Genomic DNA, 56,764 nt, shown 5'->3' with positions numbered 1-56,764 from the left:
AGGGGAGCATCGCTTGTATTGTCGGCCATTCTGGCGCGCCGTCGAGTCCCTTTACTGAACGATCCAGCGTGGCATATCCGGCAAAGAACTCAGGATCGTCATAGATATTCTGTGACATAACATCTCCATCCATTAATTATTAAAATTATTTAATCTATATTATTCACGAGGTGTATATTTTTCTGATTATATATTTTTATTGCCAAAGATGTATTGCCACGCGTAACTAAAAAAGCAACAGCGACAAGTCGTAATCTCTGCACATCTTTTCTTACCTGTATATCTCCATGAATCGTAATTCTGTGTTTGTCACGACGGCATTGTTGCCGCTTTTTGTTCTGATGTCTGGCTGCGCGCCGATGCATGATGACCGCCAGTCTCTGTCACAGCAGACGCCTGCCGCAAATGTCGATACCACATTGCCTGCCGCGTTAAAAAATGGCTGGCCGGACAGCCAGTGGTGGAAGGCATATCACGACCCCCAGCTTAATGCGTTGATTGACAGCACGTTACGAAATTCTCCTGATATGCAGGTCGCGGAACAGCGCATTCAACTGGCGGAGGCGCAGGCTAAGGCCGTGGAAGCGCAGGATGGCCCGGAGATCGACTTCTCCGCAGACGTTGAGCGTCAGAGAATGTCAGCTGAGGGGCTGATGGGACCTTTCGCCATAACCGATCCCGCAGCAGGAACCACGGGGCCGTGGTACACCAACGGTACTTTTGGTTTAACCGCCGGCTGGAATCTGGATCTGTGGGGTAAGAATCGGGCCGAAGTGACTGCGCGTATAGGGGCCGTTAAGGCACGTGAGGCTGAGCGCGAGCAAACCCGGCAGCTGCTGGCGAGCGGTGTCTCCCGTCTTTACTGGGAATGGCAGACGCAGGCGGCGCTGAAAACCGTGTTGACGCAAATCGAAACTGAGCAGCAAAACGTGATTACCGTCGATCGTCAACTGTATCAAAATGGCCTCACTTCTTCGGTAGAAGGCGTCGAAACCGATATCGATTCCAGCAAAACAGAGCAGCAGCTGAATGATGTCAGCGGTAAAATGAAGGTGATTGAGGCGCGCCTAAGCGCGTTGAGCAACTCGCAGTCCGTTGCCATGAAGCTCCATTCGACCAAACTGCCCGTGGTTGAAAGTCAGCTCCCGTCCCAGCTAGGTTATTCGCTGCTGGCCCGTCGACCAGATTTGCAGGCAGCACACTGGTACATTGAGTCATCGCTGAGCAGTATTGATGCGGCGAAAGCGGCGTTTTATCCCGATGTGAATCTGATGGCATTTTTACAACAGGATGCGTTACATCTGAGTGACCTGTTCCGCCATTCCGCGCAGCAAATGGGCGTAACCGCCGGGTTGACGCTGCCTATCTTTGACAGTGGCAGACTGAATGCGAATCTCGATATTACGAAAGCGCAAAGTAATCTGACGGTGGCGAATTACAACAAAGCTGTGGTGGATGCGGTGAATGACGTGGCACGTGCGGCATCGCAGGTAGAAACACTGGCGCAGAAAAATCAGCATCAGCAGCAGATTGAACATGACGCTCAGCGCGTAGTGGGGCTGGCACAGGCGCGCTTTAATGCGGGTATTATTGCGGGCTCCAGGGTTAGCGAGGCAAAGATCCCGGCATTACGTGAGCAGTGCAACGGTCTGCTTTTGCAAGGCCAGTGGCTGGATGCATCAATCCAGTTGACCAGCGCGCTGGGCGGCGGTTATCACGCATCCTGATTGTTCGGCCCGCCGGTATTCCGCTGTCGGGCCATCTTCATTGCGCTTTACGCGTGCTTCGGCGTTTCATCCACCAGCGAACGCCCGCGACTATCCCGATAACCAGCACCAGCCAGATGCCATGCTTGATATGCTGGTCGAGGCTGTGCAGCCACGGCGCGATCACTTCACCACCGACGTAGCCAAGGGTGGTAAATAGCAATGCCCAGACAAACGCGCCAAGAATATTTAGTGGTAGAAAGATCTTCGGCGGCAGGTGACTGGCGCCAATCAGTAAGGGACCAATAACGCGAAAGCCGTACATAAAGCGCGTACCGACCACAAACAGGTAAGGACGTCGTTGGATCATTTTCTGCGCATAATGAATTTTCGCCTGATGGCGCGAGAAACGACGCAGAATTTTGCCGCCAAAACGACGTCCGAGTAAATAGAGCAACTGATCGCCAATCATCCCACCTAGTGCGACCGAGAGTACCACCAGCGGGAATTTCAGGACTCCCTGATGCGCCACGACGCCGCCTAACAGGGTAATGGTTTCACCTTCCGCCAGGCTGCCGATGATTAACGCAGCATAGCCGTACTGCGCAACATAATGCGTTATATCCATACGTTGTATGACCTCCACTGGTCATAGCATACACCCTATGATTATTTGATGCCGGAAAAGCCGCGTAGTAGCGCATAACGTCGTTCAGTTCCCTAATGCCTGATGGCGCTTCGCTTATCAGGCCTACGGCTTACACACTTTTTACCCGGCGCTTCGGTATTTTCTCTGTGTACATAAAATAATCAAAAGCTGAATTATACTTGAAGTGTTGAGGTCCGGAGCTGACAAGAAGGGGGCGGTATGAACCATGTCTGGGGGCTATTTTCCCATCCCGATCGTGAAATGCACGTGATCAACAGCGAAAACGAAAGTGTTTCGCATCACTATACCCACCATGTACTGCTGATGGCGGCAATTCCGGTTGTTTGCGCGTTTATCGGCACCACGCAAATCGGCTGGAATTTTGGCGATGGCAATATCCTGAAGTTATCTCTGTTGACCGGATTTGCGATGGCAATTCTGTTCTACGGGGTCATGTTGGCAGGCGTCGCCGTCATGGGCCGGGTTATCTGGTGGATGGCGCGTAATTATCCGCAACGTCCGTCGCTGGCGCATTGTATGGTGTTTGCCGGATATGTCGCGACGCCGCTGTTTTTAAGCGGGCTGGTCGCACTTTATCCGCTGGTCTGGCTGTGCGCATTGGTGGGGACCATTGCGCTGTTTTACACCGGTTATTTACTCTATCTCGGCATTCCGACGTTCCTGAATATCTCTAAAGAGGAAGGCCTGAGCTTTTCCAGTTCGACGCTGGCGATCGGTGTGCTGGTACTGGAAGTTCTGCTGGCGATTACGGTAATCCTGTGGGGTTACGGCTATCGGTTATTCTGACGGATAAACCTGTCTGCGCTGCGTTGTTGACGTAAAAGTCAGCAACGCAGCATTTCGAGACGATTCTCCTGTGGCGGCAAACCTGCCGGATCGCTATGATGCCTGAGCTAGCTTGAGATAATACTTAGTCTCTGGCGGTGTGCGTTGTGACGTGCGTGAACCATTATCAGAAATCTCATCATGCTGAAATTCCGAGTTTCATTATTAAGCCTTGCCCTGGTGCTGGCCGTTCCTTTTGCACCCCAAGCCGTGGCTAAAACGGCAACTACCGCAGCAGCTTCTCAGCCTGAGATAGCGTCCGGTAGCGCGATGATTGTTGATCTGAATACCAACAAAGTTATCTATTCGAACCACCCGGATCTGGTGCGTCCGATTGCGTCGATTACCAAATTAATGACCGCGATGGTGGTGCTTGATGCACGACTGCCGTTGGATGAGAAGCTGAAAGTTGATATCAGTCAGACGCCGGAAATGAAAGGCATCTACTCTCGTGTGCGACTGAACAGTGAAATTAGCCGTAAAGACATGCTGCTGCTGGCGCTGATGTCATCAGAAAACCGTGCGGCGGCGAGCCTGGCGCATCATTACCCTGGCGGTTATAACGCGTTTATTAAGGCCATGAATGCCAAAGCGAAAGCGCTCGGCATGACTCAGACTCGCTTTGTGGAACCAACCGGCTTATCGATTCATAACGTCTCGACCGCCCGTGATTTAACCAAGCTGCTGATCGCCAGCAAGCAGTATCCGCTGATTGGCCAGTTAAGCACCACGCGTGAAGATATGGCGACCTTTGCCAACCCGGCTTATACGCTGCCATTCCGTAACACCAACCATCTGGTATACCGCGATAACTGGAATATTCAGTTAACCAAAACCGGGTTTACCAATGCGGCAGGCCACTGTCTGGTGATGCGCACCGTGATCAATAACAAACCGGTGGCGCTGGTGGTGATGGATGCGTTCGGTAAATATACCCACTTTGCCGATGCCAGCCGTTTACGTACCTGGATCGAAACGGGCAAGGTGATGCCGGTTCCGGCAGCGGCGCTGAGCTATAAAAAGCAAAAAGCGGCGCAGATGGCAGCGGCGGGTTCAGCGACGAGCGAGCAAACTGCACAGAACGATTAAATAAGACACCTCATCCGGCATACACATAGCTAATGTAGCGGTAGGCCGGGCAAGCGAAGCGCCCCCGGCAACATGCCCGGTGGCGCTTATCTTTTTCTGGTTTACGACTCTTTCCAGAACTTTTGCTTACTCGTTTTACCAATCCCCGGATTCATACTGTTGGTGGGGTCATTCTCGCGGTAAAAACGGGTTAATGTTTCCGGTGCTTTATACAGATGTCCGACGTTATGCTCTGCCGGATACTGTGCTCCGCGCTCGTGCAGAAGCTCCAGCATCTGCTCTTTCAGCGCATGCGCATCCACGCCTTTTTTCACGATGTAATCCTGGTGGAAGACGTAGCACATAAAGTGGCCGTAATAGAGTTTGTGCACCAGTTGGCTGTCGATCTCTGCAGGCAGATGCTCGTACCATTCGGTGTCGTTACGGCGCAGCGCGATATCCAGCGCCAGAATATCTTCCACTTCATCGGCATGTACGGCCTGATAACGAATCGCCGCGCCAGCCGCCGCAAAGCGATGCAAAAACGCCTTGCTGCCTTCTTCCGGCGTACAGGCAAAGAAGTCGCCTTCAGCGGTTTTGAAAAACTCGCTTAGCCAGTTTTGCGCTTCAGCCACGCCACCACCGGCCATTTTTAACAGCAGGTGATGTTCGTACTTATCGCGCCAGCTTTTCATGCGCGCGGGTAAGTGGCTGGGGAACAAATGGCCAAATTTCTGCATTGCCCGATCGGTGAAATGTGGACGGAAAATTTTCACTTTTTCCAGCATCGCATCGGTGCGACCTTTCAGGGTGAAGAAGAACGGCATTTTGTCGGTGCCGAGCTTGTCGATCATCAGAAACGTATCTTTGCCGTATTGCTCAGCGATGTCATAAATATCGCGGTGCATATATTCACCGGCGACCGGCAGATGCTCAAATTTTGCCAAAATATGACGGCGGATCTCCGTCAGCACCTCTGGCTGGTTGGTACCGATGTAAAAGACCTGCTGGTTTTTTTCGGCTTCGAAGGTGTCCAGACGCACCGCAAAAACCGCGAGCTTGCCTGCACAACCGGATGATTCAAACAACCGATCCGGGTCGGCGTTATAGCGAGCGGGCGTGTCCGCCTCAATATCTCTGACGCGGGTAACGTAGTCGTGATCGTGTGCATGACGCCCGTCATGGCGCACATCGTCATCTTTGATCCGCTCGTCATCAAGTTTGCTCAGGATCTGTTCCGGGGTCTGGCCCAGTTCGATACCCAGATGGTTAACCAGCTGTAATTTACCCTGCTCGTCAATACGCGCAAACAGCGACATCTCCGTGTATGCCGGACCGCGCTGAACCAGCGAGCCGCCGGAGTTGTTACAAATACCGCCAATCACTGAAGCGCCAATACAGGAAGATCCGATCACCGAATGCGGCTCACGGCCAAACGGTTTGAGCGCTTTTTCGAGTGAATAAAGCGTGGTGCCGGGATAGGCCAGCACCTGTTCGCCTTTGCCGATGACGTGCAGCTTATCAAGGCGCAGGGTGCTGATAATGACAATCTCGCGGTCGTAATCATTACCGCTTGGCGTAGAGCCTTCGGTCAGCCCAGTGTTGGCGGCCTGCATCAGGATAATTTTATCTGCGGCGACACAAGCGTTCAGGACGCGCCACAATTCTAAAAGCGAGCCCGGGAACACCACGGCGAGTGCATCGCCATGACCGGAGCGGAATCCCTTGCGATAGCGGGCGGTTTTAGCAGGGTCTGTGAGCAGGTGTGAATGACCTACCAGACGGGTCAGTTCATTCAGAAAAGCTTTATTATCTGTTGTAATGGAAGACATTCTCCACTCCTTGTGGTGGGACTCAATATCAGGAACAAGCATAGCGCTTTGTATGACAATACGCTTTCTCATTCACATTGTCTCTGGGTTGTCTTCCACTGAGTCGCGTTGGTTTCGAAAATTAGGAGAATAACCTTAGCTTTCTTTATCGCTCCCGTTTAGTCTTACGGCAAACTGCGGTTTTTGTTATATTTTCGCTGCCTCGTCGGGAAAAAATAAAGAGAGAATCAACATGAAATGGCTATGTTCTGTAGGTGTCGCGGTGAGTCTGGCGTTGCAACCAGCGCTGGCGGACACGCTGTTTGGTAACCATCCTCTGACGCCAGAAGCGCGGGATGCATTCGTTACCGATTTACTTAAACAGATGACCGTGGATGAGAAAATTGGGCAACTACGCTTGATAAGCGTCGGGCCTGATAACCCGAAAGAAGCCATCCGCGAGATGATCAAAGACGGGCAGGTTGGGGCAATTTTTAACACCGTCACGCGCCAGGATATCCGCAAAATGCAGGATCAGGTGATGGAGCTCAGCCGCCTGAAAATTCCTCTCTTTTTTGCCTACGACGTATTGCACGGCCAGCGTACCGTGTTCCCGATAAGTCTCGGCCTGGCGTCCTCTTTTAATCTCGATGCGGTCAGAACCGTTGGCCGTATTTCCGCGTATGAAGCTGCCGATGATGGTCTGAATATGACCTGGGCGCCAATGGTCGATGTCTCTCGCGATCCGCGCTGGGGCCGTGCTTCAGAAGGTTTTGGTGAAGACACGTATTTAACGGCTACGATGGGTAAAACCATGGTGGAAGCGATGCAGGGGAAAAGCCCGGCTGACCGCTATTCGGTGATGACCAGCGTCAAGCACTTCGCCGCCTATGGCGCGGTTGAAGGTGGCAAGGAATATAACACCGTCGATATGAGCCCACAGCGTCTGTTCAACGACTATATGCCGCCGTATAAAGCCGGGCTGGATGCCGGTAGCGGTGCGGTGATGGTGGGTCTTAATTCGCTAAACGGTACGCCTGCAACCTCAGACGCCTGGCTGTTAAAAGACGTGCTGCGTGATGAGTGGGGCTTTAAGGGGATTACCGTTTCCGATCACGGCGCGATTAAGGAACTGATTAAGCACGGTACCGCCTCCGATCCTGAAGATGCGGTGCGTGTGGCGATCAAGTCCGGCATCAACATGAGTATGAGCGATGAGTATTACAGCAAATATCTGCCGGGCTTGATTAAATCCGGCAAAGTGACGATGGCGGAGCTGGACGACGCCGCGCGCCACGTGCTGAACGTGAAATATGATATGGGGCTGTTTAACGATCCGTACAGCCATCTGGGGGCCAAAGAATCTGACCCACAGGACACCAACGCAGAAAGCCGTTTGCATCGCAAAGAGGCGCGTGAAGTGGCGCGCGAAAGCCTGGTGCTGCTGAAAAACCGTCTGGAAACGTTGCCGCTGAAAAAATCCGCCACCGTGGCGGTTGTCGGACCGCTGGCCGACAGCAAGCGTGATGTGATGGGCAGTTGGTCCGCCGCCGGTGTTGCCGATCAGTCGGTAACGGTACTGACGGGGATTAAAAATGCCGTCGGCGATCAGGGCAAAGTGCTGTACGCCAAAGGGGCGAATATCACCAACGACAAAGGCATTGTCGATTTCCTCAACCTGTATGAAGAAGCGGTAAAGGTTGACCCGCGTTCGCCGCAGGCGATGATCGATGAAGCCGTTAACGCCGCGAAGCAATCTGATGTGGTTGTCGCGGTAGTCGGTGAAGCGCAGGGCATGGCGCATGAAGCCTCCAGCCGCACCGATATCACCATTCCACAAAGTCAGCGTGACCTGATTGCCGCGCTGAAAGCCACGGGTAAACCGTTGGTTCTGGTGTTGATGAACGGTCGTCCGCTGGCGCTGGTGAAGGAAGATCAACAAGCCGATGCGATCCTCGAAACCTGGTTTGCCGGGACGGAGGGCGGTAACGCCATCGCCGATGTGCTGTTTGGTGATTACAATCCGTCAGGCAAGCTGCCGATGTCTTTCCCGCGCTCTGTTGGACAGATCCCGGTCTATTACAGCCATCTCAATACCGGTCGTCCGTATAACGCCGATAAACCGAACAAGTACACGTCGCGCTACTTTGATGAAGCCAATGGTCCGTTGTATCCCTTTGGTTATGGCCTGAGCTACACTACGTTTACGGTTTCTGATGTGAAGCTCTCTTCTCCGACGATGAAGCGTGACGGAACCGTGACGGCCAGCGTGCAGGTGACCAACACCGGCAAGCGCGAAGGTGCAACGGTGATTCAGATGTATTTACAGGATGTGACCGCCTCCATGAGTCGTCCGGTAAAACAGCTGAAAGGTTTTGAAAAAGTGAATCTTAAGCCAGGTGAAACCCAGACCGTCAGCTTCCCGATTGATATTGAAGCGCTCAAATTTTGGAACCAGCAGATGAAATACGATGCAGAACCTGGCAAATTTAACGTTTTCATCGGCGTGGATTCCGCCAGAGTGAAGCAGGGCGAATTTGAACTGCTGTAATAGATGAATAAAGTCATGCAGCATGCCTGATGGCCCTACGCTTATCAGGCTGACAAAGTCGTATCATCCGGCAAATTCATATTGGGTTTGCCGGATTTTTTTTATTTTATTATCGCCTTACCGCTAATAACTCTCAGCGTTACCACCCAATTGCCAGGTTAAGGCTTGATTTTTCGACTATGCTTTTTCCTCAAGTCTCTGAAAAGGGCCGCAAAAGGATGAGGAGTACAGCATGATAATCTCAAAAGTATCGGTGGGTTCGCTGGTGCTGTTAGCCGCGATCAGCCTACCCTTACAGGCCGCGTCACCCGTCACAGTTGGTTCAAAAATAGATACCGAAGGGGCGCTGCTCGGCAACATTATTTTGCAGGTGCTCGAAAGCCATGGCGTGAAAACTGTCAATAAAGTACAGCTGGGCACCACCCCAGTAGTACGTGGGGCAATCACCTCCGGTGAGCTGGATATTTATCCGGAATATACCGGTAATGGCGCATTCTTTTTTAAAGATGAAAATGATCCCGCGTGGAAAAATGCGCAGGCCGGTTTCGAGAAAGTGAAAAAGCTGGATGCAGAGCAAAATAAGCTGGTCTGGCTAACACCTGCACCCGCCAATAATACCTGGACCATTGCGGTACGCCAGGATGTCGCGCAAAAGAACAAGCTTGAGTCCCTTGCTGATTTAGGCCGCTACCTAAAAGACGGGGGAACGTTCAAACTTGCTGCCTCTGCTGAATTTATCGAACGGGCTGACGCGTTGCCTGCGTTTGAAAAAGCCTATGATTTCAAACTAAATCAAAATCAGCTGTTGTCGCTAGCTGGGGGAGATACCGCGGTGACGATTAAAGCAGCGGCGCAGCAGACTTCTGGCGTCAATGCGGCGATGGCTTATGGCACAGATGGCCCGGTTGCGGCGCTCGGTCTGCAAACTTTAAGCGATCCAAAAGGTGTCCAGCCCATTTATGCGCCAGCACCCGTCGTACGTGAATCGGTGCTGAAAGACTACCCGCAAATGGGAGAATGGCTACAACCGGTTTTTGCCAGCCTGGATGAAAAAACGTTGCAGCAGCTGAATGCCAGTATTGCCGTGGAGGGGCTGGATGCGAAAAAAGTTGCAGCAGACTACCTGAAGCAAAAAGGATGGGTGAAGTAACGGAGTTTGCAGCAGGTGGGTGTTTTGTCAAAGATTTCAGTTAATCGGGTGCTGTTGTTACTGGTACTTCTTACCTTCGCGGCGGCAGCGCTGCCTTTCATTAGCTATGCGCCTAATCGCCTGGTCTCCGGTGAGGGGCGCCAACTCTGGGATATCCGGCCCGACATGGCGTGGGGATTGGCAGTAGCCTGTTCGCTGCTGTTTCTTCTGTGCTTTGTACCGGGAAAGCCCGGCAATATATTGACGCTTGTTATTAGCCAGTTGCTGGTTATTGCAGCGCTGGTAACCGCAGGAACAACGGCAACGTATCTGGCCCAGACGGGAAGTCCACTGGCCAGAACCAGCCTGGGCAGCGGGTTCTGGTTGGGGCTAGGACTAATGTTGCTGGCCGCCAGTGACGCCATTCGTCGCATAACCGAGCTGGCATCATGGCGTTGGCTGTTGCACGCGCAAATGTTTATTTTTCCGCTGGTGCTTTTGTTCTCCGGCACGTTTAACGATCTTTCCCTGCTTAAAGAATATGCCAACCGTCAGGATGTCTTCAACGACGCCCTGGCGCAGCATCTGACAATTCTGTTCGCTACCGTGGTGCCCGCGCTGCTTATTGGTGTGCCGTTGGGCATCTGGTGTGCTTTCTCTGTCTCCCGTCAGGGGCCGGTTTTTGCGGTACTGAATATCATCCAAACCATTCCCTCAGTCGCGCTGTTTGGCCTGTTAATTGCGCCCCTTGCCGGGTTGGTGAAGCACTTTCCTTTGTTGGGTTCGCTCGGCGTCGCCGGAACCGGCCTGACGCCTGCGCTTATTGCGTTAGTGCTGTATGCGCTGTTACCGCTGGTACGTGGCGTTGTGGCTGGGTTGAATCAGGTGCCGCTGGATGTACTGGAAAGCGCCCGAGCGATGGGGATGAACACTTTCCAGCGATTTGTCTCGGTGCAGTTCCCGCTGGCATTGCCGGTCTTCTTGCGCAGTTTACGGGTAGTGATGGTGCAAACGGTGGGAATGGCGGTGATTGCTGCGCTGATTGGCGCAGGGGGATTTGGCGCGCTGGTCTTTCAGGGATTGCTCAGTAGCGCCGTCGATTTAGTGTTGCTTGGCGTGATCCCGGTTGTGGTACTGGCGGTATTGATTGATGCGCTGTTTGATTTAGGGCTCGCGCTGTTGAAGGTAACAAACAATGATTGAATTTCGCCATGTCAGTAAAACCTATGGCCAGCAAAAAGCCGTTGACGACCTTAATCTGCGGTTGGGGGAGGGCAGCTTTTCGGTGTTAATTGGCACGTCAGGTTCCGGGAAATCCACCACGCTGAAAATGATCAATCGGCTGGTTGAACATGACAGCGGACAGATTCGCTTTGCCGGGGAAGAGATCCGCAGCCTGCCGGTGCTGGAGTTAAGGCGGCGCATGGGATACGCGATTCAGTCTATTGGCTTGTTTCCCCACTGGACCGTCGCGCAGAACATCGCCACGGTACCGCAGCTACAAAAGTGGTCGCGTTCTCGTATTGATGACCGAACAGACGAACTGATGGCGCTGCTGGGTCTTGAGGAAAGTTTGCGCCATCGTTACCCGCATCAGCTGTCTGGCGGGCAACAGCAGCGGGTCGGAGTGGCGCGTGCCCTGGCGGCAGATCCGCAGGTGCTGCTGATGGATGAGCCTTTTGGCGCGCTGGATCCGGTCACCCGCGGTGCGCTGCAGCAGGAGATGACGCGTATTCATCGTCTGCTCGGGCGTACCATTGTGCTGGTGACGCATGATATCGACGAGGCGCTAAGGCTGGCGGAGCATCTGGTTCTGATGGATGCAGGAAAGGTAGTACAGCAAGGCACGCCGCTGTCGATGCTGACAGCACCGGCGAACGAATTCGTGCAAACATTCTTTGGCCGTAGTGAACTGGGCGTACGTCTGTTGTCGCTTCGCACGGTAGGGGATTTTATCCGTCGCGGTGAACACACAGCCGGTGAACCGTTGGTAGATGAAATGACGCTGCGTGATGCGTTGTCGGTGTTCGTAGCGCGCGGTTGCGACGTCTTGCCGGTCGTGACCCCGCAGGGGGTGTCCTGCGGGACGCTTCATTTTCGTGATTTGCTTTCGGAGATGCCGACCCGTGAAACGTCTTGCTGATCCGTTGTTATGGCTTATTGTTCTGTTTCTGGTCCTGTTAGTTGGGTTGCCTCATAGTCAGGCCTTGTTCAGTGCGCTATTTCCGGCGCTACCGCGTCCCGTGTATCAGCAGGAAAGTTTTGCGGCGCTGGCACTGAGCCATTTTGGCCTGGTGGGGATTTCAAGCCTGATTGCCGTACTCATTGGCACCGGGGCCGGTATAGCGGTAACCCGGCCCTGGGGCGCGGAATTCCGGCCGATGGTGGAAACCATCGCCGCCGTGGGGCAGACCTTTCCGCCAGTTGCGGTGTTGGCGATAGCTGTACCGGTGATGGGATTTGGTCCTGAACCGGCAATTATCGCGTTGATCCTGTATGGCGTATTACCGATCTTGCAGGCAACACTGGCGGGACTCGGCGGAATTTCACCCAGCGTGATGGATATTGCCAGCGGAATGGGCATGAGTCAGGGGCAGCGGCTGCGTAAAGTCGAGTTGCCGCTGGCGGCCCCGGTGATTCTGGCCGGGATTCGCACGTCGGTGATTATTAATATCGGCACCGCAACCATCGCCTCAACCGTTGGGGCGAACACGCTGGGTACGCCGATTATTATCGGGCTGAGTGGGTTCAATACCGCCTATGTGATTCAGGGAGCGCTGCTGGTCGCGCTGGCGGCGGTAATTGTTGACCGCGGGTTTGAGAAATTAGCGAGGCATCTTACCCGGCACGTAAAATAAAAGTATAGCCTGCCAGCATGACACCGCCGATACCGCCGATGGCCATCAGCAGGAAGAGGGTAATGACACCGATTTTAGCTGCGCTCATTATGCACTCCTTATGTGAATCCAAGGATTGTACACGTTTGTTAATAGAATATTAAGAGCCTGGATCATTAGGCGTTATTGGCGCAGACAGTTTGAACACGGCCAGCGCGGAAGAACCGGAGCGTACACGTAGTACGTGAGGATTCTGAGCACTGCCCAGGTTCGAAATGGCAAGCAAAATAGCCCTAATGGGCCAGGCTCTAAATACCGAGTGGATAAATATCGTGACCCAACGCGCGCCATTCATTCAGCTGTTGCTGCTGAGCGGGCGTTTGGTTCTCGCCGCACCAGACAAGCAAGGTGCGACCTTCAAACAGCTCCGGTCGCAGTTGGTTCAGCGAATGGGCAAGGACGTCAATGCGCCATCCCTGCTGGCTGGCGACCCAACCTTCCAGCCATAAACGGGTCGTATCCTGAATGTTCCAGCCAACCACCAGAGCATCTTTCCCCTGTTTCTTACGTGCTGAGGCAAGACAAATCGCGATGTAGTTGATCAATACGCCGTCGAGGATCCCCAGTAACGCCTGCAGGATCGGCTGTTGGCATTGCAGACGTCGGCGCAGCGGAATGAACAAATGGGTGTTGAGCGTTTGCGCGGGATAATCCTGGCCGCGCTCTTTGATCCACAGTCTGAGGCTATGCAGATTATTACTTTGCAAATAGCTCAACAGCGTCTCTTGTTGTTCACGCCAACCGTTATGCACATCAATGTTCTCATTGCTGAGCAGCATTTTTACCTTACTGACCTGAACGCCGTTGTTTATCCAGCGTTTTATCTCGCGGATCCGGTCGATATCCGCGTCGTTAAACAGACGATGCCCGCCGTCTGTCCGCTGCGGTTTAAGTAATCCGTAACGCCTCTGCCACGCGCGTAAAGTGACAGGGTTGATATCACAAAGCAAAGCCACTTCACCTATTGTGTAAAGCGCCATCGTCGTCTCACTCTTGCTCGCGAGGTCCCAGTTTTACTTTAGACGCTCTTTTGCGAACCAGGTAGTTTTGTCTGTTTTTTGATCTATGAATGGGTGAATTTGTAACCATGCTCGCGCTTTCGAGTGATCGTTCTCACAAATTCGTCTTTTTTTGCAACACTTCAAAGAAAGTTACACGCAGCCCATGTATGTTACGCGCTTTTAAGTGATGTGTGGTTGGCGGGTATGTACGAGTTTAATCTGGTGTTGCTGCTGCTTCAGCAGATGTGTGTGTTCCTCGTTATCGCGTGGCTCATGAGCAAAACGCGTTTGTTTATCCCGCTGATGCAGGTGACTATCCGACTCCCGCACAAACTGCTTTGCTATGTCACCTTTTCCATTTTCTGCATTTTAGGCACCTATTTCGGGCTGCACATTGATGATTCTATTGCCAACACCCGTGCTATCGGCGCAGTGATGGGCGGGCTGCTTGGCGGCCCGGTGGTCGGTGGCTTAGTTGGTCTTACCGGCGGTTTGCATCGTTATTCGATGGGTGGGATGACTGCGCTTAGCTGCATGATCTCGACCATTGTGGAAGGGTTGCTCGGCGGACTGGTACACAGCGTGCTTACCCGTCGTGGTCGCACCGATAAAGTCTTTAGTCCGCTGACTGCGGGGGCGATTACCTTTGTCGCCGAACTGGTGCAGATGCTGATCATCTTATTAATTGCCCGTCCGTTTGACGATGCGTTTCGGTTGGTCAGTAATATTGCCGCGCCTATGATGGTGACCAATACCGTGGGCGCCGCCTTGTTTATGCGTATTTTGCTCGATAAACGGGCGATGTTTGAAAAATATACCTCCGCTTTTTCCGCCACAGCACTCAAAGTTGCCGCCTCAACGGAAGGTATTTTACGCCAGGGGTTCAACGAGGTTAACAGCATGAAGGTTGCTCAGGTGCTGTATGAAGAGCTGGATATCGGTGCGGTGGCGATTACCGATCGTGAGAAACTGCTGGCATTTACCGGTATTGGTGACGATCACCATCTACCCGGCAAACCTATTTCATCGTCATATACCCAACGCGCGATTGAAACCGGAGAGGTGGTGTATGCCGATGGGAATGAAGTTCCTTACCGTTGCTCTTTGCACCCGCAATGCAAATTAGGCTCGACGCTGGTGATCCCTCTGCGAGGTGAAAACCAGCGGGTAATGGGGACCATCAAACTGTATGAAGCCAAAAACCGCCTCTTTAGTTCGATCAACCGTACGCTGGGGGAAGGGATCGCCCAACTGCTTTCGGCACAGATTCTGGCCGGGCAGTATGAGCGGCAAAAAGCGATGCTCACGCAGTCGGAAATAAAACTCCTGCACGCCCAGGTCAATCCCCATTTTCTGTTTAATGCACTCAACACCATCAAAGCTGTGATCCGACGCGATAGCGAGCAGGCCAGCCAACTGGTGCAGTATCTGTCGACGTTCTTTCGTAAAAATTTAAAACGCCCGTCGGAAATTGTGACGCTGGCCGATGAAATTGAACACGTTAATGCTTATCTGCAAATTGAGAAGGCACGATTCCAGTCGCGTCTTCAGGTGACCTTGACGGTGCCAGAAGAACTTTCGCATCAGCAATTACCCGCCTTTACTCTGCAACCCATCGTGGAGAATGCCATTAAACACGGTACTTCTCAGTTACTGGATATCGGTGAAGTATCGATCACCGCCCGTCGCGAAGGGCAATATCTGATGCTGGATATCGAAGACAATGCCGGGCTGTATCAGCCAACCTCAGAAGCCAGTGGACTGGGTATGAATCTGGTCGATAAACGACTGCGTGAGCGGTTTGGCGATGATTTTGGCATCAGCGTAGCGTGTGAACCTGACCGCTTTACTCGAATCACTTTACGACTTCCTCTGGAGGAACTGGCATGATCAAAGTGCTGATTGTCGATGACGAACCGTTAGCCCGGGAGAATCTGCGGATCCTGTTGCAAGAGCAAAGCGACATCGAGATTGTCGGTGAATGTTCGAATGCGGTGGAAGCCATTGGCGCGGTGCATAAATTGCGTCCGGATGTTCTGTTCCTTGATATTCAGATGCCGCGAATCAGCGGCCTGGAAATGGTTGGCATGCTTGATCCCGAGCATCGTCCGTACATTGTTTTTCTGACCGCCTTTGATGAGTATGCGGTGAAAGCCTTCGAAGAACATGCGTTTGATTATCTGCTCAAGCCGATTGAAGAAGCACGGCTGGAAAAAACGCTAATCCGTTTGCGTCAGGAGCGTACCAAGCAGGATGTATCACTGCTGCCAGAAAATCAGCAGGCACTGAAGTTTATTCCGTGCAGCGGTCATAGTCGGATTTATTTGCTGCAAATGGATGATGTGGCGTTTATCAGCAGTCGCATGAGTGGTGTGTATGTGACGAGCAGCGATGGTAAAGAAGGCTTCACTGAGTTGACGCTCAGGACGCTGGAGAGCCGTACTCCTCTGCTGCGTTGTCATCGGCAATATCTGGTAAATATGGCGCAATTGCAGGAGATCCGTCTGGAAGACAACGGTCAGGCGGAACTGATTTTGCGTAACGGACTGACCGTTCCGGTGAGTCGTCGTTATCTTAAAAGTCTAAAAGAGGCGATTGGACTGTAAAACTGATACACTGCGCGCCATTGCATCACCGACAGTTGAAGGCTCTATGCTAAGTAACGATATTCTTCGTAGCCTGCGCTACACCCTGAAAGCGAACAATAACGACATGGTGCGTATTCTTGCGCTTGCTGACATGGAATCCACCTCCGCAGGTTTCGATACCTGGATGACAAAAGAAGATGAGGCTGGGTTTGTTCGTTGCCCGGATATCATTCTCTCCGGTTTTTTAAACGGCCTGATTTATCATCTGCGTGGTAAAGATGATTCTGCACCGGAACTGGCGCTGGAGCGTCGTGTTAATAACAATACGGTGCTGAAAAAGCTGCGTATCGCCTTTTCGCTGAAAACCGACGATATTCTGGCTATTATGACCGAGCAGAAATTCCGTGTGTCGATGCCGGAAATTACCGCCATGATGCGTGCACCTGATCATAAGAACTATCGCGAATGCGGCGATCAGTTCCTGCGTTATTTTCTGCGTGGTTTGACATCACGGGTACATAACGCGAAGCCATAAAGAAAAAATGGGCGACGCCGATTAACATCGGGTCGCCAATGGTTTACTTCACTTCTTTAAAACCCGCCGATTCCATTACCGTTTGCATTTGCTTCATGCTGATGTTTTTATCGGCGTTTTCAGATAGCTTCATCCCTGAAATGGCCTGCAACGCTTTTATATCAACTTTTTCCATATCGATAGTGACATTTTCTTGCGCGTAGGTATCTGAATAGGTGAGTTTTTCTTCTATGCCAGGAATGTTCTGATATTTGGCGCTTAATGCGTCGAATACTTTTGCTGCTTCCTCTTTATTGCTGGCACCGACTGACGCATAGCTAATTTTACTTTCGGAGATTTGCTTCAGGACCTTATCACCTTTATAGGTGTAAGAGACGGTGATATCAGAACCATTAATGTTGGCATTGAATGTTTTTGTCTCTTCTTTATCACCACATCCCGCCAGGGAAAAAACCACAATCGATGCCACGGCGAGAGAAAATAATTTTTGTAACGCTTTCATGTAAAACTCCATTTCATGAATATCGGATGTTAAATAATAACGTCCACGAATCTGGTGAGCCCGGACTACCTTGATACCAGAGCAGTATAGAATAAATCTAATATTAACAACGAAGCAGTCCGAAAATGGAGCAGGGGTTAAGATTAGAGGAAGCACTTGCGTAGAAAAAAAAGCGCTGCGGTTGCAGCGCTTGAGATGTTTGATTTACTTCACCTGTTGGCCTGGTTTTGCACCTTCGTCCGGGCTTAACAGGAAGATATCTTTCCCGCCAGGACCTGCGGCCATCACCATCCCTTCGGAAATGCCGAAGCGCATCTTACGTGGTGCCAGGTTGGCAACCATAATGGTCTGGCGGCCAATCAGGACCTGCGGATCTGGATACGCAGAACGAATACCAGAGAAGACGTTACGTTTCTCACCACCGAGATCCAGCGTCAGACGCAGCAGTTTGTCGGAACCTTCCACGAATTCGGCGTTTTCAATCAGCGCTACACGCAGGTCAACTTTGGCGAAATCGTCAAAGGTGATGGTTTCCTGAATCGGGTCATCAGCCAGCGGGCCGGTAACCGGTGCTGCAGCTGCTTTCACTTCTTCTTTCGACGCCTCAACCAGCGCTTCAACTTGTTTCATGTCGATGCGATTGTACAGCGCTTTAAAGGTGTTGACCTTGTGGCCGAGCAGTGGCTGTTCAATGGCATCCCAGCTCAGTTCGCTGTTCAGGAAAGCTTCAACACGTTCAGCAAGCGTTGGCAGAACCGGTTTCAGGTAGGTCATCAGCACGCGGAACAGGTTGATACCCATCGAGCAGATCGCCTGCAGGTCGGCATCGCGGCCTTCCTGTTTAGCCACGACCCACGGTGCCTGTTCGTCAACGTAGCGGTTTGCCACGTCGGCCAGCGCCATGATTTCACGGATAGCTTTACCAAATTCACGGCTTTCCCATGCTTCGCCAATCATCGCTGCGGCGTCGGTGAAGGTTTTATACAGCGCCGGATCGGCCAGCTCAGTCGCTAGAACGCCGTCAAAACGCTTAGCAATAAAGCCGGCGTTACGGGATGCCAGGTTGACTACTTTGTTGACGATATCGGCGTTAACGCGTTGGACAAAGTCTTCCAGGTTCAGGTCGATGTCATCAATACGTGAAGAAAGCTTCGCGGTGTAGTAGTAGCGCAGGCTGTCGGCATCGAAGTGCTTCAGCCAGGTGCTGGCCTTAATGAAGGTGCCGCGAGATTTGGACATCTTCGCGCCGTTCACCGTCACATAACCGTGTACGAACAGGTTGGTCGGCTTACGGAAGTTGCTGCCTTCCAGCATGGCAGGCCAGAACAGGCTGTGGAAGTAAACGATATCCTTACCGATGAAGTGATACAGCTCGGCGTCAGAATCTTTCTTCCAGTACTCGTCAAAACTGGTGGTGTCACCGCGCTTATCGCACAGGTTTTTGAATGAACCCATATAGCCAATTGGCGCGTCCAGCCAGACATAGAAGTACTTGCCAGGCGCATTCGGGATTTCAAAACCGAAGTACGGGGAATCGCGAGAGATATCCCACTGTTGCAGGCCGGATTCGAACCATTCCTGCATTTTGTTGGCGACCTGCTCCTGTAACGCGCCGCTGCGCGTCCACGCCTGCAGCATTTCGCTGAATGACGGCAGATCAAAGAAGAAGTGTTCGGAGTCACGCATCACCGGCGTTGCGCCAGACACGACGGATTTCGGCTCGATAAGTTCGGTCGGGCTGTAGGTTGCGCCGCAGACTTCACAGTTATCGCCGTACTGATCCGGAGACTTACATTTCGGGCAGGTGCCTTTAACGAAACGGTCCGGCAGGAACATGCCTTTTTCCGGATCGTAAAGCTGGGAGATTGTACGGTTCTTAATAAAACCGTTCTCCTTCAGGCGAGTATAAATCAGCTCAGACAACTCACGGTTCTCTTCGCTGTGCGTTGAGTGGTAGTTGTCATAGCTGATGTCAAAACCTGCAAAATCAGTCTGATGCTCCTGACTCATTTCACCGATCATCTGCTCTGGCGTGATCCCAAGCTGCTGTGCTTTCAGCATGATTGGCGTACCGTGTGCGTCGTCCGCGCAGATGAAGTTAACCTGGTGGCCGCGCATTCGCTGGTAACGGACCCAGACATCAGCCTGGATGTGCTCCAGCATATGGCCGAGGTGGATTGAGCCGTTGGCGTACGGCAGCGCGCACGTTACCAGAATTTTCTTCGCGACTTGAGTCATAGTGGGCAATTACTTCTTTTGTAGTGAAAAGGGCTTTGATAGTACCAAAATGGTAATTACTGCGCCAAGCGATAAGGGCATTTATCCGTAAATGAATAATTGTTGCGGTTGGAGTAAACTACCTGGTGACTATTGTATATTCAGAACAACAAAAAGGAGTCGGGATGAACGCACAATCCCAGGCCAAATCACCAGAGACCCTGCGCGCCATGGTTGCCGGGACGCTGGCGAATTTTCAGCATTCAACCCTGAAGCATAATCTGACGACGCTTAAAGCGTTGCACCACGTCGCCTGGATGGATGACACGTTGCACGTTGAGCTGGTCATGCCGTTTGTCTGGCATAGCGCGTTTGAGGACTTAAAAGAGCAATGTAGCGCCGATCTGCTGCGTATTACCGGTGCTAAAGCGATCGACTGGAAACTGTCGCATAACATCGCGACGCTGAAGCGCGTGAAAAACCAGCCGGGTATTAATGGTGTGAAAAACATCATCGCCGTCAGTTCAGGTAAAGGTGGTGTGGGTAAATCCTCTACCGCCGTGAACCTGGCGCTGGCGCTGGCTGCAGAAGGGGCGAAGGTAGGGATTCTGGACGCTGATATTTATGGTCCGTCTATCCCGACAATGCTTGGCGCGGAAAACCAGCGTCCAACCTCGCCAGATGGTACCCACATGGCACCGATCATGTCTCATGGTCTGGCAACGAACTCCATTGGTTATCTGGTCACTGACGATAACGCGATGGTATGGCGCGGCCCGATGGCCAGCAAAGCGCTGCTGCAGATGTTGCAGGAAACCTTATGGCCGGATCTTGATTATCTGGTACTGGATATGCCGCCGGGCACCGGTGACATCCAGCTGACGCTGGCGCAGAACATTCCGGTAACGGGCGCAGTTGTTGTCACTACGCCGCAGGACATCGCGCTGATCGATGCAAAAAAGGGCATCGTGATGTTCGAAAAAGTCGAAGTGCCGGTACTGGGTATTGTTGAGAATATGAGTATGCATATTTGCAGCAACTGCGGTCACCATGAACCGATCTTTGGTACCGGTGGGGCACAGAAGTTGGCTGAGCAGTATCACACTCAACTGCTGGGACAGATGCCACTGCATATTTCTCTGCGTGAGGATCTCGATCGTGGTACGCCGACGGTGATTAGCCGTCCTGATAGCGAATTTACTGCTATTTACCGCGACCTGGCAGGACGAGTGGCTGCACAGCTCTACTGGCAAGGAGAAGTTATTCCGGGCGAGATTGCCTTCCGCGCGGTGTAATTTATAGCGTTACAGATATTCACCGTATCAATGTGTTATTGATGCGGTGAATATATTAAATTTAAAAATCTTACGATATTGTTCACTCTGCGTTTATAATTCATGCCTTTTTCCGAATAAATCACCTCAATGCATCATTACAATTGATCAAATCTATCTCATTAATCTACAATTTCAATTGGTTCAAATAGGGGAGTTAACTGATAATACTCAGTGCAGGCGGCTTGTACGCTGTTTCCCACCCATTACAGGAATAATGAACACAATGAAGAAAAGTTTATTCTTGGGAGTTATTACTCTGGCTTATGGAATGAGTTTGCAGGCTTTGGCTTCTGATACAATCGATGGAAAGTTAACAATCATCGGGCATGTTGTTGAGTCCACCTGCCATATCGATATGACAGGTGGCGAGCCTCAAAATGATTGCCAGGTAGATGCGGTTCGATTGACGGTTGGAAGCGACAAACCAAACTACCGGGGTGTCAATACGCAACGTGTGATGTTACCGGGTGATACGACACGGCAAATAGTGCTCAATACCTACGATTAATGACCTCAGAATGAATCTTGTCAAACGGCAGTTTTACCCAGCGTAATACTGCCGCCTCTTTAATTTTCCCTTCTATTACATTTGCTTTCCGTTATTTATTATTATCGTGAATTACTTAAATAAGTATTATCTTATGCTTAAATAATGCTTAGTGAAATTTGCGTTAAATCAAATAAAACATCATTTCACATTGCGTCAAAATTATTCTCGTGACATTTTGATTTCGAAGTTGTTAAAAGGATGTGTTTATTAAAATTAATAAGGAATGACCTATGAAAAGATCCATTATTTCTTTGGCGATGTTACCATTTTTATCTGTCGGTATGGCGCATGCTGCTGAAATTACTGATGAGGGACAGTTAATCATTCAAGCGACAGTAGAAGGGTCATCTTGTCATTTTAATTCCAATGGTGGTGACTCTGCAATTATTGACATGGGTACAATTTCAACTTCTGATGTGTATAAAATTGGTATCGGCGCTGTTAGCAGTACAAAAGTGTGGAATACCGATGCAGATTCAATTGAAATTATTTGTCCGTCTACGGTAGAGTTGAAAAATATTACCTTTTCACCAACTAAATTCTCGGAACATCCGGGATTATTACAGGATGATGGTGGCGATACTACCGGCGTAGGGTTCGCTGTTGATTTTTATAACACCGCCACGAGTTTCGTTAATATCAACGAGAACGACCAGGTTGTGGATGTTAGCGGGTTGAAAGGTGAGTCCATTGGAAATGAAGGTGTCAAGTACACCTTGAAATTTGATGCGCGATGGGCGCGACTGGCTCAGGTTGTTAAAGCTGGCGATGTAAAATCTACGATAAAATTTACTGTTGAAACTGATTAATTCTAAATGGCTATATTGTCGGGATGACTCGACAATATAGCGCTATCAATAAGGTAGTGTATTATGAAACGGATTTTACTTTCAGGCCTGATAGCACTGACGCTCCCGGCACACGCTGATATCGTGATTTATGGCACCCGTGTTATTTATCCGGCTGATCAAAAAGAAATTGTCGTTCAGTTGATGAATGAGAGTACCAGGGCATCACTGGTACAATCCTGGATTGATGATGGCGATACTACATTACCTCCGGAAAAAATAGATGTACCATTTTTGCTGACTCCGCCGGTTATCCGTGTTAAAGGTAATTCAGGTCAGCAAATAAAAATCAAAAAAATCGCCAATAACTTACCAAATGATAAAGAAAGTCTTTTTTATTTTAATGTGCTGGATATACCCCCAAATACAAATAATCAAGATGGGAAGAATACGCTAAAATTTGCCATGCAGAACAGATTAAAAATGCTGTACCGACCTAAGGGTATTGAGTCGGTCACACAAAATAGCATTAAAAAGTTAAGTTTTTCTCGCGGCAATGGCGGGTTAAATTTAAATAATGCTACTGCGAACTGGATTACCATCCCCAAGATTGAAGCGAACAAAGTTCAGTTAAATGGTAAAACTATTTTATTGCCACCATTATCCAGTCAACTTCTCCAACTGAGAAACAATGGCAGCAATCAGTATGTTGTGACTATTATTGATGATCGCGGTAATTATGTTAGCGATACGATCAGAGTTAAATAATATGAGGTGTGGCCATGTTAAGGATAACTCCACTTGCTTCCGCGATATTTTTTCTGTTGTTCTCGGGTCAACTATTTGCTGAAGAAGAAACATTTGATACCCATTTTATGATGGGGGGATTAAAGGGTGAAAAGGTCAGTGACTTTAGATTTGATGGTGAAAAACCGATTTCCGGAACCTATGATCTAGATATTTATCTTAACAACCAATGGCGTGGGAAATATGAATTGAATGTCAAAGATGAACCTGATGACACGTGTTTGACGTGGGATCTCGTTCATCGTCTTGGGATTAAGTCTGAAGGGATTAAAGTCGATAAAGATGCACAATGTGTACCTTTAAAAACTGCACTTCAGGGGGGAGGGGCGACTTTTGATGTGAGCCGATTTCGCCTTGATCTCAATGTCCCGCAGGCTTTCGTCAATGAACTTGAATACGGTTACGTCGAGCCTGAAAACTGGGAACGGGGGATTAATGCGCTGTATACGTCCTATTATGTGAGCCAATACTATAGCGATTATAAAGACTCCGGTAACAGTAAAAATACTTTTGCTCGTTTTAATAGCGGATTGAATTTATTAGGTTGGCAACTACATTCTGATGCTAGTTACAATAAGACTGATGATAGTAATGGTGAGTGGAAGAGTAATACTCTCTATTTGGAGCGCGGGATCCCGGAAATTTTGGGCACATTGCGCGCGGGCGATATGTACACATCATCAGATATTTTTGATACCGTGCGGTTTCGCGGGGTACGCTTATATCGTGATATGCAGATGCTCCCGAACTCAAAACAGAATTTTACGCCGTTAGTTCAAGGGATTGCACAAAGTAATGCCCTTGTCACTATTGAACAAAATGGTTTTGTTGTCTATCAAAAAGAGGTACCGCCGGGCCCCTTCTCAATTGCCGATTTGCAGTTAGCAGGCGGTGGGTCGGACCTCGACGTTAGCGTGAAAGAAGCGGATGGTACCGTTACGACCTATCTGGTTCCTTATTCGTCTGTACCCAATATGTTGCAGCCTGGTGTGTCAAAGTATGATTTTGTCGCGGGTCGCAGCCATATTGAAGGTGCCAGCAACCAAAGTGATTTCGTTCAGGCCAGTTATCAGTATGGCTTTAATAATCTATTAACGCTGTATGGCGGCACAATGCTAGGGGATAACTATAATGCCTTTACGCTGGGAACAGGCTGGAATACGCGCATTGGCGCTGTTTCTTTTGACGCCACGCAGTCACATAGTAAACAGGATAATGGTGACGTTTTTGATGGCCAGAGTTACCAGGTTGCGTGGAATAAATATCTTACGCAGACAGGGACGCGATTTGGTTTAGCGGCATACCGATATTCTTCTCGTGACTATCGTACATTTAACGATCACGTATGGGCGAATAATAAAAACAGTTATCATCGTGATGAAAATGATGTCTACGATATTGCTGATTATTATCAGTATGATTTCGGTCGTAAAAACAGTTTTACAGCCAACATCAATCAATCGCTTCCTGAGGGGTGGGGATCCGTATCATTAAGCACATTATGGCGTGACTACTGGGGACGTAGCGGTAGTAATAAAGATTATCAACTGAGCTACACCAATAGTTGGCAACGGATTAGCTATACGCTTTCTGCTAGCCAAACCTACGATGAAGATCATAATGAAGATAAACGTTTCAACATCTTTATCTCCATACCCTTTAACTGGGGAGATGGTATATCCACGCCACGGCGACAGGTATATCTCTCTAACTCGACCACATTTGATGATGATGGTTTTGCATCAAATAATACCGGTATTAGTGGGATCGCAGGCGATCGCGATCAATTTAACTATGGTGTAAACCTGAGCCATCAACGACAAGACAGCGAAACCAGCGCAGGGGCAAATGTGACGTGGCGTGCTCCTGTTGCAACGGTTAACGGTAGTTATAGTCAATCCACAAAATATAAACAAAGCAGTGGCAGTATCTCCGGTGGGATTGTGGCATGGGCTGGCGGTATAAACCTGGCAAACCACCTTTCTGAGACTTTCGCCATCGTAGACGCCCCCGGACTTGAAGGCGCTTATATCAATGGGCAGAAATATCGGGAGACAAACAGTAAAGGTACGGTGGTATATGATGGTATGAGTGCGTACCGTGAGAATATGCTGACACTGGATGTCTCTAATACCAATAGCGAAACAGAATTACAGGGTAACCGTAAAAGTGTTGCTCCATATCGTGGGGCAGTGGTCAAAGCGCAATTTGATACCGACCAGCGTAAACCCTGGTACTTTAAAGCATTGCGCTCGGATGGATCACCATTAACCTTTGGTTATGAGGTCGAAAGCGAACAGGGCGAAAACATTGGTCTGGTTGGGCAAGGCAGTATGTTGTTTATTCGTACTAATGACGTGCCTGCAAAAATCAAAGTTGCCATTGATAAACAACAAGGACGTTACTGCACAATCTCCTTCAATCAGGAAATTGATGCCAGTAAGACATACTCATGCCAGTAAAAGGATAATGATGATGAGATGGATACTGTTAACGGTATTAACATTATGCTCTTTTTGGGCACAGGCTGATAAATGTGATTTTGTTCCTCCACCAAATATTACGGGAGCATATTCTTTCACCCCAGATGCGATGTCCGGTGTACTTGATGGTGGTGTTTTTGCTTCTGGCCAGGATGGCACTGTTGTACTGGACTGTAAGTCACAGGAGAAGGCATGGTTGAAGGCCGCAATGGCCATCTTGCATAGCAGTGAATATGCTTTTAAGGTAGGCAGTAAATATTACATTGTTTCCTTTTCTGTGAGTTATCAAGCAAAGGATATTGTTGCAAATAAAGCAAAGTATACATTGTCAGATTTTTTTGATATGGCGGGTTTAGTTCTGAACTATTCAATTGTTGAGGCCCCAGACCGCGGGGCCGCAACGATCATCGCCCCTGGTGCGACGATCCCTCTCGTTACTGAGTTGAGCCTTGAATACTGTCAGGGAAATGAGAATAACTGTAGTTCAAAAAAATTAAATTATAATTTAAATGTCACGATTATGGTCGATATCACAACCTGCTATTTTGGTAATCAGGAAATTGATCTGGGAAGGATAAATATTAATGATCTTGATAAGAAAAAATTTGAGCTTCACCCGGTAATATTCACCTGTCAGGCCAGTGGGGCTGGGAATCTGAAGTTTACGCCTGATAATCTGTTATTTTATTTTGAACCGATGAGTCCATTGGCGGAGGATTCAATGACCCTGACCAACGATTATGGTACTGCGGCGAATAGCGCAGGGTCGGTAGGATTTCAGTTATCAATGGACGGTTCAACGAGTATTGGTTATGGCAGAAGTAACCTGTATCGATCTGGCGATGTGAAAGCGAATATAGTACCAATCAATATTTACGCCCGCACCAGAACGTATGCAGGGAAAGTCACTGCGGGAGAAACAATGAGTCGGGTAAAGGTCGTTATTGACTATAATTAAAAAGTAAGTAAAGCAGGAAATTTACGCACCCAACTATACTGGGTGCGTTTTTTTTAGCGGTGATAAAAAATCTCGCCGTCGTAGGCTTTAATGATCTTAGCATCGGCATCGTTGACCAGCACATATGCGCCGCCCATGTAGGTCCAGTGGGTGCCTGCCGTCGGTGCGGGCAGGTTGCGCAGATTCCACTGTTTAATGGTGTATTCTTCGGTGAGATACAGTGGTGGAACCTTGTCACCGGGTTTGAAATGGGTGAAGTCAGCAATAAAGCTGCTCAGTTCATACTTATCGATACCGGTGGGGGCAGCTGTTGCAGCTGGTGCGGCCCAGGCGACGCTGCTTGCAAGCAGAAGTGCACCCAGCAACATTTTATTCTTCATACCCATCCTCTCTACCTCTTCGGGTCATCAAAATCAGTCATGTATCATTCCTGGCATACCGGATGTCTGACAAGCACTATTTTGTGATCACTCCAGTCATTTCGTAAAAAGTGTAAATGAAAGTACAGAATTGCAACAACCTTGACCAGTAGTTTCACTGCGGGAGTGGGGAGTGCGCCAATTTACATCGTTAAGCACAGGCAGTATCCTGTTACTGAAACCAGCGTATTACGTTTGTGTTTCAACGACTCGGGGTGCCCTTCTGGTGAAGGCTGAGAAATACCCGTACAACCTGATCTGGATAATGCCAGCGTAGGGAAGTCTGACACTGCTCGTGTCCCTTCTTCGCGCGGGCAGGAGCTGAACCATGCAGCCTGACCTGCACAGCCGCGCGCTCGCGGCTCACACTTTGCACCAATTTAGAACCTTATCCCCGCTCACACACTGTATGACCAATGAGGTCGTGCAAAGCTTTACTGCCAATACGTTACTGGCGCTGGGCGCATCGCCTGCGATGGTGATCGAGCCTGAAGAAGCCAGCCAATTCGCCGCTATTGCCAGTGCATTGCTGGTTAATGTCGGCACCTTAACTCGGGAACGGGCCACGGCGATGCGTGCCGCAGTTGAGCAGGCTCATCATGCTAAAACCCCGTGGACGCTCGATCCCGTTGCCGTAGGCGCGCTTGAGTTTCGCCGCCGCTTCTGCCTGGAATTATTGTCACTACAGCCTGCGGCTATTCGTGGCAACGCTTCGGAAATACTTGCTCTGGCCGGCATGAACGGTGGGGGACGCGGCGTGGATACAACCGATACGGCTGTCGCTGCGCTTCCGGCAGCGCAGGCGCTGGCTCGTCAGATTGGGACCATTGTCGTGGTTACCGGCGAAGTGGATTACGTCACCGATGGTCAGCGTACCGTTTGCGTGGACGGTGGTGACCCGTTGATGACTCGCGTGGTGGGCACCGGATGTGCTCTTTCAGCGGTTGTTGCGGCCAGTTGCGCTTTACGTGGTGACCGACTTGATAACGTCGCCTCCGCCTGTAGCTGGATGAAACAGGCCGGGCAAATAGCCACACAACAATCAAACGGACCGGGCAGCTTTGTCCCGGCATTTCTCGACGCCCTCTATAACCTGAACGCCCAGGAGCAAGCATGAAACGGATTAACGCATTAACGATCGCCGGAACCGATCCAAGCGGTGGTGCGGGTATTCAGGCTGATTTAAAAACCTTCTCGGCGCTGGGCGCTTACGGCTGTTCCGTTATCACGGCGTTGGTGGCGCAAAATACGCGTGGGGTGCAGTCGGTGTATCGCATTGAACCTGATTTTGTCGCCGCGCAGTTGGACTCTGTGTTCAATGATGTGCGTATTGATACGACTAAAATCGGTATGTTGGCGGAGACGGACATTGTCGAAGCTGTCGCCGAACGTTTACGTCGCCATCGGGTACAAAATGTGGTGCTGGACACGGTGATGTTGGCGAAAAGCGGCGATCCGTTGCTGTCGCCCTCGGCGGTAGAAACGTTGCGTACCCGTTTGCTGCCGCAGGTTTCGATTATCACCCCTAATTTACCCGAAGCTGCTGCACTGCTCGGGGCATCGCATGCGCAGACTGAGCAGGAGATGTTAGAGCAGGGAAGGGCGCTACGGGCGCTGGGCTGCGAGGCAGTGTTGATGAAGGGCGGTCATCTGGATGATGCACAAAGCCCCGACTGGCTCTTTACGCGCGATGGTGAGCAGCGTTTTACCGCACCAAGGGTGATGACCAAAAATACCCATGGCACCGGTTGTACGCTATCGGCGGCGTTGGCAGCCCTGCGTCCGCGCCATAACAACTGGGCCGATACCGTACAGGAAGCCAAACTGTGGCTTTCAGCGGCGTTGGCACAGGCCGACACGCTGGAAGTTGGCGAAGGAATCGGTCCGGTGCATCATTTCCACGCGTGGTGGTAATGGGTATACTGGCTGCAGAAACGGCGGCCAGGAAAAAGATAAATGGAACAAGCGCATACCCAGCTTATCGCACAACTGAATGAACGTATTTCAGCGGCGGATAACACGCCGCTGTATATGAAATTTGCGCAGACGGTGAAGAATGCTGTGCGCAGTGGGATCCTGGAGCACGGCAATATCCTGCCCGGCGAGCGCGACCTCAGCCAGTTGACCGGCGTTTCTCGGATTACGGTACGCAAGGCGATGCAGGCTCTGGAAGAAGAAGGTGTAGTAACACGTGCCCGCGGTTACGGAACGCAAATTAACAATATCTTCGAGTATTCGCTTAAAGAAGCGCGCGGTTTTTCTCAGCAGGTGGTGTTGCGCGGTAAAAAACCGGATACGTTGTGGGTTAACAAAAGAATTGTGCCTTGCCCGGAAGAGGTGGCACAGCAGTTGGCTGTTGTCGCAGGGAGTGATGTCTTCTTGCTCAAACGCATTCGTTACGTTGACGAAGACGCAGTCTCTATTGAAGAGTCCTGGGTACCCGCACATCTAATTCATGACGTGGATGCCATCGGTGTTTCGCTGTATGACTATTTTCGTAGCCAGCATATTTTCCCGCAGCGCACGCGCTCACGTGTTAGCGCCAGAATGCCTGACGCAGAGTTCCAGGCGCACATTCAAATGGATAGCAAAGTGCCGGTACTGGTGATCAAGCAGGTAGCGCTTGACCAGCAGCAACGGCCTATTGAATACAGCATCAGTTACTGTCGTAGCGATCTATACGTTTTTGTGTGCGAGGAGTAGCTCCTCGCGTGACGGGGCGCAATCGCCACCGCGATGCCCAACTACCCAGGACGCCACCGCGTTACCTAACAGCACTGAGTCGGCCAGCGTCCAGCCAGACGCCAGCCCAGCCAGCATGCCGCCAGCGTGGCTGTCACCTGCGCCGATAGTATCAACGACCGCCGTTGCAAATGCCGGTACGCAGCCGGATGTCTGTGCGCTGAAATACAATGCGCCGTCTTTATCGTGACGCACGACCACCGGTGCGGTGAAACGCTGCACCCATTCTGCGCCAAAACCTTCCACATCCTGACTTAATGCAAACCGCTCGGCAGCAATTTCCGCCTCCTGACGATTAAGTGACACCAGCGGACGACAGGCCATAATTCTTGCCAGTAAGGGCTCGGGAATGTCGCCGATGCGCGGGCCAAAATCGATAAATGGTGTCACCTCTTCCAGACCTTCCAGCCACTGCACCAGCAATTCACCGCACGGGGACGCTAGCTGATAACCCGAAAGATACACCAGGCTATGACGCGGGATATCCAGCTGTGCCAGCCAGGCGGCATTCCACTGATTCTCAACGCCGCTAAAAGACATAAAGGTACGCTCGCCATCCGGCTCCACCAGCGCCAGACACCAACCGTTATCGCCTTCGGCATTGTCGATCAGGCTATGCAGTCCCTCTTTTGTCATCCGGTTGCGGATAATGTCGGCCCACACTCCCTGACCCAGTGGTAGAGCATTGCAGGCATCGATACCTAAACGCTTAAGCGTGACGGCGATATTGAGTGCGCAGCCGCCAACGTTAACACCTTGCTGCTTGAGCTCGATGTCACAGCCGCGCCAGGGGAGGGCATACGCATCGGCAATGACATCAATCACCGCCGCACCCACCACCGTTACTGGCCGCTGTGTACGTAATTGCGAGAGAAGTTGTTGCAGATGCGTGTTGCTCATAGCGCCTCCCGCAGCTCGCGCAGTCGCATTAACCCGTTGGCGTAGTGGGTAAAGTCCAGCTGATTCACCGCGTCCAACTCCTGCTTCAATGCTGGGTTGATCGCGCTCACGCCGTGTAATGCACCACAAATGGCGGTTGCCATCGCCCCGATGGTGTCGGTATCGCCGCCGAGGTTAGCGCACAAAATGGCGCAGCGGTTAGGATCGGTCTGTGCCAGCTCAACCATGGCGATAGCGCAAGGAACGGACTCAATGGTGCTGGTTCCTGCCCCCACAACCTGATACAACTGCTCGCTGGCGGACTCGATGCCATCAGCGTTACGGACGATTTTCAGCGCCAGTTCAAGGCGTGCACAAAGCGATGCGCTAAAGGTGGTGATTCGTTTTTGCTGCGCATGCAGGGCAATGGCAGGTAGCGCGTCGACAATCTCTGACCATTTTCCTCCGTCGATGGCGCGCGATACTGCCCACGCGACGACAACGGCTCCCGCGATAGCCAGATCCGATTTATGCGTTGGGCTGGAGGCCAGTGCCACATCATCGATAAAGGCATCAAGATCGCGGGCGGGCAGCAGGCATCCCAGCGGGGAAACGCGCATTGCCGCGCCATTGGTCACGCCGTTGTTTTCCAGTTCGGCGACCGGTTTACCGTCACGAATAGCTTTCAACGCAATTTTCGAGGTCGGGCCGAGCACGTTTTTATTAAAAGCATCAAACTGCTCGGCCCAGGCCAGAATATTGCGACCAATAACGTCTGGCACAATTTCGCCGTCGCACTCAAGCAGGGCATCTGCCAGACACAGTGCCATGGACGTGTCATCAGTGAACTCCGCCTGGTTAAAATAGCAGGCGGCATTATTTTCCGCAGGGCCGGGCAAAAAACGGTCGATCCAACCGAAGTGTGCTTTAACCCGGGTTCTTGGCCACAGTTCCGACGGCATACCCATCGCATCCCCTAACGCCTGCCCATAAAGAGCACCGAGAATACGTTCTGCTTTCATTTTACTTCCCCTTGTTTCAACGCTACATCGCGATCGTCCACCTTAATGGCGGTGATTTCTTTGTCTGATTCGCGAAAGAAAATCATAAACATCACGGCAATGACGGCAATCATGACCGCGCCAAATCCCCACATGCCAGCCCAGTTAAAGGTGAGACCATTAACCGGTTCCTGATAAGCAAACATTTTTTCCATCATCACGCCGCCCAGACGGTAACCGAGCAGGCTGCCGAACCCCTGACAGCAGAGGGTGATAAGCCCTTGCGCTGCGGTGCGCATGTGGACCGGCGCTTTTTTATCGACATAGATGTAAGCCGTGACGTAATAGAAGTCGTAACTGACGCCGTGCAGCAGAATGCCGAGAAACAGCAGGGCGTAAGTGAAATATTCTTCCGCACCGCCGTAAACGAAAAATCCGTAGCGGATCGCCGCAGTAATAAGACCAAGCAACAATACCTTTTTAATGCCAAAGCGTTTGGTGAAAAACGGTAGCGCCAGCATAAAGAAGATTTCAGAGAATTGGCCCAGTGTCATCCAGCCGGTGGCGTTTTTCATTCCGACTTCTGTCAGATAGCCGTTGGCGAAGATGTAATAGAACGCCAGTGGCATCGCAAACAGGAAAGAGCAAAAGAAGAAGACGAGGAAGTTCTTATCGCGCAGCAGGATCAGCGCATCCAGACCCAGCATAACTTTGAAATCCATTTTGCCGGTACTTTTTGGCGGCGTATCCGGTAAAAAGAAGGCAAAAACGCCTAATAATGCGGAACTTCCGGCAGTGATAAGCAGGGGAATATTGGTGGGTGAGATGTCGTTATAGCCAAGCATTTGCGGTAAGAAACCGCAGGCCAAACCGGAGGCAATCCAGCCAATGGTCCCCATCACGCGGATGCGCGGGAAATCACGTTCAACATCCGGTACGTTGGCAAAAGCAATACTGTTGGTCAGCGCAATCGTCGGCATATAGGTTAACGAATAGGCCAGTAACAGCGGGAAGAATCCACTGAAGGTGGTTTGCTGGGCGGCGAAATACATCAAAATAGCGCCAGCGAACATCAACACCGCCAGCACTTTCTGCGCGGAGAAAAAGCGGTCAGTGATAGAGCCGACCAGGATGGGCGACAGGATCGCCGCAATCGCGGTACAGGCGTAAGACCAGCCGATCTCCCCGGCGCTAAAGCCACTTTTACTCAGCCACAGCCACAGTGGTACAAACCAGGCGCCCCAGATAAACCACTCTACAAACATCATGAACGACAGCTTAACTGTAGTTTTCATCTTTAAATCCTTCATGACAGGTAAGGTACGCGCTGATAGTACCATTCAATAATACCTTTAAAATACCTTTGAGATTAAACTTTGACCGTCTTAACATTATTTTTTCCTGAATCGAGCCAGCAGAAGTTGCTGAAAAGTGCGCTAAAGATGGAAAAAAAGCGCAGTCGGTACCAGGCTTAATGCTGCCCGCAAAAAGGCGGGTCAGGACAATCCATATTCCGGTTTTAAACCGGAACTTACGGGAGCATAGCTATGACTGATATTGCGCAGTTGCTTGGCAAAGATGCCGACAGCCTTTTACAGCATCGTTGTATGACCATTCCTTCTGACCAACTTTACCTGCCTGGACATGATTACGTCGATCGCGTGATGGTGGATAACAACCGGCCGCCTGCCGTGCTGCGTAATATGCAGACGCTGTATAACACGGGGCGACTTGCCGGGACAGGGTATTTGTCGATCCTACCGGTGGATCAGGGGGTAGAGCATTCTGCTGGGGCTTCGTTTGCCGCTAACCCGCTGTACTTTGATCCGAAGAATATTGTGGAGTTGGCTATCGAAGCAGGGTGCAACTGCGTGGCATCGACTTACGGTGTGCTGGCTTCTGTCTCCCGCCGCTACGCGCACCGTATCCCGTTCCTCGTTAAAATTAACCACAACGAAACGCTCAGCTATCCGAATACCTTTGACCAAACGCTGTATGCCAGCGTAGAGCAGGCGTTCAATATGGGTGCGGTTGCGGTAGGGGCAACCATCTATTTCGGTTCTGAGGAATCTCGCCGCCAGATTGAAGAGATTTCAGCGGCGTTTGAGCGCGCCCATGAGTTGGGTATGGTTACCGTGCTGTGGGCGTATCTGCGTAACTCCGCGTTTAAAAAAGATGGCGTGGATTACCATGTTTCCGCCGATCTTACCGGGCAGGCTAACCATCTGGCTGCCACTATCGGAGCGGATATCGTTAAGCAGAAAATGGCGGAAAATAACGGCGGGTATAAAGCGGTTAATTTTGGCTATACCGACGATCGCGTCTATACCAAGTTGACCAGCGAGAATCCAATTGACCTGGTGCGTTACCAACTGGCGAACTGTTATATGGGGCGCGCCGGGTTAATTAACTCTGGCGGGGCGGCCGGCGGCGACACCGACCTGAGCGATGCAGTGCGTACGGCGGTTATTAACAAACGTGCGGGTGGTATGGGGCTGATTCTGGGGCGTAAAGCGTTCAAGAAAACCATGGCCGACGGCGTTAAGTTGATTAACGCCGTACAGGACGTTTATCTGGACAGCAAAGTCACTATTGCCTGATCCCTCGGATTGTCGTTGGGTTAGCGCAATAGCGGACAACCCGGCGGCAGTCTGCAACGTAGCGCAGCGGGCAGGATTTCAATATGAAACTCTTGTCCGCTGAGCGGTTCACCATCGAGATTAAAGGTAATTTCGTGTGGGGCGCGGATATCAAACCACGACGATGCGCCGTCAATAATGTTAGGGTTGTCTTCGGATTGCGTTAACGCCGAAAGCAGTCCTGGCAGTAGTTCTTCGCCGGTAAAAATGCGCAGTTGCAGCAGGCCGTCGTTGATCAGCGCCGTCGGGCAAAGCTGTTGCCCACCACCGGCCTGGCGACCGTTACCGATACCAATCACCAGCGCTTTACCCTGCCAGTGAAAATCCTCCCCACGAATGTCACAGATGTCGGGCTTGAGCGTATCCATGCGCATTAATCCGTGAATAAAATACGATACACCGCCCAGTGCGGCCTTGAGTTTTTCCGGCGTTTCGGTGGTGATCCGAGTGCCAAACCCGCCGGTCGCCATGTTGATAAAACAGGTTTTATCGTTGACCAGCACCATATCGATTGCAGTCGCATTTGCAGCGATAGCCAGCTTTAATGCCTTATCAAGGTCATCGGGTATACCAACACTGGTGGCAAAGTCATTCGCCGTTCCCAACGGTAAAATACCCAGCGCTGGAATATTGCCACCCTGCGACTGAATCAGCGCTGTCGAAACTTCGTTGATGGTGCCGTCACCGCCGCCGGCTATCACCGTAGCAACGCCTAGCTGACGAGCTTCATCAACGTAGCGTTGGGCATCGCCTTTTTCCCAGGTCACGCGAACATGGATTTCCACGCCTTCATCGCGAAGCTTCGCAATGGCATCACGCAGGGGGAGATTATCAGCACTTTTTCCATTGAGGATCAGTAAACTGGCAGGGAACGCTATCATCCGTTTGCCTCACTTTTTTTCGTTTTAACAAGTGTATGCCAGGAAAGCGTTTATGGCGTAAGAACTGACTGAAAGCGCAGGCGAAGAGATAAAAAAAGCCGCAGAGCGCGGCTTTTCAGATTGGGCAGACGTTACTGCGGGAACCACTGGTCGCTGATTTTCTGGTACGTGCCGTCAGCTTTGATTGCCGCCAGCGCGCTGTTCAGTTTTTCCAGCAGGGCTTTGTTATCCGGGCGAACCGCGATGCCAAGGCCAGTACCGAAGTATTGCGGATCGGTTACTTTGTCAGTGGCTACGCCTAACTGCGGGTTGGTTTTCAGCCATTCGTTAACCACAGCGGTATCGCCAAATACGCCATCAATACGGCCATTTTTCAGGTCGATAATCGCATTCTGATAGCTATCGTAGGCCACGGTTTTCACCTCAGGATGTTTGTCCTGCAGGTATTTCTGATGGGTGGTGCCGTTTTCCATACCGATGCGCTTACCTTTCAGGTCGGCAAAGGTTTTATAGGTGTCTTTTTTCGCAATCACCAGCGCGGAGTTGGCATAGTAAGGCTGAGTAAATGCAACCTGCTTGCTACGCTCAGGTGTGATATCCATTCCGGAAATTACCGCATCATATTTCTTGAATTTCAGCGCGGGGATCAGGCTGTCGAAAGCGTGATTGGTGAAAGTACATTCTGCCTGCATTTGTTTGCACAGCGCCGTTGCCAGGTCGATGTCAAAACCGACAATTTTATTGCTCGCGTCCAGTGATTCAAATGGCGGATACGTGGCTGATACACCGAAACTAATTTTATCAGCAGCTGAGGCGCCAGCGGCGAAAGTAGCAAGTAATGCGGCCAGTACTAACTTTTTCATGGTGGAACTCCCGTCTGTCAATCTTATGATTATTACCGTGTCTGCGGCGTGGGGTAACAATGCCATTTTATGAATTTGTATGCAATAAAAATGATTAAATATTTTTTATGGTATAAAAAAAGACGGACAATTTAGGTTGTTGTCCGTCTTTATTATTTTGCTTTATGCATATTTGCCGGATGGCGGTGCTAGCACCTTATCCGGCCTACAAAAGGTGCATGAACCGTAGGCCTGATAAGCGTAGCGCCATCAGGCATATGCTTAATTCCGGTGTTCAAACGCCAGCGCTTTACGTTCGATTAAGCGCATCATCAGCGTCAGCAAACCGTTGACGATCAGGTAAATCACACCCGCGGCACCGAAGACCATAACGTCGTACGTGCGGCCGTACAGCAACTGGCTATAACCCATGACTTCCATCAGCGTGATAGTGTAAGCCAGTGAGGTACTTTTAAATACCAGCACCACTTCGTTGGAATACGAGGAGAGGGCGCGTTTAAAGGCGTACGGCAACAGAATCGCCAGCGTATCCTTTTTGCTCATCCCTAACGCTCCGCAGGACTGCCACTGGCCTTCCGGGATTGCACGGATAGCGCCGTAAAACAGTTGCGTAGTGTAGGCCGCACTGTTTAACGACAGCGCAATTAAGGCGCATAACCAGGGTTCAGAGAGCAGATGCCACAATACCGGATATTCTTGCAATGCCGGAAACTGTCCTGGTCCGTAGTAGATCAGGAAGATTTGCACCAGCAGCGGTGTACCGGTAAACAGCGTGATATAAGCGCGAACCAGCCACACCAGCACCGGCGTTTTCAGCGTCAGGATGACGGTGAAGATCAGCGCCAGCACCAGAGCAACCACGATGGAGGCGACCGTCAGCGTCAGGCTGGTATGCAGCCCTTTCAACAATTCAGGTAAATACTCAAGCATCAGCCTGGTCTCCGCTCAAAACGTGTCGCGCGCAGGTCAATGCGTTTGAGAATGTACTGACTCACCAGCGTAATCACCAGGTAAATAGCGGCCGCCACAATGTACCAGGTAAACGGCTCCTGGGTGCGGGTGGCAATACTCTTCGTTTGCAGCATCAGATCGTTCACGCTGATAAGGCTGACCAGCGCGGTATCTTTCAGCAATACCAGCCACTGGTTACCCAGTCCCGGTAAGGCATGACGCCACATCTGCGGCATCACCAGACGAAAGAAGATCGCAGCTTTAGACAAACCCAACGCCTGACCTGATTCCCATTGTCCGAGTGGCACGGCCTTCAGCGCGCCACGCAGCGTTTGCGACGCGTAAGCGGCGTACAGTAATGACAGTGCAATGACACCGCACAGGAACGGGCTGACGTCGAAGTTTTCGATCTGCATCTGAACCGGGATTTGTACAAACCCGAGATTGATCGTAAAGCCATCGGCCAGCGTCAGCAGCAGCTGTGAGGAGCCGAAATAGATAAACAGAACCACCAGAATTTCTGGCAGACCGCGCAGGATGGTGACCAGGGCCGAGCCCGCCCATGCCACCGGGCGCCATTTTACTGACTCCCAGACGGCAAAAAACATGGCGAGCGCAAGGCCAATGATCAGCGCACAAACGGCAAGGCCGACGGTCATCCCGGCGGCGCTTGCTAAAGGAAAAAATTCATTCATCAAATATTACTTCTGGAACCATTTGTTGTAGATGGTCTCGTAAGTCCCATCTTTCTTCACTTTTTCCAGCGCAGCGTTAAATTTCTGCTGCAGCTCGGTATTGCCCTGGCGCACAGCAATGCCCAGACCGGTACCGAAGTAATCTTTATCCGTCACTTTGTCACCAACCGCGGCAAGCTTAGGATTGTCTTTCAGCCACTCGGTTACTACTGCGGTATCACCAAAGACGCCGTCAATACGACCATTTTGCAGATCGAGTTTGGCATTCTGGTAGCTGTCATACGGCACAGTGGTCACTTCCGGATGTTTATCCATGATGAATTTCTGGTGCGTGGTACCGTTTTGAACGCCGACTTTTTTACCTTTCAGCTGGTCGATGCTGGTGTATTTACCCTGCTGGCCCACAAACAGCGCAGAGTTGTCGTAGTAAGGGGTGGTGAACAGCACCTGTTTTTCACGCTCAGGCGTGATGTCCATACCGGCCATCACCGCGTCAAAACGACGGAACTTCAGGCTCGGAATCAGGCTGTCGAAGGCCTGATTGGTGAAGGTACAAGTAGCGTCAATCTCTTTACACAGCGCGTTTGCCAGATCAACGTCAAAACCTACGATCTTGTTATTCGCATCGATAGATTCAAACGGAGGATAAGACGCTTCGGTGGCGAAACGAATGGTTTGGGCTGCGGTAGCGGAAAGACTAAAACCTGCGATTAGCGCGGCAATCAGAACTTTTTTCATTGTATTGTCCCGAATCTTAGTGAGAAAGATAGTTTTTAAACGCTTCGGTTTGCGGGTTGGCAAAGCAGCTCGCATCCCCAAACTCGACGATATGACCGTTTTCCATATACACCACACGACTGGCCGTTTTACGTGCAACTTCCACTTCGTGGGTGACGATCACCTGAGTAATGTTGGTTTCCGCCAGTTCGCGAATGATGCTGACGATTTGGGCGGTAATTTCCGGGTCAAGCGCGGCGGTCGGTTCATCAAACAGCAGCACCTGCGGCTCCATCATCAACGCGCGGGCAATGGCTACACGCTGTTGCTGTCCACCGGAAAGATGTAATGGGTAACGATCGCTGTAAGGCTTGAGGCGCAGACGTTCCAGCAGTTTCTCGGCGCGCGCCATTGCCTGCTCTTTTGTCAGACCGAGCACACGGCAGGGCGCTTCAATCAGGTTCTGCACAACCGTGAGATGCGGCCAGAGATTATATTGCTGAAAGACCATGCCCACGTTCTGACGCAGATCCCGAATGGCTTTATCTGACGGGGTCTTCGTGAAGTCGAAACGGTTGCCTGCAATAGAGAGCGTACCCGAGCGCGGCATCTCAAGCAGGTTGAGTACGCGCAGCAGCGAGCTTTTCCCGGCTCCACTTGGGCCAAGTAACACCAGTGTTTCACCCTGAGGGCAATCCAGCGTGATATCGAACAGCGCCTGATGTGCGCCGTAGAAGCAGTTAATGCCGTTTAATTGAATACTCATTGACACTCGATACTGGCAGTCTGATAGCTATTGAAGCCGCAGATACTACCTTTGACAGAATAGTTATGCAATATTTATGCGTTAAAAGTTAAATGCAAACCGCATTCTTCTCTAAACATAGCACAAAATAGCGGGGCCACCAGTGGGCAAGAATAAATGTCGGCATTCTATGCAGAATGCCAGACAATTTATGGGGGTTATGATTTAAGCGGGTGAATGGGGCGGTTAGCGGTTTTCGACAGACTGGCGCAGCGTCCCGGCTGGCGCGTGTACGCTGCCGCCCAGATAGCGTACATCATCAACGACCCAGCACTGACCTTCACGGATCATCAGCACTTCATCACGCCAGCTTTGGTCACCCTGTTTCAGCTCTACGCGCAGTGGAATGTTGCGTGCATCACTATTCGGAATAGTCGATGCGCTGGCGACACTGGCGCTGTCTGGTAACGTAGCACGACTGGAGAACGGATCGCTGTTAAACAGATCGCGGTGTGCATTATCACGGCTGGCATCGGTCAGCAGTTTAGCCAGATTGTCGCTCAGGTACGGACGAAGGGCGGTAATATCATTGTTTCGATGCTGAATACGGTAATCATAGAATTGTTGAGCCACGCTGTCTGGCCCACCTTCTATGCATGAACCACTACGCGTGCCGTTATCTTTATAGACCGGCGTCACGGTCGTACAGGCGCTGAGAAGTAGTGCACATGGAACCAGCAGAGAGAGTTTCGAATAGCGCATAATGATTTCCTTATAAGCTTCCTACTAATTGTGTTCTACGATGAACAATTCGGTCTCACTAAAGATTGTATGATCGATTAACACATTGTTTTTGCTAAAGCAAATTCGCGGACACCCCACCTGAAGTATGTTGGTGGCGCTCGTTGCCAGCTTCAGCTTTAGTATATCAACCTGCAACGGGGCGTTGGCGGCCATTCATGCTTCTTATACTGTATAGACCATCTGAGCATTTGCATGTTCCATTTGCCGCGCTTTACGCCTAGCTAAACAAAATTCATGCCGTGCTGTTGGCTATAAGGGACTCCGGATGGCTAAAATAAGAGTTGCTTAATCTCGGTGCCCGTGCGTTAATGATCCGGTCGGTTTGAATAACAGACGATATACAAAGTAGTTTACTCAAGCAGTTCTCATTTTCAGGTGTAATCCGTTTATCCCCTCTTTGAGTCTCTTCATTAAGCACTACGAAGTTTCTGTCATAAAAACCAAGCTTGCCGAAAGGCTCAAATTAAGGAATAAATATATGTCTACTAAAATGACTGGTTTAGTTAAATGGTTCAATCCTGAAAAAGGTTTTGGCTTCATTACGCCGGCAGATGGCAGCAAAGATGTCTTTGTCCATTTCTCAGCGATTCAAAGTAATGAGTTTAAGACGCTGAATGAAAACCAGAAAGTCGAATTCGGTGTGGAGCAGGGACCTAAAGGTCCATCCGCAATTAATGTTGTGGCGCTTTGAGGTAACTATTATTACTAATCATATTCACTTTCGCTGTCCATGTTGCCATGGTTCCCAATACAGAACATCAACCTTTGATGTTACTGAGGGAAATCCGTTCGGGGCAAAATGTATTTTTTGTAAATCAAAAATGATTACATTTGATAACGTAGCAATGTACATTCAGTCCGGCCAGGCGCCATTAGATTTTAGAAAATAATAACTTCAGGCCCCCAAGCATCTGGGGGCTTTTTTATTTTTGGCGGCATGCCAGTCAAATAAAAATAAAAAACGCACCACCTGAAACCGCTACACATCAACAAGGATAGCAGTTTTATTTGGCGGGCTTTCCTTTGAGTGTCATAGTGTATTGGTTTGATAATGCTTTTGAGGTCGTACTCTTAGCGCAAAAAGGAGATTAACCATGCAGTTTTCGACAACCCCTACGCTGGAAGGACAGAGCATCGTGGAGTACTGCGGTGTTGTTACCGGTGAAGCCATTTTAGGCGCGAATATCTTCCGCGATTTTTTTGCCGGTATTCGCGATATTGTCGGCGGTCGCTCCGGCGCGTATGAAAAAGAGCTGCGTAAAGCGCGTGAAATTGCTTTTCAGGAGCTGGGCGAACAGGCGAAAGCGCTGGGTGCTGATGCGGTGGTCGGTATCGATATCGATTACGAAACCGTAGGCAAAGACGGTAGCATGCTGATGGTGAGCGTTAGCGGTACCGCGGTGAAAACTCGCCGATGAAACGTCTGTTGTGTCTGCTGGCATTTACGCTGTTGCTGGTGGGATGTGCTGGCGAAAAAGGGATTGTCGACAAAGACGGGTATCAGTTAGATACCCGCCGTCAGGCCCAGGCTGCTTATCCACGCATTAAAGTACTGGTTATCCATTACACGGCCGATGATTTTGACTCTTCCCTGGCTACGCTGACCGATAAAAACGTCAGTTCACACTATTTGATCCCCGCAGTGCCGCCGCTTTACCATGGTAAACCGCGTATCTGGCAACTGGTGCCGGAAAAAGATCTGGCCTGGCATGCGGGGATTAGCTTCTGGCGCGGCGCTACGCGTATTAACGATACCTCAATTGGTATTGAGCTGGAAAACCGCGGCTGGCAAAAATCAGCGGGCAGCAAGTATTTTGCGCCGTTTGAGCCCGCGCAGATTCAGGCGTTAATCCCATTGGCGAAAGATATCATCGCCCGCTACGACATAAAACCGCAAAACGTGGTGGCTCATGCAGACATTGCGCCGCAGCGTAAGGACGATCCCGGTCCGCTGTTTCCGTGGCAAGCACTGGCCGCTCAGGGCATTGGCGCATGGCCGGATGCTCAGCGTGTGGCATTTTATCTCGCCGGACGAGCGCCCCATACGCCGGTAGAAACCGCGTCATTGCTCGATCTGCTGTCACGCTATGGCTATGAGGTAAAACCCGAGATGACGCCGCGTGAACAGCAGCGGGTGATTATGGCGTTCCAGATGCACTTCCGCTCGACGTTGTGGAATGGCGTGGCGGACGCGGAAACGCAGGCGATTGCCGAAGCGTTACTGGAGAAATACGGGCAGGGTTAACGCAGACACCAATGCCTGATGGCGCTTCGCTTATCAGGCCTACGGTTAATTTGGCAGGTTTTTGTGGCGCTTGTGCCGCCACCCTGCAATGGCTATCAGCCTAACGCGGCAGCTTACCGTGGTCGCGCAGCCAGGCCGCGGTACGCTCAATCCCTTCATCCAGCGTCACAACGGGCTGATAACCTAACTCTTCCTGGGCGCGGCTGGTATCCAGCGTAAAGTCAAAATTCAGCTTCGAAACGCCGTAATGCGTAAGCTTTGGCTCTTTCGCCGATTTATTGCCTAAGCGCTCCATGCTGCGGGCAATCATGTCCAGCATCGGGTAGGGCACAGAGCGGATACGGCAATCAATATTCAGCTCGTCGATAAGTTTCTGCACAATACTGCGCAGGGTGCGATGTTCACCGTTGGTTATATTGTACGCGCGACCCGACGGCAGTTTATCGCAGGCTTCCTGACTCGCCAGCCACATCGCGTGAACTGCGTTCTCGTAATAGGTCATATCCACCAGCGCACTCCCGCCATGCGGCAACAGGATGCTGCCGTAGTGGTACATCATATGGGCGAGGCGGGGAATAAAGACTTTATCGTGAGGTCCGAACAAGCTTTGTGGGCGCAAGACAGTAAAGCGAGTCTGCGGGTTGGCCTGGGCGAGCAACGCAATCACCTCTTCACCAGCCGCTTTGCTGCGGGCGAATTCGTTGGCGAAGCGATGGGGACGGAAGTCTTCTTTGATATCGCGATGATGGTGATAATCAAAATACAGCGACGGAGAGGAGATATGAATAAAGTTACGTACACCCCAGGCTACGGCCCACTCGCCCAGACGGCGGGTAGCACGAACGTTGGCCAGATCAAAAGCTTCCTGAGTTCCCCATGGAGAGGTGAAACTGGAGCAGTGCCACAGCGTGTCAATGCCGGCAAGCATCACTTTTGCCTGCGAAGAAACCAGCTCGGTCAAATCCGCATGCACAAATTCTGCGCCCATTTTCTCCAGCAGCTTGCCCATCGCTTCGTTGCGACCGGTGGCTCTGACGCTGACGCCTTTGCTGCATAAAAACTCAACCGCGTTTCGGCCCAAGCCGCTGGTGGCTCCGGTAACCAGTACCTTCATATCAATCCACTGTGTTTAAAAAACGTCGTGCGCATTCTTCCGTGAATTACGCCTGTATGCAATGGGAAACATGAAAGAATACAGGCTCTTTTTATCATTAGTCTGTGATTTGTTCTGCAAGTTTGGCTATACGCTTCGCCATCCCCCTGAAAATGAACAGGTGGGCGGGGATCATCAACAGCCAGTAGAAGAGGCCAGGCATACCGTGCGGATGCCACCACGCGCGTACATCAATGCGTCGGTGGTCACCTTTATCTTCCAGTGTGAAGCTCAGGCGACCCAGTCCCGGCGCTTTCATTCCAAACAGCAGCGTCAGCTGTTTCTCCGGCTCAACGATGATGACTTTCCAGCTATCAACGGTGTCGCCAACTTGCAATAGTGGGTGTTCGGGACGACCTTTTGCCAGTTTATGACCGACCAGCAGGTCCAACGCCGCGCGCGTCTTCCATAGAATATTGCCAAAGAAATAGCCTTCTTTGCCGCCGAGTCGATTCACAACCTGCCACAGCGCTTTTGTGCTGGCAGAGGTTTCAACGCTAAAGCCAGCTTGTTTGGCGAAATAGCCATATTCTGGACGCCAGCGGGCAAACGCCTGTGCGTCGTAACCCCAGTCGCTGGAGTTGACCAGTTTCTCTTCTTCCTTCAACGTGCTGCGCACCGCGTCATCAAAGGCAATCAGTTTTTGTGGGATCAGCGCACGTAATTCGGTGTCATCGGCCAGCAGGTCGTGTTTTAAGCCCTGGATCAGCGCTTTGGCCGTGGTTGGCGGCACTGACGTAATGACGTTCAAAAACCAGACCGAAATCCAGCGGGTAGGGAAGGGGATGGGGATGAGCAGGCGATGTTTACCGCTGACCGCCATAAAATGCTCGAACTGTTCCTGATAGCTCAACACCTGCGGCCCGGCGGCTTCGAGGACGCGGTGATGCTGTGTGGGATTTTCCAACAATGCCACCAGATAGTACATTAAATTCTCCAGCGCGATAGGTGTGGTACGCGAGCGTACCCAGCGTGGAGGGGTGAGAACCGGTAGGTTGTAAACCATATCGCGCATGACTTCAAAAGCAGCGGAACCCGCTCCCACGATAATGCCCGCGCGCAATTCCGTCATCGGCACGCCTGACTCGCGCAGGGTGTCTGCGGTTATCTGTCGCGCACGCAGATGATCGGATTGTTCATGCCGGGGAGCCTGCAATGAGCTCAGGAAAATAAGTTGTTTAACTGGCGTATTACGCAGCGCATCGCGCACGTTCATCGCCACCTGACGTTCGTGGGCAATAAAATCACCGCCTTCGCCCATACCATGAACCAGATAATAAACCGTATCAACACCCGTCAGCAGCGGGGTGAGGTTATCTGGCCAATTCAAATCGACCTTGTGGCAACTGACATTGGCCAGTTGCTGCTTTTCCAGCCGTTCAATGCGACGTGCCGCAGCCAACACCTGGTGCCCTTGCTGACTGAGCGCCTGTACCAAATGCTGACCAATGTAGCCACTGGCGCCAAGAACCAAAATCCGTTGCGGCACGCCCATCTCCTTATTGGGTTAAAAAAGCGCGCCAGTGGGCGACGACTTCAGCAAGTTGTTCACGTGATACGTCCAGGTGCATCACCAGGCGCACAATCGGGGAGGCGTTAATCAGCACACCTTGCGCTTTCATATACTCGCCCAGCGCGGCAGCGTGCTCTTCGCCAACGCGAACAAACAGCATATTGGTGTCGTGGCGCATGACGTCCGCCCCTGCTTCGCGCAGCTGCTCCGCCATCCAGGCGGCGTTGTCATGATCTTCCTGCAAACGCGCCACGTTATTTTTCAGCGCATACAGCCCGGCCGCTGCCAGAATACCGGCCTGACGCATTCCGCCGCCGGTCATTTTGCGCCAGCGAATAGCGCGTTTGATGTACTCGTGGCTGCCGACCAGCAGTGAACCAACGGGGGTGCCGAGGCCTTTGGAGAGGCAAATGGTGAACGAATCACAGTATTGCGTGACATCTTTAAGTTCACAGCCGTAGGCGACGATGGCGTTAAAAATACGTGCGCCGTCGACGTGCAGGGCAAGATTACGCTCACGGGTGAATTCCCAGGCGTCTTTCAGATACTCGCGCGGCAGCACTTTGCCGTTGTGGGTATTTTCCAGGCTGAGCAAGCGGGTGCGGGCAAAATGGATATCGTCCACTTTGATTTTTGCAGCTACTTTGTCCAGAGGCAGGGAGCCATCCGGTGCGGCGTCGATAGGTTGCGGTTGAATGCTACCGAGCACCGCTGCGCCACCTGCTTCGTAGAGATAGTTATGCGCGCCCTGACCGGCAATGTACTCTTCGCCACGCTGACAATGGCTGAGCAGCGCCACCAGGTTAGCCTGAGTACCGGTAGGTAAGAAAATAGCGGCTTCTTTACCAGAAAGCTCTGCGGCGTATTGCTGGAGGGCGTTAACGGTAGGGTCGTCTCCATACACGTCATCCCCGACCGGGGCTGCCATCATCTCTTCCAGCATGGCGCGACTCGGCCGGGTGACGGTATCACTGCGTAAATCAATCATGGTGTCTCCTTATTACACTTCATCCTTCAAGCTGCCTCGGCGTTGGCCGCCCCCTTAAACCCCAGTCACATAGTATACCTATGCTCCTGGGGATTTTCGGGCTAGCCGCCTTGATGCATCATGAATGATTTTGTGTGTGATTTAATAAGGATGTTTTACCTGAGCCAGTTCGTTTTCGCCAGTTCGATCACTTCATCACCGCGTCCACTGATGATTGCACGCAGCATATACAGGCTAAAACCTTTGGCCTGTTCGAGTTTGATCTGCGGCGGGATTGCCAGCTCTTCTTTCGCGACGACAACATCGACCAGCACCGGGCCGTCAATCGACATCGCCCTTTGTAGCGCTTCATCAACCTCTGAGGATTTTTCCACGCGAATGCCTGTAATGCCACAGGCTTCGGCAATCCGCGCGAAGTTGGTGTCGTGCAGTTCAGTGCCGTCGGTCAGATAACCGCCCGCTTTCATCTCCATTGCGACAAATCCCAGTACGCTGTTGTTGAAGACAATAATCTTCACCGGCAGCTTCATCTGGACAACCGACAGAAAGTCTCCCATCAGCATGCTAAAGCCGCCGTCACCGCACATTGCTACAACCTGGCGTCCTGGTTCTGTGGCTTGTGCACCGAGTGCCTGCGGCATGGCATTCGCCATCGACCCGTGGTTAAACGATCCGAGCAGGCGACGTTTGCCGTTCATTTTCAGATAGCGTGCTGCCCACACCGTTGGCGTACCAACGTCGCAGGTAAAGATGGCATCGTCAGCGGCAAAGTGGCTGATCTGTTGCGCCAGATACTGCGGGTGAATGGCTTTATCGCTGGGTTTGGCTAGATCATCCAGCCCTTTGCGCGCCTCGCGATAGTGCTCCAGCGCTTTGTCCAGGAATTGCCGCTCGGTTTTCTCTTCCACCAGAGGCAGTAGGGCACGGAGAGTGGATTTAATGTCGCCTACCAGCGCCATATCAACTTTACTGTGTGCGCCAATGCTCGCCGGATTGATATCAATCTGAATAATTTTGGCGTCGGTGGGGTAGAACGGGCGATAGGGGAACTGGGTGCCAAGCAGGATAAGTGTGTCGGCATTCATCATGGTATGGAAGCCGGATGAAAAGCCAATCAGCCCGGTCATACCCACATCATAGGGGTTATCGTACTCAACATGCTCTTTACCACGCAGGGCGTGAACAATCGGCGCTTTGATTTTAGCCGCAAACTCAACCAGTTCTTTATGCGCACCGGCGCAGCCACTACCGCACATCAGGGCGATATTGCTGGAGTAGCGCAGCAGTTGCGCCAGTTTTCTCAGCTCTTCTTCTTGTGGAGTCACCACCGGGAGCGGCGCATGATACCAGTGCGTGGTGGCGCTTTCAGGTGCAGGTTTTAGCGCCACGTCACCGGGTAAAACCACCACGGAAACGCCACGGTTGAGCACCGCCTTACGCATGGCAATTGCCAGCACCTGTGGGATTTGTTCTGGGCTGGAAACCAGCTCGCAATAGTGGCTACATTCGCGGAACAACTCTTGCGGGTGGGTCTCCTGAAAATAACCGCTGCCTATTTCACTGGAGGGAATATGCGCGGCGATTGCCAGTACCGGGACGTGGTTACGGTGACAATCAAACAGCCCGTTGATCAGGTGCAGGTTGCCTGGCCCGCACGAGCCTGCGCAGACGGCCAGTTCGCCCGTCAACTGCGCTTCAGCGCCCGCGGCGAAGGCTGCAACCTCTTCATGACGGGTTGGCATCCAGTCAATTGTTCCCATACGATTCAGACTGTCACTCAGACCATTAAGTGAGTCACCCGTTACACCCCAAATGCGTTTTACGCCAGCCTGTTCGAGTGTTTTAGCAATAAAAGCGGCAACCGTTTGTTTCATGGTTTTCCTTCTCCTCTAATGTGATACCGGTTACAAGTTTAGATGAAGATAATAGTTATGCTTCTCATTTCCCCCTTATTTCCGGCAGGTTTCATTTAACCTGTATTAAGCGTAGTTTGTTATTGGACATGGTGAAACAAGGAATAAATTCAAATGGTTATAAAACTATTAAATTCAGTTAACCGAGTACTGACTCACGAAGATTTTGGCAAGTTATTGTTACGCTTTGCCGTCGGTGGGCTGATGCTGTTTCATGGGCTGCATAAACTCTTTGCGGGTATTGATGGCATCAGCGGTATGTTGATAGCGAAAGGTTTCCCAGGCTTTATTGCGTATGGCGTTCTGTTGGGAGAGGTTGTGGCACCGTGCCTGATTATTCTTGGCATCCTGACGCGTCCGGCGGCGTTAGGGCTGGCGTTTACGATGGTTGTGGCATGGCTGATGGTCGGGATGGGTGAAACCTGGACACTGGATAAAACCGGTGCATGGGCGATTGAAAGTCTGGTTTATTTCTTTATCGGCGCGCTGGCCGTGGCGTTTTTGGGCGCGGGGCGTTACTCCGTTGCCGGGAATTCTGCCTGGCGATAGTTACCATCTGAGAGTCAATACCGAGGCGGGAAAGCGTAGCATTGCTCCGCCTCGTCGTTCAATTTGTCGCTAATCTATATGTCGTCACTGTTCCATAGTTTGTGCCTACGTCTCAGCGCTCGCTGCGTCAATGCCCTTGCCATCGCGGCGCCTATTTCAGCGCTGACCACCAGTCCCTGAATAAACGGACGATCGTGCATCAACCACGGCAGCCCGCCAAAAGCGATGCGATTGCGGGCGTTTTCCGGCGCTTGCAGCGTGTAATCTTCGCCGATATCCGGGATCTCATCGCCACAGGCCAGCAGTTGACCGCGTAGCGTTGGGAACGGGATATCTTTGCTCTGCAATGCCCGTTGTCCTCGGGCGTCAATAAACACATCAAATTCGCTGCGCTGACCGTGGTGGGAAATTACCGTCATTTCCTGTTCATTCATACGCTCATAATCTGTGCCAAGCGCGAGGATCTCAATCAGCCCGGCTTCGTGCAGCGCCAGCAGTCGGCGAACTGACTCTGACGGGATTGCCGCATAGTTATCAATAAATACCCGCGCCAGTCCGCACCTGAAACGTTTTTCGTCGCGGGTATCAAGATGAGGGACTATCTCCTCGATAACCTCGTGCAGGCGCAGCAAGGTATAGCGCCAGGCGACGGTATGTTGTTTTTGCTTGTTGCGCTCAACTTCTACCAGGTTACGTCTCGCCCAGTCAAAAGGGTCATGTCTGAGCCTGTCGGCGAAATAGACTTCGGGGAACGTGTCGGCGTTAAGCGTCGCAAGCGCCACCTGTTGGCACCAGCCTGGCGCTGCGTCTTGCAGTTGTTGCGCCATAAGCTGAAAGATGCGGTCCAGTAATCCGTTTTGGCCATGGGCAATGGCATCTTCAATTGCTTCTGGCGTCGCGATATTCAGCGATTCATACGGAAGGGGGCAGTAAAAATCCGCTTCAGGCAGTACCCCGCTGCGCGACATCAGGGTCAGCTTCAGGTTTTGACTGTCGGATTTAGGTGTGAATTGCAGTGAATGGTCGGTATTGGTAGTGAAGGTGCCATGCTGACTGACCACAGCCATCGCGGCGTCGATAGCACTTAACGAGGTGCCCAGAATCCCTACCCGGCAAGCACCAATCTGCGCGTCCATCAGACCGGTCCACGGACTGGGGAAAAATTTGCGTTCCTGAGCATCCGTTTCAGGCCACAGATGACCAGTGGCGATAGCGGCGAAATCCACCTCAACGGGCTGTGACGCGTGGTTGATCCACAAAGAAACCCCATTCGGGTCTGCTCGCAGGTCGGTGACTTCGCTTGATTCATGTACGCGAATCGTGAAACCGGCTTGTTGCGCTTTCTCGACAATGGCTAAAAAACGATCGCGATAATAGTCGCCGAGGATCACGCGGGGCAAAAATTGCCGCTCATGCAAAGACGCGCGTTCAATCTGAAACTGGGCCAGATAGTCATCACTTTGATTCTGAAGCCACGTCAGATAACTGATATAGATCGGCGGGATCTCAATGCTGGCTATATTTGCCAGCATGTGGTCTGCGTTGTTGTCGCTATTGTAAGGCATGCCAACGCCCGCCTCTTCAGCTTGCTCGTAAAGCTCTATTTCCAGCGGTTCACCGCGCTCAACCAGGGCATGAAACGTATAAATCCCGGTGGGACCGACGCCGACAATGGCCACTTTTTTCATGGGGATCCTTGTAGAAAGTTCGACGTGCTAGTCGGGGATTATGTTTAATCTGCGCAGGGTAAGTGTGGTCGATAATTTGCGGGGAGAGTGAAAACATCAGAATTTTGCAACGCCTGACAGCATAAAAAAAGGCCACCCGGTACAGCCAGGCGGCCTTTTGCACATCAGATCCCGGCCAATTATGCCAGCACTAAATCACCCTGCGGATGACAGGAACAAGCCAGCACATAACCTTCAGCGATTTCTGCGTCGGTCAGCGTCATAGTGCTGCTGACCGTGTAGTTACCGTCAACCACTTTGGTTTTGCAGCAGCCGCAAACACCTGCACGGCATGCGGCGACAACCGGAACCTTGTTGCTTTCCAGCGCTTCCAGCAGCGTACTGCCCACTGGCGCGTAGAACTCTTTCGCCGGCTGTAGCTTGGTAAACTTCAGGCCACTGGTGGCGGCTTCGGCAACAGGTGTGAAGAACTGCTCTTTAAAGAAGCGCGTCACACCCAGCGCTTTGACTTCTTTCTCGACCAGATCCATATACGGTGCCGGGCCACAGGTCATCACGGTACGCGAGGTCAGATCCGGTACGCTTTTCAGCAGTTCGGTCGTCAGTCGGCCGGAAACAAAACCTTCTGTGGCATTGTTTTCAGCAACTAATGTCACCGGATATTCGCGCCACTCGTCGGCAAAAATGACATCTTGCGGCGAGCGAACGTTAAAGATTACCTGTACATCCGCTTGTGGGCGGTACTTTGCCAACCAGCGACGCATTGACATGATTGGCGTGACACCACAGCCGGCGGCCAGCATCAGGAACTTGTCTTCCGCTTTATCTTCACAGGTGAACTCACCCATTGCATCCGACAGCCAGATATAGTCGCCGCGCTTCACGTCGCGGGTTAGCCACTGTGAACCTGCGCCATCGTCAATCCGGCGGATGGTCAACGTGATGTACTCGCTAACGCCCGGCGTTGAAGAAATGGTGTAAGCACGCAGCGTATCCGCTGAATTACGTACGCTGACCAGTGCATACTGCCCGGCGCGGTAAGGATAATAATCGTGGCATAGCAACGAAATTGTCCATACATCCGGCGTTTCCTGATGGATGTGGTGAACCTGCATCCGCCATGGGCACTGATGAGTTGGCATTGTCATTCTTTACTCCTTACGCGCTCAGCAGTTGCTTCATGTCTTCTTCAACGGTGGTCACGGAACGCAGACCAAATTTCTCGTTGAGAACTGCCAGCAGATCCGGTGTGAAGAAACCAGGTGCAGTCGGGCCAGTGACAATGTTTTTCACGCCCAGAGACAGCAGGGTCAGCAGAATAACAATCGCTTTCTGTTCGAACCAGGAGAGCACCAGAGACAGTGGCAGATCGTTCACACCACAGCCCAGTTTCTCAGCCAGGGTTACCGCCAGGATGATGGCAGAGTAAGCATCGTTACACTGACCAGCATCCACCAGACGCGGCAGGCCTTCGATATCGCCGAACTCCAGTTTGTTGAAGCGGTATTTACCGCAAGCAAGGGTCAGGATCAGGCAGTCATCCGGCACGCTGGTGGCGAAGTCGGTGAAGTAGTTACGTTCACCACGTGCACCGTCACAACCGCCAACCAGGAAGATGTGACGCAGTTTTTCGCGGCTCACCAGGTCGATCAGGGTATCAGCAGCGCCCAGCAGGGTCTGACGACCGAAACCTACGGTGATCAGGTGCGGGATTTCGCTGTACGGGAAGCCAGCCATCTGCTGTGCCTGAGCGATAACCGGACCGAAGTTGTCGCCTTCGAGGTGGCTCACACCCGGCCAACCGACGATGCTACGGGTCCAGATACGGTCGTCGTACGCGCCAACGGTCGGGTCGATGATGCAGTTAGAGGTCATCACGATCGGACCTGGGAAGCGGGCAAACTCTACCTGCTGGTTCTGCCAGCCGCTGCCGTAGTTGCCGATCAGGTGCTTGAACTTACGCAGTTCCGGGTAGCCGTGCGCCGGCAGCATTTCACCGTGGGTATAAACGTTAACACCGGTACCTTCGGTCTGCTCCAGCAGGTTGTACAGATCTTTCAGGTCGTGACCGGAGATCAGGATGCACTTACCTTCGGTTGCTTTTACGTTGACCTGAGTCGGGGTCGGGTGGCCGTATTTGGTGGTTTCACCGGCGTCCAGAATGCTCATCACTTTGAAGTTCATCTGGCCGATTTCCATTGAACACTCCAGCAGAGCGTTCATATCGGCAGGCCAGGTACCCAGCCACGCCATGATTTTGTGGTACTGAGCGTAGATTTCGTTGTCGTACTGACCGAGAACGTGCGCGTGCTCCATGTAAGCTGCCGCACCTTTCAGGCCGTACAGACACAGCAGACGCAGGCCGAGAATGTTCTCGCCAATGGCTGCTTTGTCTTTGTTCGGGGTAAATTCAGCGGCCTGACGTTGCAGGTCACCCAGATCGTCGCTGACCAGTTGCAGATCGGCCATCGGGTTGGTGACCGCTGCGTTCGCGTCGATGTTCAGGCATTGCGCTTTTAGGGCGTCGCGCATGGCGATAGCTTCACGGGCATAGCCAACAATACGCGGGGAATCGAAGTTAACGTTAGTCAGCGTGGAGAAGAATGCACGCGGCGCAAAGTTATCAACCTCATGGTCGATGATGCCGTATTCACGTGCTTTAACAGCCCATGCAGACAGACCTTGTAGGGAAGCAATCAGCAGATCCTGCAAATCGGAGGTTTCAGCCGTTTTACCGCACATACCCTGCGCGTAAGAGCAGCCGTTTCCTGCCGGAGTACGGATGGTTTGTTCACATTGCACACAAAACATGGTCACACCTTTTAAAGTTATATTTAATATACATGTTTAAGGTTATGCCTGTGCGCGAAGGGATAAAAGGGATTTCTGCTACTACTTGCAGGGAGATTGATTTAGCGCAATTTTGGCGGTAGCTGACTACCGCCAGAGAGGTATTTGTCCCGGCGTCAGGCGGAGAAAAACGCCATTAGCAGAGGCACTAACAGACTCAGAATAAAGCCGTGGACGATGGCTGCCGGGACCATTTCCAGACCGCCGCTGCGTTGTAAAACGGGCAGGGTGAAATCCATTGATGTCGCGCCGCATAATCCCAGCGCGGTAGAGCGGCTGCGGCCCACCATTCCTGGAATCAACATAATGGCGATCAGCTCACGGGCCAGGTCGTTAAAGAAGGCGGCACTACCAATTACTGGCCCGAACGATTCGGTTAACAGAATACCGGACAGGGAATACCAGCCAAAACCTGATGCCATCGCCAGCGCGGTTTTCAGCGGTAGACCGAGGATCAAGGCATTGATAACCCCCGCCAGCATCGAACTGGCGACGACGACGACGGCCACGATCATCCCCCGACGGTTCAACACAATTTGCTTTAAGGTCATGCCGCTGTTGCGCAGTTGAATCCCCACCAGGAACAGTAAAAAGATTAACGTATATTCGCTGGCTTCGGTGGCATGCTGCAGAATGGGAAGCCCAGTGAGGCCGAGCAGGAAACCGATGACGACGACGCCGCAAAGCTGAAGCGACTCAAGCGCCATTGCAATTCGCGAGGGGAGCTTTTCTTGCTTGTGGTTGTGTCTCCAGGGCAGCGAACGCTCCAGCCAGAACAGCGCCGCAATATTACACAGTATAATGACCGTCACGCTGACCGCAGAATAATGAAGAATGGCTAACAGGTTGCTGGCGAGATTATCCAGAAACGCCAGGCTAATACCCATAAAAAAGAGAATAAGGTAGACGATCCAGCTTAACAGGCGATTGATAAGTTGTAATGCAGTCCTGTGCCGGAGCGGAATAAGGTAGCCCACAATTAGGGGAACCAGAATGATTAACAGCCCTGAAAACATGAAAACCAGATCCTTGCTGAGAAGTAAGACGAAATGCGTCACTATAACCTAAATAATTCAAGTTGCAGGAAGGCGGCAAGGGAGTGAATCCCCGGGAGCGTACATAAGTACGTGACTGGGGGGAGCGAGCGCAGTCAACACATCTGCAACTTGAAGTATAACGGGTATACACACTACTCAATGCAAAGAGGGGAGTAAAGTTGCAAATAAAAGGAAATATAGAGAGGAAAAAAAAGACCTGACTTTCGCCAGGCCTTTTTGTTAGCGATTAATCGCGTTTTTCGAGCAGGGTGCGGTAAATAAGACCGCCGAGAACCCCACCGATAATCGGCATGACCCAGAAGAACCACAATTGTTGCAATGCCCAGCCGCCCTGGAAAATGGCTACTGCGGTACTACGTGCCGGGTTTACGGAGGTGTTGGTGACCGGAATACTGATCAAGTGAATCAGTGTTAACGCCAGACCAATTGCGATAGGTGCAAAACCTGCCGGAGCATGTTTATCGGTCGCGCCGTGGATCACTAATAAGAAACCTGCGGTCAGAATAATTTCAATGACGACGGCAGAAAGCATGGAATAACCGCCTGGTGAATGTTCACCAAAGCCGTTCGAAGCAAAACCACTGGCCGTTGCATCAAAACCTGCTTTACCGCTGGCAATAAGATACAGTGCCGCAGCTGCAACAATACCGCCCACAACCTGAGCAATAACGTAACCAATAACATCTTTTGCCGGGAAACGACCGCCAGCCCATAAACCGAAGGTTACCGCCGGGTTAAAATGTCCACCTGAAATATGACCCACAGCGAATGCCATGGTTAATACTGTCAGGCCGAATGCCAGCGCGACACCGGCAAATCCAATTCCCAATTCCGGGAATGCGGCTGCCAGCACTGCACTACCGCACCCACCAAAAACGAGCCAAAACGTACCGAAGAATTCAGCTGCTAATTTCCTGAACATAACCACCTCAATTAAAAGTTCCGGGTTCGTGTTCCTTGCCCGGTAATTCATCGCTAAAAGGGACGATGATGAAAGAGCGGGTATTTTAGAAAAAAATATCATCCCTTCGCCAGTTAAATTGATGAAAAAATTTGATTTAAGGCAATATGTTGCGATTCCTTTTTGAATCTTGGGTGAATGAAGCATAGTTCAATTAGCGAAAGGACGATGATTAAGTTCTGAAATTATATTCAGGAGAAAACATAAGAAGAATATTCTTATTTTTTTTGCTTTTGCGATTCACGCCAGGTTGATATCGGGTGTCCTGAGCGCCCGCTTGCCGTTATACTCCTGATAACTTGAAGGAAAAAGTTAGCATTTCCGGAGGCTATATGATTCTCGAACGCGTTGAGATTGTTGGATTTCGCGGTATTAACCGTCTGTCGTTGATGCTGGAGCAGAGCAACGTGCTGATTGGGGAGAACGCGTGGGGTAAATCCAGTCTGCTGGATGCCTTGACCCTGCTGCTGTCGCCGGAGTCAGACTTGTATCATTTTGTCCGCGAGGATTTCTGGTTCCCGCCGGGTGATATACAGGGCAGGGAACACCACCTGCACATTATCCTGACGTTTCGTGAATCCCAGCCGGGTCGTTACCGGGTGCGTCGCTATCGTCCTCTGGAAGCCAGTTGGACGCCTTGCCAGGATGGCTATCACCGCATTTTTTATCGCCTGGAAGGCGAGTGTGCGGATGACGGTAGCGTTCTTACCTTGCGCAGTTTTCTTGATGGCGACGGCCATCCATTACCTCTCGATGACATTAACGATCAGGCGCGCCACCTTGTGCGTCTGATGCCGGTACTGCGTCTGCGCGACGCGCGATTCATGCGACGGATCCGCAACGGTACCGTGCCGGACTCGGCGGATGTCGAAGTCACCGCCCGCCAACTGGATTTTCTGGCGCGTGAGCTGGCTACCCGGCCGCAAAACCTGACCGACGGGCAGATCCGCCAGGGGTTATCGGCCATGGTTCAGTTGTTGGAGCACTATTTTTCCGAGCAGGGGGCTGGCCAGTCCCGCTACCGTCTGATGCGCCGTCGCTCCAATAACGAACAACGGAGCTGGCGCTATCTGGACATTATTAACCGCATGATTGATAAACCCGGCGGACGTACGCACCGGGTTATTCTGTTGGGCCTGTTTTCGACCTTGTTGCAGGCCAAAGGCACGCTAAGGCTGGACAAAGACGCCCGACCTTTACTGCTGGTGGAAGATCCGGAAACGCGTTTACATCCCATCATGCTGTCGGTGGCCTGGCACTTGTTGAATTTACTGCCTCTGCAGCGAGTGGCGACCACCAACTCCGGTGAGCTGCTGTCCCTTACGCCTGTTGAGCATGTTGTTCGTCTGGTACGTGAATCATCCCGTGTCGCTGCCTGGCGGCTTGGGCCGGGTGGGATCAGTGCAGAAGATGGTCGGCGAATCGCATTTCATATTCGTTTTAATCGTGCGTCATCGTTGTTTGCCCGCTGCTGGCTGCTGGTGGAAGGTGAAACGGAAACCTGGGTTATTAACGAACTGGCCCGCCAGTGCGGACATCACTTTGATGCAGAAGGGATTAAAGTCATTGAATTTGCCCAGTCCGGTCTTAAGCCGCTGGTTAAATTCGCCCGCCGGATGGGGATAGAGTGGCATGTGCTGGTCGATGGCGATGAAGCCGGGAAAAAGTACGCGGCCACGGTACGTAGCTTATTGAATGACGACAGAGAGGAAGAGCGTGAGCATTTGACCATGCTCCCCGCGCTGGATATGGAACACTTTATGTATCGCCAGGGGTTTGCTGACGTCTTTCACCGGGTGGCGCAAATCCCGGAGAACGTGCCTATGAATATGCGCAAAATTATCTCCAAGGCGATACATCGTTCGTCAAAACCGGATTTGGCCATTGAGGTGGCGATGGAAGCCGGGCGGCGGGGCGTTGATGCGGTGCCAACGCTGCTGCGAAAAATGTTTTCCCGCGTGCTGTGGCTGGCACGCGGCAGAGCGGATTAGTGGCGAAACATCGACGACAGCTGCGAATGGATGCTGTCCAGTAGCTGATAGCGGCGGCGGTATTCTGCGCGTTTTTTGCTCGCAATATCCGCCTCG

The 56,764-nt window shown here is 51.5% G+C and carries 55 protein-coding genes and 1 riboswitch (2 of these 56 only partly in view); of the genes, 27 read left to right on the top strand and 28 right to left on the bottom strand.

The genetic code is table 11. From position 1 onward, the window contains the following. Window positions 1-118: the 5' end (the start) of a class I SAM-dependent methyltransferase gene (locus tag BZK40_RS09265; protein WP_008785256.1), read on the bottom strand. 617 nt of this gene lie to the left of the window's left edge; only the first 118 of its 735 coding nucleotides appear in the window; it begins with the start codon at window positions 116-118; its stop codon lies beyond the left edge, outside the window. A 169-nt stretch (window positions 119-287) separates the two neighbouring features. On the opposite strand from BZK40_RS09265, the gene mdtQ reads away from it, so the two are divergent. Further along, window positions 288-1,727, top strand: coding sequence for a multidrug resistance outer membrane protein MdtQ (mdtQ, locus tag BZK40_RS09260; RefSeq protein ID WP_079934532.1), 1,440 nt, complete (start codon window positions 288-290; stop codon window positions 1,725-1,727). Window positions 1,728-1,764: 37 nt separating this feature from the next. Here mdtQ and BZK40_RS09255 read toward each other — a convergent pair whose 3' ends face one another. Further along, window positions 1,765-2,334, bottom strand: a complete 570-nt coding sequence (locus tag BZK40_RS09255; RefSeq protein WP_003834476.1) for a DedA family protein — start codon at window positions 2,332-2,334, stop codon at window positions 1,765-1,767. Window positions 2,335-2,574: 240 nt separating this feature from the next. Here BZK40_RS09255 and BZK40_RS09250 point away from each other — a divergent pair, with 240 nt between their 5' ends. After that, window positions 2,575-3,162, top strand: a complete 588-nt coding sequence (locus tag BZK40_RS09250) for a Yip1 family protein (RefSeq protein WP_003834475.1) — start codon at window positions 2,575-2,577, stop codon at window positions 3,160-3,162. A gap of 180 nt (window positions 3,163-3,342) precedes the next feature. Beyond that, window positions 3,343-4,290, top strand: coding sequence for a D-alanyl-D-alanine endopeptidase (gene pbpG, locus BZK40_RS09240; protein ID WP_048234922.1), 948 nt, complete (start codon window positions 3,343-3,345; stop codon window positions 4,288-4,290). A gap of 101 nt (window positions 4,291-4,391) precedes the next feature. Here the strand turns inward: pbpG and dld are convergent, their stop codons facing one another. Then, window positions 4,392-6,101: a D-lactate dehydrogenase gene (gene dld, locus BZK40_RS09235; RefSeq protein ID WP_079934531.1), complete on the bottom strand. Its 1,710-nt coding sequence runs from the start codon at window positions 6,099-6,101 to the stop codon at window positions 4,392-4,394. Between the two features lie 232 nt (window positions 6,102-6,333). On the opposite strand from dld, the gene bglX reads away from it, so the two are divergent. From bglX to BZK40_RS09210, 5 genes are all read left to right on the top strand, one after another. Next, window positions 6,334-8,631, top strand: coding sequence for a beta-glucosidase BglX (gene bglX / locus BZK40_RS09230; protein WP_003834471.1), 2,298 nt, complete (start codon window positions 6,334-6,336; stop codon window positions 8,629-8,631). Window positions 8,632-8,863: 232 nt separating this feature from the next. Next, window positions 8,864-9,781, top strand: coding sequence for a glycine betaine ABC transporter substrate-binding protein OsmF (gene osmF / locus BZK40_RS09225; protein WP_008785251.1), 918 nt, complete (start codon window positions 8,864-8,866; stop codon window positions 9,779-9,781). Between the two features lie 15 nt (window positions 9,782-9,796). Then, entirely contained in the window at window positions 9,797-10,963 is a 1,167-nt protein-coding gene (locus BZK40_RS09220; RefSeq protein WP_079934596.1) for an ABC transporter permease, read from the top strand. Continuing rightward, complete coding sequence (locus tag BZK40_RS09215) at window positions 10,956-11,903, top strand: ABC transporter ATP-binding protein (protein ID WP_003834466.1); 948 nt, start codon at window positions 10,956-10,958, stop codon at window positions 11,901-11,903. Before BZK40_RS09220 ends, BZK40_RS09215 begins: the two co-directional genes overlap by 8 nt. Further along, window positions 11,887-12,618 (top strand): ABC transporter permease, encoded by a 732-nt coding sequence (locus BZK40_RS09210; RefSeq protein WP_048234924.1) that lies wholly within the window; start codon window positions 11,887-11,889, stop codon window positions 12,616-12,618. Before BZK40_RS09215 ends, BZK40_RS09210 begins: the two co-directional genes overlap by 17 nt. Here the strand turns inward: BZK40_RS09210 and BZK40_RS09205 are convergent. Together BZK40_RS09205 and mlrA are read right to left on the bottom strand one after the other, a co-directional pair. Further along, window positions 12,599-12,706: a protein YohO gene (locus tag BZK40_RS09205; protein WP_003027354.1), complete on the bottom strand. Its 108-nt coding sequence runs from the start codon at window positions 12,704-12,706 to the stop codon at window positions 12,599-12,601. The genes BZK40_RS09210 and BZK40_RS09205 overlap by 20 nt on opposite strands. Before the next feature lie 199 nt (window positions 12,707-12,905). Beyond that, window positions 12,906-13,637 carry an HTH-type transcriptional regulator MlrA gene (gene mlrA, locus BZK40_RS09195; protein WP_008785248.1) on the bottom strand — a complete coding sequence of 244 codons (732 nt, stop codon included), beginning with the start codon at window positions 13,635-13,637 and terminating at the stop codon, window positions 12,906-12,908. A gap of 225 nt (window positions 13,638-13,862) precedes the next feature. Here mlrA and BZK40_RS09190 point away from each other — a divergent pair, with 225 nt between their 5' ends. From BZK40_RS09190 to BZK40_RS09180, 3 genes are read left to right on the top strand one after another with little or no spacing between them, the layout of a single operon-like run. Beyond that, window positions 13,863-15,548 carry a sensor histidine kinase gene (locus tag BZK40_RS09190; protein ID WP_079934529.1) on the top strand — a complete coding sequence of 562 codons (1,686 nt, stop codon included), beginning with the start codon at window positions 13,863-13,865 and terminating at the stop codon, window positions 15,546-15,548. After that, window positions 15,545-16,264 (top strand): two-component system response regulator BtsR, encoded by a 720-nt coding sequence (gene btsR, locus BZK40_RS09185; protein ID WP_003840155.1) that lies wholly within the window; start codon window positions 15,545-15,547, stop codon window positions 16,262-16,264. The genes BZK40_RS09190 and btsR overlap by 4 nt, the downstream gene beginning before the upstream one ends. A gap of 46 nt (window positions 16,265-16,310) precedes the next feature. Next, the gene (locus tag BZK40_RS09180) at window positions 16,311-16,781 is read left to right on the top strand and encodes a YehS family protein (RefSeq protein ID WP_003834454.1); all 471 of its coding nucleotides are present in this window, start codon (window positions 16,311-16,313) and stop codon (window positions 16,779-16,781) included. Window positions 16,782-16,824: 43 nt separating this feature from the next. On the opposite strand, the gene BZK40_RS09175 is transcribed toward BZK40_RS09180, so the two are convergent. Further along, window positions 16,825-17,283, bottom strand: a complete 459-nt coding sequence (locus BZK40_RS09175) for a YehR family lipoprotein (protein ID WP_071444692.1) — start codon at window positions 17,281-17,283, stop codon at window positions 16,825-16,827. A 204-nt stretch (window positions 17,284-17,487) separates the two neighbouring features. Continuing rightward, the gene (gene metG, locus BZK40_RS09170) at window positions 17,488-19,521 is read right to left on the bottom strand and encodes a methionine--tRNA ligase (protein WP_079934528.1); all 2,034 of its coding nucleotides are present in this window, start codon (window positions 19,519-19,521) and stop codon (window positions 17,488-17,490) included. 164 nt (window positions 19,522-19,685) lie between these two features. Here metG and apbC point away from each other — a divergent pair, with 164 nt between their 5' ends. The 6 genes from apbC (at window position 19,686) to BZK40_RS09140 (ending at window position 26,423) form a co-directional block, all read left to right on the top strand. Beyond that, window positions 19,686-20,795, top strand: coding sequence for an iron-sulfur cluster carrier protein ApbC (gene apbC / locus BZK40_RS09165; RefSeq protein ID WP_003027343.1), 1,110 nt, complete (start codon window positions 19,686-19,688; stop codon window positions 20,793-20,795). A gap of 265 nt (window positions 20,796-21,060) precedes the next feature. Beyond that, the gene (locus BZK40_RS09160; protein ID WP_079934595.1) at window positions 21,061-21,345 is read left to right on the top strand and encodes a DUF2574 family protein; all 285 of its coding nucleotides are present in this window, start codon (window positions 21,061-21,063) and stop codon (window positions 21,343-21,345) included. A 272-nt stretch (window positions 21,346-21,617) separates the two neighbouring features. Further along, window positions 21,618-22,196 (top strand): fimbrial protein, encoded by a 579-nt coding sequence (locus BZK40_RS09155; RefSeq protein ID WP_071692570.1) that lies wholly within the window; start codon window positions 21,618-21,620, stop codon window positions 22,194-22,196. 63 nt (window positions 22,197-22,259) lie between these two features. Next, entirely contained in the window at window positions 22,260-22,943 is a 684-nt protein-coding gene (locus BZK40_RS09150; RefSeq protein ID WP_048215930.1) for a fimbria/pilus periplasmic chaperone, read from the top strand. Window positions 22,944-22,957: 14 nt separating this feature from the next. Beyond that, entirely contained in the window at window positions 22,958-25,444 is a 2,487-nt protein-coding gene (locus BZK40_RS09145; protein WP_079934527.1) for a fimbrial biogenesis outer membrane usher protein, read from the top strand. Beyond that, window positions 25,416-26,423, top strand: coding sequence for a fimbrial protein (locus tag BZK40_RS09140; RefSeq protein WP_131820873.1), 1,008 nt, complete (start codon window positions 25,416-25,418; stop codon window positions 26,421-26,423). Before BZK40_RS09145 ends, BZK40_RS09140 begins: the two co-directional genes overlap by 29 nt. A gap of 53 nt (window positions 26,424-26,476) precedes the next feature. Here BZK40_RS09140 and BZK40_RS09135 read toward each other — a convergent pair whose 3' ends face one another. Then, window positions 26,477-26,809 (bottom strand): RcnB family protein, encoded by a 333-nt coding sequence (locus tag BZK40_RS09135; protein ID WP_095533119.1) that lies wholly within the window; start codon window positions 26,807-26,809, stop codon window positions 26,477-26,479. Between the two features lie 234 nt (window positions 26,810-27,043). Next, window positions 27,044-27,139, top strand: a riboswitch (TPP riboswitch). Window positions 27,140-27,170: 31 nt separating this feature from the next. On the opposite strand from BZK40_RS09135, the gene thiM reads away from it, so the two are divergent. The 3 genes from thiM to BZK40_RS09120 are packed head-to-tail and all read left to right on the top strand — an operon-like array spanning window position 27,171 to window position 29,545. Further along, window positions 27,171-27,959, top strand: coding sequence for a hydroxyethylthiazole kinase (gene thiM / locus BZK40_RS09130; RefSeq protein ID WP_079934526.1), 789 nt, complete (start codon window positions 27,171-27,173; stop codon window positions 27,957-27,959). After that, window positions 27,956-28,756, top strand: a complete 801-nt coding sequence (gene thiD / locus BZK40_RS09125) for a bifunctional hydroxymethylpyrimidine kinase/phosphomethylpyrimidine kinase (RefSeq protein ID WP_048234945.1) — start codon at window positions 27,956-27,958, stop codon at window positions 28,754-28,756. Before thiM ends, thiD begins: the two co-directional genes overlap by 4 nt. Before the next feature lie 42 nt (window positions 28,757-28,798). Next, window positions 28,799-29,545: a GntR family transcriptional regulator gene (locus BZK40_RS09120; protein ID WP_008785236.1), complete on the top strand. Its 747-nt coding sequence runs from the start codon at window positions 28,799-28,801 to the stop codon at window positions 29,543-29,545. Here the strand turns inward: BZK40_RS09120 and BZK40_RS09115 are convergent. The 3 genes from BZK40_RS09115 to BZK40_RS09105 are packed head-to-tail and all read right to left on the bottom strand — an operon-like array spanning window position 29,519 to window position 32,759. Next, window positions 29,519-30,484, bottom strand: a complete 966-nt coding sequence (locus BZK40_RS09115) for a PfkB family carbohydrate kinase (RefSeq protein ID WP_079934525.1) — start codon at window positions 30,482-30,484, stop codon at window positions 29,519-29,521. The genes BZK40_RS09120 and BZK40_RS09115 overlap by 27 nt on opposite strands. Continuing rightward, window positions 30,481-31,485, bottom strand: a complete 1,005-nt coding sequence (locus BZK40_RS09110; RefSeq protein WP_079934524.1) for an ADP-ribosylglycohydrolase family protein — start codon at window positions 31,483-31,485, stop codon at window positions 30,481-30,483. Before BZK40_RS09110 ends, BZK40_RS09115 begins: the two co-directional genes overlap by 4 nt. Further along, the gene (locus BZK40_RS09105) at window positions 31,482-32,759 is read right to left on the bottom strand and encodes a nucleoside permease (RefSeq protein WP_079934523.1); all 1,278 of its coding nucleotides are present in this window, start codon (window positions 32,757-32,759) and stop codon (window positions 31,482-31,484) included. Before BZK40_RS09105 ends, BZK40_RS09110 begins: the two co-directional genes overlap by 4 nt. A 252-nt stretch (window positions 32,760-33,011) precedes the next feature. Between BZK40_RS09105 and fbaB the strand changes: the two genes are divergently transcribed. After that, the gene (gene fbaB / locus BZK40_RS09100; protein WP_003834421.1) at window positions 33,012-34,064 is read left to right on the top strand and encodes a class I fructose-bisphosphate aldolase; all 1,053 of its coding nucleotides are present in this window, start codon (window positions 33,012-33,014) and stop codon (window positions 34,062-34,064) included. 20 nt (window positions 34,065-34,084) lie between these two features. Here fbaB and yegS read toward each other — a convergent pair whose 3' ends face one another. The 7 genes from yegS to BZK40_RS09065 form a co-directional block, all read right to left on the bottom strand. Next, entirely contained in the window at window positions 34,085-34,984 is a 900-nt protein-coding gene (gene yegS / locus BZK40_RS09095; RefSeq protein ID WP_048234948.1) for a lipid kinase YegS, read from the bottom strand. 131 nt (window positions 34,985-35,115) lie between these two features. Next, the gene (gene artJ, locus BZK40_RS09090) at window positions 35,116-35,847 is read right to left on the bottom strand and encodes an arginine ABC transporter substrate-binding protein ArtJ (protein ID WP_003027308.1); all 732 of its coding nucleotides are present in this window, start codon (window positions 35,845-35,847) and stop codon (window positions 35,116-35,118) included. A gap of 261 nt (window positions 35,848-36,108) precedes the next feature. Beyond that, window positions 36,109-36,777, bottom strand: coding sequence for an arginine ABC transporter permease ArtM (gene artM, locus BZK40_RS09085; protein WP_003840185.1), 669 nt, complete (start codon window positions 36,775-36,777; stop codon window positions 36,109-36,111). Continuing rightward, a complete protein-coding gene (gene artQ / locus BZK40_RS09080; RefSeq protein WP_003027301.1) occupies window positions 36,777-37,493 on the bottom strand; it encodes an arginine ABC transporter permease ArtQ in 717 nt (238 codons plus the stop codon). The genes artM and artQ overlap by 1 nt, the downstream gene beginning before the upstream one ends. A gap of 6 nt (window positions 37,494-37,499) precedes the next feature. Next, window positions 37,500-38,231 carry an arginine ABC transporter substrate-binding protein ArtI gene (artI, locus tag BZK40_RS09075; RefSeq protein WP_003027298.1) on the bottom strand — a complete coding sequence of 244 codons (732 nt, stop codon included), beginning with the start codon at window positions 38,229-38,231 and terminating at the stop codon, window positions 37,500-37,502. Between the two features lie 16 nt (window positions 38,232-38,247). Next, window positions 38,248-38,976 carry an arginine ABC transporter ATP-binding protein ArtP gene (gene artP / locus BZK40_RS09070; RefSeq protein WP_003027295.1) on the bottom strand — a complete coding sequence of 243 codons (729 nt, stop codon included), beginning with the start codon at window positions 38,974-38,976 and terminating at the stop codon, window positions 38,248-38,250. A gap of 225 nt (window positions 38,977-39,201) precedes the next feature. After that, entirely contained in the window at window positions 39,202-39,717 is a 516-nt protein-coding gene (locus BZK40_RS09065) for a lipoprotein (protein WP_003834409.1), read from the bottom strand. A 520-nt stretch (window positions 39,718-40,237) separates the two neighbouring features. Here BZK40_RS09065 and cspG point away from each other — a divergent pair. From cspG to BZK40_RS09045, 4 genes are all read left to right on the top strand, one after another. Then, window positions 40,238-40,450 (top strand): cold shock protein CspG, encoded by a 213-nt coding sequence (gene cspG, locus BZK40_RS09060; protein ID WP_020996661.1) that lies wholly within the window; start codon window positions 40,238-40,240, stop codon window positions 40,448-40,450. A 10-nt stretch (window positions 40,451-40,460) separates the two neighbouring features. After that, window positions 40,461-40,649 carry a cold shock small protein YmcF gene (gene ymcF, locus BZK40_RS09055; protein ID WP_071692589.1) on the top strand — a complete coding sequence of 63 codons (189 nt, stop codon included), beginning with the start codon at window positions 40,461-40,463 and terminating at the stop codon, window positions 40,647-40,649. A 204-nt stretch (window positions 40,650-40,853) separates the two neighbouring features. Next, window positions 40,854-41,177, top strand: a complete 324-nt coding sequence (locus tag BZK40_RS09050) for a heavy metal-binding domain-containing protein (RefSeq protein ID WP_001160725.1) — start codon at window positions 40,854-40,856, stop codon at window positions 41,175-41,177. Further along, window positions 41,174-42,004, top strand: coding sequence for an N-acetylmuramoyl-L-alanine amidase (locus tag BZK40_RS09045; RefSeq protein ID WP_008785229.1), 831 nt, complete (start codon window positions 41,174-41,176; stop codon window positions 42,002-42,004). Before BZK40_RS09050 ends, BZK40_RS09045 begins: the two co-directional genes overlap by 4 nt. A gap of 100 nt (window positions 42,005-42,104) precedes the next feature. On the opposite strand, the gene BZK40_RS09040 is transcribed toward BZK40_RS09045, so the two are convergent. From BZK40_RS09040 to poxB, 4 genes are all read right to left on the bottom strand, one after another. Beyond that, window positions 42,105-43,118, bottom strand: a complete 1,014-nt coding sequence (locus BZK40_RS09040) for a 3-beta-hydroxysteroid dehydrogenase (protein ID WP_003834312.1) — start codon at window positions 43,116-43,118, stop codon at window positions 42,105-42,107. Window positions 43,119-43,215: 97 nt separating this feature from the next. After that, window positions 43,216-44,646 (bottom strand): SDR family oxidoreductase, encoded by a 1,431-nt coding sequence (locus BZK40_RS09035; protein WP_079934593.1) that lies wholly within the window; start codon window positions 44,644-44,646, stop codon window positions 43,216-43,218. Between the two features lie 10 nt (window positions 44,647-44,656). Next, entirely contained in the window at window positions 44,657-45,658 is a 1,002-nt protein-coding gene (gene ltaE / locus BZK40_RS09030; protein WP_079934522.1) for a low-specificity L-threonine aldolase, read from the bottom strand. A gap of 155 nt (window positions 45,659-45,813) precedes the next feature. Beyond that, window positions 45,814-47,532 (bottom strand): ubiquinone-dependent pyruvate dehydrogenase, encoded by a 1,719-nt coding sequence (poxB, locus tag BZK40_RS09025; RefSeq protein ID WP_032943955.1) that lies wholly within the window; start codon window positions 47,530-47,532, stop codon window positions 45,814-45,816. Between the two features lie 153 nt (window positions 47,533-47,685). Between poxB and BZK40_RS09020 the strand changes: the two genes are divergently transcribed. Next, a complete protein-coding gene (locus BZK40_RS09020; RefSeq protein ID WP_003834302.1) occupies window positions 47,686-48,120 on the top strand; it encodes a DoxX family protein in 435 nt (144 codons plus the stop codon). Window positions 48,121-48,194: 74 nt separating this feature from the next. On the opposite strand, the gene BZK40_RS09015 is transcribed toward BZK40_RS09020, so the two are convergent. From BZK40_RS09015 to aqpZ, 5 genes are all read right to left on the bottom strand, one after another. Then, entirely contained in the window at window positions 48,195-49,808 is a 1,614-nt protein-coding gene (locus BZK40_RS09015) for an FAD-NAD(P)-binding protein (RefSeq protein ID WP_079934521.1), read from the bottom strand. Window positions 49,809-49,987: 179 nt separating this feature from the next. Next, window positions 49,988-50,956, bottom strand: a complete 969-nt coding sequence (gene hcr / locus BZK40_RS09010; protein ID WP_003027256.1) for an NADH oxidoreductase — start codon at window positions 50,954-50,956, stop codon at window positions 49,988-49,990. Window positions 50,957-50,966: 10 nt separating this feature from the next. Then, a complete protein-coding gene (gene hcp / locus BZK40_RS09005; protein ID WP_008785224.1) occupies window positions 50,967-52,619 on the bottom strand; it encodes a hydroxylamine reductase in 1,653 nt (550 codons plus the stop codon). Window positions 52,620-52,774: 155 nt separating this feature from the next. Next, window positions 52,775-53,674, bottom strand: coding sequence for a LysO family transporter (locus BZK40_RS09000; RefSeq protein ID WP_016150624.1), 900 nt, complete (start codon window positions 53,672-53,674; stop codon window positions 52,775-52,777). Window positions 53,675-53,942: 268 nt separating this feature from the next. Continuing rightward, window positions 53,943-54,638: an aquaporin Z gene (aqpZ, locus tag BZK40_RS08995; RefSeq protein ID WP_003840208.1), complete on the bottom strand. Its 696-nt coding sequence runs from the start codon at window positions 54,636-54,638 to the stop codon at window positions 53,943-53,945. A 371-nt stretch (window positions 54,639-55,009) separates the two neighbouring features. Between aqpZ and BZK40_RS08990 the strand changes: the two genes are divergently transcribed. Then, window positions 55,010-56,668 carry an ATP-dependent endonuclease gene (locus BZK40_RS08990; protein ID WP_079934520.1) on the top strand — a complete coding sequence of 553 codons (1,659 nt, stop codon included), beginning with the start codon at window positions 55,010-55,012 and terminating at the stop codon, window positions 56,666-56,668. Here BZK40_RS08990 and BZK40_RS08985 read toward each other — a convergent pair. Next, window positions 56,665-56,764 carry the end of a VirK/YbjX family protein gene (locus BZK40_RS08985; protein WP_048234957.1) on the bottom strand. 848 nt of this gene lie beyond the right edge of the window, so 100 of the gene's 948 nt are visible here — the last part of the coding sequence; its start codon lies off the right edge, out of view — the gene reads right to left on this strand; the stop codon is at window positions 56,665-56,667. The two genes, BZK40_RS08990 and BZK40_RS08985, sit on opposite strands and share 4 nt — an antisense overlap.

The sequence above is a fragment of the Citrobacter portucalensis genome, assembly GCF_002042885.1.
GTDB lineage: Bacteria > Pseudomonadota > Gammaproteobacteria > Enterobacterales > Enterobacteriaceae > Citrobacter > Citrobacter portucalensis.
Note: the sequence above shows the minus strand (reverse complement) of the source record. Positions and strands in the feature narration are given on the sequence as shown.

What these genes read in the sequence shown, in the direction of transcription:
- osmF (WP_008785251.1), top strand. Translation starts at nt 8,864, where the DNA reads ATGATAATCTCAAAAGTATCGGTGGGTTCGCTGGTGCTGTTAGCCGCG.
- btsR (WP_003840155.1), top strand. Translation starts at nt 15,545, where the DNA reads ATGATCAAAGTGCTGATTGTCGATGACGAACCGTTAGCCCGGGAGAAT.
- aqpZ (WP_003840208.1), bottom strand. Translation starts at nt 54,638, where the DNA reads ATGTTCAGGAAATTAGCAGCTGAATTCTTCGGTACGTTTTGGCTCGTT.
- artQ (WP_003027301.1), bottom strand. Translation starts at nt 37,493, where the DNA reads ATGAATGAATTTTTTCCTTTAGCAAGCGCCGCCGGGATGACCGTCGGC.
- artP (WP_003027295.1), bottom strand. Translation starts at nt 38,976, where the DNA reads ATGAGTATTCAATTAAACGGCATTAACTGCTTCTACGGCGCACATCAG.
- fbaB (WP_003834421.1), top strand. Translation starts at nt 33,012, where the DNA reads ATGACTGATATTGCGCAGTTGCTTGGCAAAGATGCCGACAGCCTTTTA.
- cspG (WP_020996661.1), top strand. Translation starts at nt 40,238, where the DNA reads ATGTCTACTAAAATGACTGGTTTAGTTAAATGGTTCAATCCTGAAAAA.
- hcp (WP_008785224.1), bottom strand. Translation starts at nt 52,619, where the DNA reads ATGTTTTGTGTGCAATGTGAACAAACCATCCGTACTCCGGCAGGAAAC.
- BZK40_RS09145 (WP_079934527.1), top strand. Translation starts at nt 22,958, where the DNA reads ATGTTAAGGATAACTCCACTTGCTTCCGCGATATTTTTTCTGTTGTTC.
- apbC (WP_003027343.1), top strand. Translation starts at nt 19,686, where the DNA reads ATGAACGCACAATCCCAGGCCAAATCACCAGAGACCCTGCGCGCCATG.
- hcr (WP_003027256.1), bottom strand. Translation starts at nt 50,956, where the DNA reads ATGACAATGCCAACTCATCAGTGCCCATGGCGGATGCAGGTTCACCAC.
- BZK40_RS09215 (WP_003834466.1), top strand. Translation starts at nt 10,956, where the DNA reads ATGATTGAATTTCGCCATGTCAGTAAAACCTATGGCCAGCAAAAAGCC.
- BZK40_RS09175 (WP_071444692.1), bottom strand. Translation starts at nt 17,283, where the DNA reads ATGAAAGCGTTACAAAAATTATTTTCTCTCGCCGTGGCATCGATTGTG.
- artI (WP_003027298.1), bottom strand. Translation starts at nt 38,231, where the DNA reads ATGAAAAAAGTTCTGATTGCCGCGCTAATCGCAGGTTTTAGTCTTTCC.
- BZK40_RS09115 (WP_079934525.1), bottom strand. Translation starts at nt 30,484, where the DNA reads ATGAGCAACACGCATCTGCAACAACTTCTCTCGCAATTACGTACACAG.
- BZK40_RS09065 (WP_003834409.1), bottom strand. Translation starts at nt 39,717, where the DNA reads ATGCGCTATTCGAAACTCTCTCTGCTGGTTCCATGTGCACTACTTCTC.
- artM (WP_003840185.1), bottom strand. Translation starts at nt 36,777, where the DNA reads ATGCTTGAGTATTTACCTGAATTGTTGAAAGGGCTGCATACCAGCCTG.
- thiD (WP_048234945.1), top strand. Translation starts at nt 27,956, where the DNA reads ATGAAACGGATTAACGCATTAACGATCGCCGGAACCGATCCAAGCGGT.
- BZK40_RS09050 (WP_001160725.1), top strand. Translation starts at nt 40,854, where the DNA reads ATGCAGTTTTCGACAACCCCTACGCTGGAAGGACAGAGCATCGTGGAG.
- dld (WP_079934531.1), bottom strand. Translation starts at nt 6,101, where the DNA reads ATGTCTTCCATTACAACAGATAATAAAGCTTTTCTGAATGAACTGACC.
- bglX (WP_003834471.1), top strand. Translation starts at nt 6,334, where the DNA reads ATGAAATGGCTATGTTCTGTAGGTGTCGCGGTGAGTCTGGCGTTGCAA.
- pbpG (WP_048234922.1), top strand. Translation starts at nt 3,343, where the DNA reads ATGCTGAAATTCCGAGTTTCATTATTAAGCCTTGCCCTGGTGCTGGCC.
- BZK40_RS09140 (WP_131820873.1), top strand. Translation starts at nt 25,416, where the DNA reads ATGCCAGTAAGACATACTCATGCCAGTAAAAGGATAATGATGATGAGA.
- metG (WP_079934528.1), bottom strand. Translation starts at nt 19,521, where the DNA reads ATGACTCAAGTCGCGAAGAAAATTCTGGTAACGTGCGCGCTGCCGTAC.
- BZK40_RS09155 (WP_071692570.1), top strand. Translation starts at nt 21,618, where the DNA reads ATGAAAAGATCCATTATTTCTTTGGCGATGTTACCATTTTTATCTGTC.
- BZK40_RS09020 (WP_003834302.1), top strand. Translation starts at nt 47,686, where the DNA reads ATGGTTATAAAACTATTAAATTCAGTTAACCGAGTACTGACTCACGAA.
- mdtQ (WP_079934532.1), top strand. Translation starts at nt 288, where the DNA reads ATGAATCGTAATTCTGTGTTTGTCACGACGGCATTGTTGCCGCTTTTT.
- BZK40_RS08990 (WP_079934520.1), top strand. Translation starts at nt 55,010, where the DNA reads ATGATTCTCGAACGCGTTGAGATTGTTGGATTTCGCGGTATTAACCGT.
- BZK40_RS09015 (WP_079934521.1), bottom strand. Translation starts at nt 49,808, where the DNA reads ATGAAAAAAGTGGCCATTGTCGGCGTCGGTCCCACCGGGATTTATACG.
- BZK40_RS09135 (WP_095533119.1), bottom strand. Translation starts at nt 26,809, where the DNA reads ATGGGTATGAAGAATAAAATGTTGCTGGGTGCACTTCTGCTTGCAAGC.
- poxB (WP_032943955.1), bottom strand. Translation starts at nt 47,532, where the DNA reads ATGAAACAAACGGTTGCCGCTTTTATTGCTAAAACACTCGAACAGGCT.
- BZK40_RS09180 (WP_003834454.1), top strand. Translation starts at nt 16,311, where the DNA reads ATGCTAAGTAACGATATTCTTCGTAGCCTGCGCTACACCCTGAAAGCG.
- thiM (WP_079934526.1), top strand. Translation starts at nt 27,171, where the DNA reads ATGCAGCCTGACCTGCACAGCCGCGCGCTCGCGGCTCACACTTTGCAC.
- artJ (WP_003027308.1), bottom strand. Translation starts at nt 35,847, where the DNA reads ATGAAAAAGTTAGTACTGGCCGCATTACTTGCTACTTTCGCCGCTGGC.
- mlrA (WP_008785248.1), bottom strand. Translation starts at nt 13,637, where the DNA reads ATGGCGCTTTACACAATAGGTGAAGTGGCTTTGCTTTGTGATATCAAC.
- BZK40_RS09110 (WP_079934524.1), bottom strand. Translation starts at nt 31,485, where the DNA reads ATGAAAGCAGAACGTATTCTCGGTGCTCTTTATGGGCAGGCGTTAGGG.
- BZK40_RS09040 (WP_003834312.1), bottom strand. Translation starts at nt 43,118, where the DNA reads ATGAAGGTACTGGTTACCGGAGCCACCAGCGGCTTGGGCCGAAACGCG.
- ltaE (WP_079934522.1), bottom strand. Translation starts at nt 45,658, where the DNA reads ATGATTGATTTACGCAGTGATACCGTCACCCGGCCGAGTCGCGCCATG.
- BZK40_RS09190 (WP_079934529.1), top strand. Translation starts at nt 13,863, where the DNA reads ATGTACGAGTTTAATCTGGTGTTGCTGCTGCTTCAGCAGATGTGTGTG.
- BZK40_RS09000 (WP_016150624.1), bottom strand. Translation starts at nt 53,674, where the DNA reads ATGTTTTCAGGGCTGTTAATCATTCTGGTTCCCCTAATTGTGGGCTAC.
- BZK40_RS09160 (WP_079934595.1), top strand. Translation starts at nt 21,061, where the DNA reads ATGAAGAAAAGTTTATTCTTGGGAGTTATTACTCTGGCTTATGGAATG.
- yegS (WP_048234948.1), bottom strand. Translation starts at nt 34,984, where the DNA reads ATGATAGCGTTCCCTGCCAGTTTACTGATCCTCAATGGAAAAAGTGCT.
- BZK40_RS09120 (WP_008785236.1), top strand. Translation starts at nt 28,799, where the DNA reads ATGGAACAAGCGCATACCCAGCTTATCGCACAACTGAATGAACGTATT.
- BZK40_RS09045 (WP_008785229.1), top strand. Translation starts at nt 41,174, where the DNA reads ATGAAACGTCTGTTGTGTCTGCTGGCATTTACGCTGTTGCTGGTGGGA.
- BZK40_RS09250 (WP_003834475.1), top strand. Translation starts at nt 2,575, where the DNA reads ATGAACCATGTCTGGGGGCTATTTTCCCATCCCGATCGTGAAATGCAC.
- BZK40_RS09150 (WP_048215930.1), top strand. Translation starts at nt 22,260, where the DNA reads ATGAAACGGATTTTACTTTCAGGCCTGATAGCACTGACGCTCCCGGCA.
- BZK40_RS09205 (WP_003027354.1), bottom strand. Translation starts at nt 12,706, where the DNA reads ATGAGCGCAGCTAAAATCGGTGTCATTACCCTCTTCCTGCTGATGGCC.
- BZK40_RS09105 (WP_079934523.1), bottom strand. Translation starts at nt 32,759, where the DNA reads ATGAAAACTACAGTTAAGCTGTCGTTCATGATGTTTGTAGAGTGGTTT.
- BZK40_RS09255 (WP_003834476.1), bottom strand. Translation starts at nt 2,334, where the DNA reads ATGGATATAACGCATTATGTTGCGCAGTACGGCTATGCTGCGTTAATC.